Genomic DNA, 55,243 nt, shown 5'->3' on the forward strand with positions numbered 1-55,243 from the left:
GCCTTCGAGCAATGGCTGACGGCCTTGCCGCCCCAGGCCAGGGCGCAGTTGCTGGTACGTCTGGAACAGGACGCCGAAGGCGATTGGCGCGAAGCGGAACGCATCTTCCTGGTCAACGACCAGTGGCCGGCGCAAGGGAGCCAGCCGCCAGAAATGGCAAGCGCCTGATCAGCGACTGCGCTCGGTGCGCCCACCGGAGCGCGCCAGGTAGCCGGCACCGCTTTCGCAGAGCAGGGCATCGCGCTGTACCGCCGGCAGCGCATCCAGCCCGCCGCGCAGGGCGTAAACGCTGTAACCCAGTTGCGCGAGCAGAAAGACCGCGCTGCTGCTGCGCTTGCCACTGTCGCAATAGCACAGGTAGGTGCGCGCGCGATCCAGCAGGCGCGCCTTCAGACGCAACAGTTGCAGCGGCATGTGCAGCGCCTGCGGGGCATGCGCCTGCTCGTACTCCTCGAGCAGGCGCACATCCAGCCACTGTGCGCCGTGCGCCAGCAAACGCGCGGCCTCGCCCAGGGACACCTCGGCCACCACCGGCGCCTTGAGCAGGGCGAAGAAATCCTGGCGGTCCAGGCGCAGCACGCTGCCGGCCTCGACCATGGTCACCGTGGCGTTGCGCGGCCCATCGGCCAACAGCGCCTCCTCGCCGAAGCAGGCACCCACTTCCAGTTCGGCCAGCACCTGGCGGTCGCTGCCGGCACGGCGAATCACTTCTGCACGGCCGCTTTCGAGAAAGAAGCAGCAGTCGCCCGCCGCGCCCTCCTCCAGGACCTGACTGCCCGCCGCGACCTCGATGCGCTGCAGACGCCCGAGCATGCTCTGCACATTGGCCGGCGGCACCTTGGCGAACAGCGGATTTTCCAGCAACCGCTCCAGCCACTCGATATCGGCGCCTCCCTGCTGCAGGGCCAGGAGCAGGTCCTGATGGGCCAGACGCCAGGTGAGCAGACGATCGAGGGTCGAGCTGTCGATCACCAGCATGCTGACGTCGCTCAGCGCACGCGCCTCGTGCAGGCGCGGCAGACCGGGCGACAGGGGATGGCAGCTGGCCTCGCTGCCGGCCGATACGCGCTGGACCGTGCCGTCGGCATCCTGCAACTGCAGCTCGCCGGCGAGCAGGTAATAGGTCAGGCGCGCCTGATCCCCGCGACGGAACAGCAACTGCCCGGCCAGCAACGGCTGCGGCACCAGCTGGCTGCGCAATTCCCGCCACTGCTGCGCCGACAGCGCATTGAGCGGCGTCAGGCTGCGCAACTGTTCGGGAGTAAGAGGTTCGCTCATGAGGGTTTCCAGGCTCCGCTGGTCAGACCTGAGTGTAGTTGGCATCGGCGCCCATCAGCGCCCGACGCCCCTGCAGACCGCCAGTATGAACGAAGATCAGTCGGCAGCCGCGCGCAAGGTGGCCATTGTCACAGAAATCGCGCAATGCCATCAGGGCCTTGCCGGTGTACACAGGCTCCAGCGGCAGACCGCTGGCCGACTCACTGGCATTGATGAAGTCACGCAGCTCATCATCCATGCGCGCAAAACCGCCCCGCGCCGCCTCGATCAGCCGATAGCCCTGATCGGGACGCCCCGCCTGCTGCAACAGCGCCGCCACCTGTTCGGCTACGCCGTGACCGGCAGGCACCGCCAAGGCGCCATGAACGGCACGCCGCCCCTGCTCGCCGAGAACCAGCCCGGCCAGCGTGGTGCCGGTGCCCGCGGCCAGCCACCAGCCATCGAAGTCCGACCAGCCGAGAGCAGCCAGTTGCGCCTGAGCCATCGCCACCAGCTCGGCGCAGCCCTGGGCAGCCACCAGCCCCAGCCCGCCCTCGTTGACCGGATGAAACCCGGGGTAACGCTGCAACCAGCCTTGCCAGAAGTCCGCCTGGTGGCGCGCACGGTAGCCGCCATAACCCAGCCAATGCAGGTGCATGCCCATGGCCTGCAGATCACTGACGGTCGGGGTTTGCTGCGGCTCGCCGCGCAGCAGGCCGACGGTTGGAAAACCGAAACGCCTGCCCGCCGCGGCCAGGGCATGCAGATGGTTGGAATGAGCACCGCCCAGGCTGATCAGCCCGCGCGCGCCGGCAGCGACGGCCTCACGCAGATGTGGAGCGAGCTTGAACCACTTGTTGCCGCAGATCAGCGGGTCGATCAGATCCAGACGCAGACAGGCCAGCTCGACGCCGGCGGCGTCCAGCCAGTTCAAGCGCAGCGGCTGCAGCGGCGCCTGCGGGCGCCAGTCGGGAAAATCCGGAACCAAGGTCAGCTGACTGTGCGTAGACGACTGCTCGCCTTGTGCCGCGCACAGCAATTGGAGTCGCCGACTGCGAAACGGCTGGGGGTGTCCACTCGGTCGATGGGAATGGCGCAACGCTCGCCGCTGGGCAAGGTGGCCTCGCAGCTGGGCTGCTGATAATGCGCCAGCCAGTGCCGGTACTGCTCTTCGGATACGAAGCACTTGGCCGCCGCATAGGCCATGGGGTTGTCCTGATAACGGGCGACGTCCTGCAACGGAATGGTCAGATGCCCGGCGCCCGGGTGATAGACCACGAACACCACGCCCAGCTTGGCCAGGCGTTCCAGTACCTGATCACCGCCCTGGCTGGCGAACTCGTCGCGCTCGCGCTTGAGGCGCTCGTTCTCCTGCTGCAGCTGAGCGTCCAGCTCGTTGCGATAGGCCAATTCCACGTCGCGAATGGCGATCTGTTCCTTGTACTCGGCCACGGCCGCGGCGACCTTCGCCTGCAGCTCGCTGTCGAACTGGGCGCGCAGGATATCGCCCTCGGTGCGCCCGTGGCGCTCCAGGGCACGCAGCTGCTGGGTCATTTCCTCGCGGCTGCTCTGGAAGCTCTCGGCCTGGGCGGCCAGCTGCGCCTTGAGGCTGGCGTTGAGCTCCTCCTGCTGGCGCAGCGCCTGATGCAGGCCGTGAATCTGCGCCTGCAGGTTCTTGCTCTGTTCTTCGCTGGCCAGCTTGAACTTGGCCAGTTCCTCTTCGTGCTGCTGAGTCAGGCTGGTAATGCGCAGACGCTGCTGCTGGATCAGCTGGGCAGTCTTGGCGCGGTGCTCCTGATCCATCTTCTGCGCCAGCTGGTCGGCCACTTCCTTGGCGGGGTCGGGCGCGTACCACTTGTCCTCGGAGGCGACCTGCAGGCGCTCGGCGACCACGGCCTGGGCACTGTCGTCGTCCACCAGCAGCCCCAGCTGGTTGCGCTTGACCGCATCGCGCAGGATCACCAGATCGTTCTGCCCCGGCGCCAGGCTTGGGTCCCACAGGTGCATCTGGTGCCAGGACACCGGGCATTGGCTACGGCAAGCCAGACGGATGGGCCCGGCGCCGAGATCGGGCCCGCGCCCGGCGCGCTCGGCCAGGTGCTGCAGGGGGATGTTCCAGCCCTTGTCCGGGCGGCCATCCTCGTCGAAGTCCAGATAGAAGAACACCGCCGCCTTGACCAGCAGCCGCGGATTGATCACCACGAACACCGCGCGCATCTGCTCGTCGGCAAACTCCGGCATGTTCACCACGCCGTCGAGCAATGCCTCGAACTCGGGGAACATCATCTGTTTGCAGATACCGCGTTCACTGAAGAACATCACGGCTTCCACCATCTGCGGCTTGTTCTGCATGCTCATTGAGGACCCTCTGGACCAACCGGGGAATATGCGCGCACGTCGTCGCGTGCCAGAACGACGGATGCCTGGCACGGATATCGTCCTTGATAGCTCAGGCAAGTCTAGGGGAAAACCGGACCACAGCAATGTGACTGGGTTGGCACTCACTCTGCGAGCCAGGCCGGAAAGAGCGCCGCTCATGCGAAAATGTGACAAGGGCGCAAAGTGCCCAAACTACCTGTGCCCGCCCAGCACAGCCGCCGATGGATCGGCGGATTCCTGCCATTCGCCACAGCCCGAGAAGCGACTTTCCGCCTATCGAAGCCCAGAGCAATAGGCCCACCCGCTCTAGGCCAGTACCCCATCAACCTGGCACGCCATCTGCTCAGCCCCTGAACCCGCGCTTGCCGCGGGCCTGGACTGATAAAAAAGACAAGAGGTCAGCCATGCCCTGCCATCGTCCCCCTGCCCGCTCCCCTGCTCGATCAGTCTGGCCAACGCCAGTGGAGCAAATTCGCCCGCACAGCGCAGGCAGGGCCGACCTCTCCTCGACATAAAAACCATAACAACAACGGAGAACTCCCATGCGCCTAGCCAAGCGTCTTGGCCTGCTCGTCGCTGCCGCGATCCTGGTCAACAGTCCCAACGCTCACGCCACCCCCACCACGATCAACATCCTCACCGGTGGCACCAGTGGCGTCTATTACCCGTTGGGCCTGAGCCTGTCGGAGCTTTACAGCCAACGCATCGAAGGCTCCACCACCAGCGTACGAGCCACCAAGGCCTCGGTGGAGAACCTCAACCTGCTGCAGATTGCCCGCGGCCAACTGGCCTTCGCTTTGGGCGACTCGGTCGCCGACGCCTGGAAAGGCGACGAGGACGCCGGCTTCCGGGCCCCGCGTGACCGCCTGCGCGCCATCGCCGGGATCTATCCGAACTACATCCAGATCGTCGCCAGCCAGGCATCGGGCATCCACAGTCTCGAGGACCTGCGCGGCAAGCGAATTTCCGTCGGGGCGCCGCGCTCGGGCACCGAACTCAATGCCAGGGCCATCTTCAGGGCCGCAGGCCTGAGCTACAAGGACATGGGCCAGGTCGAGTTCAAGCCCTACGCCGAGTCGGTCGAGCTGATCGAAAAGGGCCAGCTGGACGCCACCCTGCAGTCGGCGGGCCTTGGCATGGCAGCGATTCGCGAACTGGCCGAGCGCGTGCCCATCACCTTCGTCGCCATTCCGGAGCAGGTGGTGGCACGTATCGGCAGCAGCGCCTATCAGTCGGGCCTCATTCCCGCCGGCACCTACAAGGGCCAGGCCAACGACGTGACGACGGCGACCATCACCAACGTTCTGGTGAGCCAGACCAGCGTTTCCGACGCCGTGGCCTATCAGATGACCAAGTTGCTCTTCGAGAATCTCGATCGTCTGGCCGAAGCGCACCCGGCCGCCAAGGACATCAGACTGGAGCGGGCGACCAATGGCCTGCCGATTCCCCTGCATTCCGGGGCCGAACGCTTTTATCGCGAGGTTGGCGTGCTCAGATAGCCAAAAGTGCCCGCCCTTGCGGCGGGCGGCACAATCAGCTCTTGACTGCGGAAAGGAAGGGCGCCAGGCGCTGCGCCATTTCCGCACCGAGCGCCTGCAGCCCGCTCATCGGGCGCACCATCACCTCGAACTCGACGATCCGCCCCGACTCGTCGAAACGGATCATGTCGATGCCCTTGAGCTCGCGCTCGCCCACCCGCGCCGAGAACTCCAGCACGACGTTGAGACCGTCGGCCGTGGCCAGCTCGCGGTGATAGGCGAAATCCTCGAACACCTTGAGCACGGTATTGAGGATCAGATTCACCGCCTGCGCGCCCGGATAAGGGGTGTGCGCCATGGGCGAGCGGAACACCGCCTGCGGATGCAGCAATTCGGGCAAGGCGCTCAGGTCCTTGGCGGCGATGAACTGGTGCCAGCGCGCAAGGCTGGCTGCGGCAGCAGGATGCAATTGAGTGTCGAGAGACATCGGCTTCTCCTTGTTATTGTCAGGCCAGAAAACAAACGCCCCGCTTACAGACCGTGTGAAAACTACTGCGCTCGGCCATGCTGCGTTAAAAAACGGCTCAAAATGCTCATTTACAACTCGTAAACTGCGTTTTCTCGCCGTTTTTGCCTTGCCTGACCTTCGCTCGCTACGTATTCAAACGGTCTGTAAGCGGGGCGTTGCGTCGATCAGAGCTCGGCCGCCAGGCGCGAGCCCTGGTTGATCGCGCGCTTGGCATCGAGCTCGGCGGCGACATCCGCACCACCGACCAGGTGCACGCGCTGGCCGGCGTTCTCCAGCCCTTCCTGCAGCTCACGCAGCGGATCCTGGCCGGCGCAGACGATCACCGTGTCGACCGGCAGCACCTGCGGCTCGCCACCGGCGATGCGGATATGCAGGCCGGCGTCGTCGACCTTGAGGTACTCGACCGAGTTGAGCATCTGCACGTTCTTGTTCTTCAGACCGGTGCGATGGATCCAGCCGGTGGTCTTGCCCAGGCCGTCGCCGACCTTGGACTTCTTGCGCTGTAGCAGGAACACCTGACGCGCCGCCGGATGCGGCTGCGCCTCGATACCCGCCACGCCGCCACGGGCCTCAAGCGCCGTGTCGATGCCCCACTCCTTCCAGAACTCCTCACGGTCGAGGCTGGTGGCCTTGCCCTGGTGAGTGATGAACTCGGACACGTCGAAACCGATACCGCCGGCACCGATCACCGCCACCGTCTGGCCGACCGGCTTGCGCTCGAGAATGGCGTCCAGGTAGCCGATCACCTTGGCATGCTCGATCCCCGGAATCTCCGGGGTACGCGGGGCGATACCGGTGGCCAGGATGATCTCGTCGAAACCGCCCGCCACCAGGTCATCCACCGACACGCGGGTATTGAGGCGCACGTCGACACCGGTGGTTTCCAGCTTGCGCTTGAAGTAGCGCAGGGTTTCAAAGAACTCTTCCTTGCCCGGCACGCGTTTGGCCACGTTGAACTGGCCGCCGATCTCGCTGGCGGCGTCGAACAGGGTCACGCTGTGGCCGCGTTCGGCCGCGACGGTGGAAGCGGCCAGCCCGGCCGGGCCGGCGCCGACCACGGCGATCTTCTTGATTTGCTGGGTGGGAATGTAGTTCAGCTCGGTCTCGTGGCAGGCGCGCGGGTTGACCAGGCAACTGGTCAGCTTGCCGCCGAAGGTGTGATCCAGGCAGGCCTGGTTGCAGCCGATGCAGGTGTTGATCTCGTCCGCGCGGCCCTCGGCGGCCTTGTTGACGAAGTCCGGGTCGGCGAGGAACGGACGAGCCATGGACACCATGTCGGCATCGCCCTCGGCCAGCACCTGCTCGGCCACTTCCGGGGTGTTGATGCGGTTGGTGGTGATCAGCGGGATCTTCACCTCGCCCTTGAGCTTGGCGGTGACCTTGGTGAAGGCCGCACGCGGCACCTTGGTGGCGATGGTCGGGATACGCGCCTCGTGCCAGCCGATACCAGTGTTGATCAGGGTGGCGCCGGCCTGCTCGATGGCCTTGGCCAGCAGGACGATCTCGTCCCAGGTGCTGCCGCCTTCGACCAGATCGAGCATCGACAGGCGATAGATGATGATGAAGTTCGGGCCGACCGCCTCGCGCACGCGGCGCACGATCTCCACCGGCAGGCGCATGCGGTTCTCGTAGCTGCCGCCCCAGCGGTCGGTACGGTGGTTGGTGTGGGCTACCAGGAACTGGTTGATGAAGTAGCCTTCCGAGCCCATCACCTCGACGCCGTCGTAACCGGCCTGCTGGGCCAGCGCGGCGCAATTGACGAAATCGGCGATCTGCTTCTCGATGCCCTCCTCGTCCAGCTCACGCGGCTTGAACGGGTTGATCGGCGCCTGAATGGCGCTCGGTGCCACCGACTTCGGGCTGTAGGCATAGCGCCCGGCATGCAGGATCTGCATGCAGATCTTGCCGCCGGCCTCGTGCACGGCCTGGGTGACGACCTTGTGCTTCTCCGCCTCCTCGACCGTGCTCAGCTTGGCCGCGCCGGCGTACACGCCGCCCTCCTCGTTCGGGCCGATGCCACCGGTGACCATCAGGCCGACGCCGCCACGGGCACGCTCGGCGAAGTAGGCCGCCATGCGCTCGAAGCCGCCCGGCTTCTCTTCCAGGCCAGTGTGCATGGAGCCCATCAGGGTGCGGTTCTTCAACGTGGTGAAGCCGAGATCGAGCGGGGCCAGCAGGTGCGGGTAACGAGCAGTCATGGAATTCTCCACATCGCGGTGCAGTTCACGGATTGCCGCGGTCTCATGGTCACGCGGTCGGTTATGCAGCCAGACGATAATGATGCCGCCAGGCATGCTCAATGATCAAAACTGACAAGATAATGATCGAAACAAGCAATACACCTTGGCATCGCCAGCCAACCGACCTAACCTGCACCCCAACTCAGCCAAAAATCCCGTCATGCGATTACTGATCAGCATCGCTCTGTCACTCGTCCTGCTCGCCGGTATCGGCGGCTATGTCTACTGGAGCGAGCAGCGCAGCAGCGGCCACTATCTATCCGACCTGCGCAGCCAGGTGGCGCTCGAGCTCGGCCAGCCCAGTGCGCGCGGCAACCTGCTGGGCATCCAGCCGGAGCTGTTCGCCGGCGACTACCAGAGCCTCGGCCGCCTGCGCCTGAAACTCGCCGCCTATCTGGACCATGCCCGCGACCAGGGCATGCTCAGCGAACGCACTGTCGTCGTGCTGCCGGAACATATCGGCACCTGGTTGCTGGCCGTGGGGGAAAAGGAAGAGTTCTACCGCGCCGCGCAGCAACGCCAGGCGCTGCACTGGCTGGCCGCCAGCAATCCGCTGGATTTCCTGCGCGCCTTCTTCGCCGCCCAGGGCGGCTCGCGCCTGGACGACGCCCTGCTGCGGACCAAGGCGCAGAGGATGGCGCGCGACTACCAGCAGCTGTTCGGCGAACTGGCCAGGGAGTACGGCGTCACCCTGGTGGCAGGCTCCATCGTGCTGCCCGAACCGCGGGTGGAGCTGGGCCGCCTCGAAGTCGGCCGCGGGCCGCTGTACAACGTCAGCCTGGTGTTCGATCAGGCCGGTCATCCGCTGGGCCAGCCGCAACGCCAGATCTTTCCCAGCGGCCCGATCACGGCCGCCGCCCCGAACAGCCTGCAGGTACTCGACACCCCGGCCGGACGGCTTGGCGTTCTGCTCGGCAGCGACGCGCTGCACAGCGCCAGCCACAGCGCCCTGGTCAGCCAGCAGGTCGAACTGCTGGCCATGCCCGGCGACCTGGATGCCGTGGCAAACGATGCGCAGCTGGGTGAACAGCTCCAGGCCAACGGCATCCGCGCCGGGCTGAAGGTTCACCTGCGCGGCCGCCTGTGGGAACGCCGCGGCCAGGCCCAGGCCCTGGCATTCGATGCAGGCCGGCAGGCTCATGGCGCCAGCGACAGCGGCGCTCAGCTGATCAACCTGTGGTTATGAAAGCCCCACGCGTTCGCCTCGGCGACCTTTCCGTCGGCTTCACGCAGGCATTGGCGGCAGCCCTGCGCGAGCACGGCCATGACCCGCAACCGCTGCTGGAACAGTTCGGCCTGGATGCCGCACGCCTGAGCGAGCCGCGGGCACGCCTGTCGATTCCGCGCTTCATGCGTCTTGGCCACAGCGCCATCGCCCTGTGCAAGGACCCGGCGCTGGGCCTGGACATGGGCCGCCACAGCCGCCTGAGCCAGATCGGTCTGGCCGGCGTGTGCGCCGCCCAGGCGCCGACGCTGCGCGAAGCGGCGCGCGCCCTGACCCGTTTCGAAGCGCTGTACGCAGCCAACTACCGCGGCAGCTCGGGCCTGGTCGAGGATGCCCGTGGCGCCTGGCTGCACTTCTATTCCATCAGCCCGTACAACGCCTACAACCACTTCGTCGTCGACTCGGTGCTGGCCGGCTGGCAGGTCAATCTCGGCCAGGTGGCCGGCCGCCCGGTTACCGTGGAAAAAGTGGAAATCGAATTTCCCGCGCCTGCCTACGCCGAACGCTACGAGGCCCTGTTCGGCTGTGCGGTGGAATTCGAGGCCGGCGCCAACCGCCTGCGCCTCAGCGCTGAAAGCCTGGCGCTGCGCAATCCGGACCATTGCCCGGGCACCTGGCACCACCTGCTGGAGTTATGCGAACGCGAGCTGGATCAGCTGACCCGCACGCGCAGCCTGCGCGAACGGGTGATCCAGCTGCTCGGCCCGCTGCTGCACGGTCGCGAGCCGGATCTGCAGGAAGTGGCCGGTCAGCTGCAATTACCGGCCTGGACGCTACGGCGCAAGCTGGCCGAGGAAGGCACGCAGTTTCGCGCCATCCTCAACGATACCCGCCGCGATCTGGCCACGGCCTATATCCGCGACACCGAACTGGCGTTCGGCGAGATCGCCTACCTGCTCGGCTTCGCCTCGGCCGAGGCCTTCCAGCGCGCGTTCAAGCGCTGGCTCGGACAGACGCCCGGCGACTATCGCCGCGCGCAGCGCAGGGCCAGCGGTGAAGCTCAGAGCTCGGTGGCGTCATCCACGTCCTGATCGGAAGCGTCGCGCTCGAGCAGTTCTTCCTGGTAATCGTCCATCTGGCGGCCTCCCGAGTCATTTCACTTGTTCGTTAGCAAGCTACTTTGCCCGCATGAAGGCAAGATGACGAAAAGTCGCAGGCAAAGAAAAACCCGCTGATCTTGCGATCAGCGGGTTTCCATATGGCGCAGCGGACGGGACTCGAACCCGCGACCCCCGGCGTGACAGGCCGGTATTCTAACCGACTGAACTACCGCTGCGTGTCGGTTGGACTTGCGTCCAGAGAACTCTTGCAAACGTCGGATGGCACCCTGGCGGGTTTGCCATCTCAGACCGACGAAACATCGGGCTGGGAAAGAATGGCGCAGCGGACGGGACTCGAACCCGCGACCCCCGGCGTGACAGGCCGGTATTCTAACCGACTGAACTACCGCTGCGCGTCGGCCGGACTTGCGTCCGAATTCGCTAATGGTGGGTGGTGACGGGATCGAACCGCCGACCCTCTGCTTGTAAGGCAGATGCTCTCCCGGCTGAGCTAACCACCCATGTGCCTTAGCGAGGCGCGCACTTTATGCATGCGGCGATGCTAAGTCAACACCCTGCTTGAACTTTTTCTGAAAAAAGCGCGCCGGGCAGGCAGCTCAATCCATCTCGCCACACAACTCGGCCGCTCTCAATAAGGCCGCCGTCAGGCTGTGGCGCTCCCAGTCGGCCAATGCGGCGAAACCACGGTTGAATTCCGGCGGCATCAGCGACGGCGCCTGCTGGATCAATTCTCGCCCGGCATCGCTGATCAGCAGCCATTGGCGCCGGCGGTCCTCGTCATCGCGCTGACGCTGCAGCAGGCCGCGCTCCTCGAGGCGGTCGAGCAGCCCGGACAGCGTCGCCGCGGTCAGGCTGACCCGGTTGCTCAGCACGCTTGCGGTCAGGCGCGCCTCGCTGGCCAGCACCTGCAGCACCATCAGCTGCATGGGGGTCAGCCCACCAAAACGGGCCAGGCGCTTGGCGTGCACCTCACCTGCCTGCTGCAGCCGCCGCAATGCCTGAAAAAGCGGCATCTCGAACGCCAGCACAGATGACAAATCAATTTCAGTAGGAACTTTTTTATCTGTCATAGGCACCAAATTATTGCCATATAAGCTTTGACATAAAAGCATTATTTTGTTTGGGTGTAAAAGGTTCGCTCACATCGAACCCACCCGAATCCCCAACGGCCACACCGGTAAGGAATTATGTGCGGAATAGCAGGAGAACTACGTTTTGATCGACGCCCCGCGGATCTGGCGGCTGTCGAACGCATCACCCACCACCTGGCCCCGCGCGGCCCAGACGCCCATGGCTTTCACAGCCAGGGCCCCATCGCCCTCGGCCACCGCCGCCTGAAGATCATGGACCTAGCGGAAGCCTCGGGCCAGCCGATGATCGACAGCGATCTCGGCCTGTCCATGGTGTTCAACGGCGCCATCTACAACTACCCCGAGCTGCGTACCGAACTGGAGACGCTGGGCTATCGCTTCTTCTCCGGTGGCGACACCGAAGTGCTGCTCAAGGGCTATCACGCCTGGGGCGAAAAGCTGCTGCCCAAGCTCAACGGCATGTTCGCCTTCGCCGTGTGGGAGCGCGACAAGCAGAGCCTGTTCATCGCCCGCGACCGCCTCGGCGTCAAGCCGCTGTACCTGTCGCGCACCGGCGAGCGCCTGCGCTTCGCTTCCTCGCTGCCGGCCCTGCTGCAAGGCGGCGACATCGCCAAGACGCTGGACGCCGTGGCGCTGAACCATTACCTGAATTTCCATGCCGTGGTGCCGGCGCCGCGCACCATCCTCGCCGGCGTGGAGAAACTGCCACCCGCCACCTGGATGCGCATCGACGCCGAGGGCAGGACCGAGCAGCAGCGCTGGTGGTCGCTCGAGTTCGGCCCGCGAGGCGAGGAAGCCGGCTACAGCTTCGAGGACTGGCGCGAACAGGTGCTGGGCACCATGCGCGAAGCGGTCGCCATCCGCCAGCGCGCTGCGGTGGACGTCGGCGTGCTGCTCTCCGGCGGCGTCGATTCGAGCATGCTGGTCGGCCTGCTGCGCGAAGCCGGCGTGGAGAACCTGCTGACCTTCTCCATAGGCTTTCAGGATGCCGGCGGCGAGCGTGGCGACGAATTCCAGTATTCGGATCTGATCGCCCGTCACTTCGCCACCCGTCATCACCAGCTGCGCATCGGCGAGCACGAGATTATCGAGCAGTTGCCGCAGGCCTTCCGCGCCATGAGCGAGCCGATGGTCAGCCACGACTGCATCGCCTTCTACCTGCTCTCGCGTGAAGTGGCCAAGCACTGCAAGGTGGTGCAGAGCGGCCAGGGCGCCGACGAGCTGTTCGCCGGTTACCACTGGTACCCGCTGGTCGACGGCGCCGATGACGCCTTCGCCGCCTACCGCGCCGCCTTCTTCGACCGCGAGCATGACGAGTATGCCGCCTGCGTGCGCCCGGCCTGGCTCACCGGCGACATGGCCGGCGAGTTCGTCCGCGAGCATTTCGCCCAACCCGGCGCCGATGCGGCGGTGGACAAGGCGCTGCGCCTGGACAGCACGGTGATGCTGGTGGACGACCCGGTCAAGCGCGTGGACAACATGACCATGGCCTGGGGCCTGGAAGCGCGCACGCCGTTCCTCGACTACCGCGTGGCCGAGCTGTCGGCGCGCATTCCGGCGCGCTTCAAGCTGCCCGAGGGAGGCAAGTACGTGCTCAAGGAGGCGGCGCGCCAGGTGATCCCCGGCGAGGTGATCGACCGCCCCAAAGGCTACTTCCCGGTACCGGGTCTCAAGCATCTGGAAGGTGCCACCCTCGGCTGGGTGCGCGATCTGCTGCTCGATCCCAGCCAGGATCGCGGCCTGTTCAACCCGACCATGCTCGACCAGCTGCTGACCAACCCGCAAAACCAGCTGACGCCGCTGCGCGGTTCCAAGCTGTGGCAGCTGGCGGCGCTCAACCTGTGGCTGAGCGAACAGGGTCTGTAAAACCAAACAGGGGCGGACTAGCGCCGCCCCTACAGGATCAATGGTCGTAGCCCGGATGAATCCGGGGTTGTCACGACACCACACTCGATCCGGCCCAGACCGGAGGTAGAGATCAAGGACAACTCATGCGCTCCACTGCCTACAACCAACGCCTCCTGCGCGGCCAGACGCCCTCCTACGAACGCCTGCAGGCGCGCCTGGCCGAGGATCACGCCAGCCAGCCGAGCCAGCCGCAGGCCATTCATTGCGGCTGGGGCCGCCTGCTGATCGGCCACACCTACCCCGACGCCACGACCCTGGCCGAAGCCCTGCTGGCCGAGCAACCCGGCGAGCGCGATATCGCGCTCTACGTCGCGGCCCCGCATCAGGTGCTGGCGCATGCCCCCCAGCAGCTGTTCCTCGACCCCTCCGACACCCTGCGCCTGTGGTTCAGCGACTACCGTCCGGCACGCCGCATCTTCCGCGGCTTTCGCATTCGCCGCGCGCAGAACGACGCGGACTGGCAGGCGATCAACTGCCTGTACCAGACCCGCAACATGCTGCCGATCGATCCGGCCAAGCTGACCCCCTACAACGAAGGCGGCCCCACCTACTGGCTGGCCGAGGACGAGAACAGCGGCGCGGTGGTCGGCAGCGTCATGGGCCTGAACCATCAGCGCGCCTTCCGCGACCCGGAGAATGGCAGCAGCCTGTGGTGCCTGGCGGTAGCGCCACAGTGCAGCCGCCCCGGTGTCGGCGAGGCGCTGGTGCGCCACCTGATCGAGCACTGCATGAGCCGCGGCCTGAGCTACCTCGACCTGTCGGTATTGCACGACAACCGCCAGGCCAAGAAGCTCTACGCCAAGCTGGGCTTTCGCGAGCTGCAGACCTTCAGCCTCAAGCGCAAGAACGGCATCAACCAGACCCTATTCCTCGGCCCCGGCCCGCAGGCCGAACTCAACCCCTATGCCCGCATCATCGTCGACGAGGCGCTGCGCCGTGGCATCGAGGTGCAGGTGGACGACGCCGAAGCCGGGCTGTTCACCCTCAGCCATGGGGGACGACGCATTCGTTGCCGCGAGTCGTTGTGCGACCTGACCAGCGCGGTGAGCATGACCCTGTGCCAGGACAAGCGCCTGACCCACCGCGCCCTGTCGCGCGCCGGGCTCAGCGTGCCGGCGCAACGTCTGGCGGGCAATGCCGAGGATAACGCCGCCTTCCTCGCCGAACACGGCTCGGTGGTGGTCAAGCCGGTGGACGGCGAACAGGGCCAGGGTGTGGCGGTCGATCTGCGCACCCCGGGCGAGGTGCAGGAAGCCATCGAACGCGCCCGCGTGTTCGACCAGCGCGTGCTGCTGGAGAGCTACCACGCCGGCCACGACCTGCGCGTGCTGGTGATCGGCTACGAAGTGGTGGCCGCCGCGATCCGCCGTCCGGCCGAGATAATCGGCGATGGCCGACACAGCATCGGCGAGCTGATCGACGCGCAGAGCCGACGCCGCCAGGCCGCCACCGGCGGCGAAAGCCGCATTCCCAAGGACGCCGAGACCCTGCGCACGCTACACGGCGCCGGTCTCGACTACGACAGCGTACTGCCGGCCGGCCAGCGCCTGGCAGTGCGCAAGACCGCCAACCTGCATACCGGCGGCACTCTGGAGGACGTTACCGCGACCCTCCACCCGGCGCTGCGCGACGCCGCCATCAAGGCGGCGCGCACCCTGGAAATCCCGGTGGTCGGCCTCGACCTGCTGGTGCCCGCCGCCGATCAGCCCGATTACGTGTTCATCGAGGCCAACGAACGCGCCGGCCTGGCCAACCACGAACCGCAGCCGACAGCCGAGCGTTTCGTCGACCTGCTGTTCCCGCTGAGCCAGGTGACTGGCTGACCAGGGGGAGGCCAATCAACGCCGGAGTGAATCCACTCGCGCAGCGACCTTGCATCGGTCGCCCGTGAATTCGCTCCCGCACGCAACCTGCCAGATATGCGAGGGGACTCCATGCAACAGATACCCGAACCCGACCTCGACTATATGCAGAAGGTACTGCTGGAGATGCTCGCCATCCCCAGCCCCACCGGTTTCACCGACACCATCGTGCGCTACGTCGCCGAGCGCCTCGAAGAGCTGGAAATTCCCTTCGAGCTGACCCGCCGCGGCACCATCCGCGCCACTCTGCGCGGTCGTCAGAGCGAGTACGAACGCTTCGATCGCGCGGTTTCCGCGCACCTGGACACCATCGGCGCCATCGTCCGCGAGATCAAGGACAACGGCCGCCTCGGCCTGGCCCCCGTGGGCTGCTGGTCGAGCCGTTTCGCCGAGGGCAGCCGGGTCAGCCTGTTCACCGACCACGGTGTGATCCGCGGCAGCGTGCTGCCGCTGATGGCCTCCGGGCACGCCTTCAACACTGCGGTCGACACCCTGCCGGTGAGCTGGGATCACGTCGAACTGCGCCTGGATGCCTACTGCGCCACCCGCGCCGACTGCGACGCCCTGGGCATATCGGTGGGCGATTTCGTCGCCTTCGACCCGCTGCCGGAGTTTTCCGAAAGCGGCCACATCAGCGCCCGCCACCTCGACGACAAGGCTGGCGTCGCCGCCCTGCTGGCCTCGCTCAAGGCGATTCACGATCACGGCCTGCAACCGCTGATCGATTGCCACCCGCTGTTCACCATCACCGAGGAAGTCGGCTCCGGCGCCGCCGCCGCCCTGCCCTGGGACGTCAGCGAGTTCGTCGGCATCGACATCGCCCCGGTCGCCCCCGGCCAGCAATCGAACGAACATGCCGTCAGCGTGGCCATGCAGGATTCGGGCGGGCCCTATGACTATCATCTGTCGCGCCAGTTGCTGCGCCTGGCCGCCGAGCAGGAAGTGCCGGTGCGGCGCGACCTGTTCCGCTACTACCACAGCGACGCGCAGTCGGCGGTGGCCGCCGGCCACGATATCCGTACCGCGCTGCTGGCCTTCGGCTGCGACGCCACCCATGGCTACGAGCGCACCCATATCGACAGCCTCAAGGCCCTCAGCCGCCTGCTCACCGCCTACATGATGAGCCCGCCGGTATTCGCCAGCGATGCCCAGCCGGCGCAAGGTTCGCTGGAGCGCTTCAGCCATCAGCTGGAGCACGATGCGCAGATGGAAAGCGAGACACGCGTTCCACCTGTGGACAGTCTGCTCGGCCAGCACGATCGGGACGCTTGAAGGGCCGCGCGCATAAGGGCAAAGTGAGAAAAGATGCCAGGGGGAGCGCCAGCTCCCCTTTTTAATGTTCCGCCGCTTCATCCCTGCGGGGGCTTGCGCGCCAGAACGCCATCTGCGCTGGTATGGCCTGCGCTACCTGGGGCAGCCCAGCGGGCCATTTTTTGTGACTCATTGAGGTTCACGGATGCCTCGTCTATGTCTGGCTTTGCTGCTGTTCTGGCTTGCCTCGCCAAGCTGGGCGCTGATGCCTGCGCCGCTCGATAGCGACGATCTGCGCCTCGCGCTGGGCCCCTATACCGGCTATTACGAAGACCGCGACGGCAGCCTGAGCGTCGAGCAGGTACAGGCGCTGGACGACGAAGCCTTCGTGCGCCTGGAGGGCGAACACGCCAACCTGGGCAAGAACGCCTCGGTCTGGTGGTTCAAGGTACGCATGGTCAACGGCCTGCAGCACGAACTGGGCGGCTACCTGGAAATCAACTACCCGCTGCTCGACCATCTGCAGGTGTTTCTCGTCACTCCCGATGGCAGACGCCTGGAGCAGGAAAGCGGCGACCGCTATGCCTTCTCCCAGCGCCCGGTGCAGGTGCGCAATTTCTGGTTCCCGCTGCAACTGCAGCCGGGCGTCAGCACCCTGCTGGTACGGGTGGAGACCACCAGCACGGTATTCGTGCCGCTGTTCTTCAGTACCTACGGCGCCAGTGCCGCCGCCCAGGAAAACCTCATGGGCTTCAACGGCGCGTTCTATGGCGTGCTGTTCGCCATGTTCTGCTACAACCTGTTCCTCTACCTGTCGCTGCGCGAAGCCGCCTATTTCTGGTACCTGACCTACAACCTCAACGTCGGACTGCTGGCCGCCTGCTTCGACGGCATGCTGTTCAAGCTGCTGCCCGAGCATGTGGCCTTCCAGTCGGTGAGCATCTACATCCTGATGTACCTGCACTGCCTCACCGCCATCCAGTTCAGCCGCCACTTCCTGCACGCGCGCCAGTACTTTCCGCGCCTGGACACCGGCCTGCGCCTGCTGATGCTGGCCTGCGCCGGCATTCTCGTTTCGGTACCGCTGATCGGCCTGACCGCCTGGAACATCCTGGCCAGCGTCACCGTCTCCCTGGTTTCCCTGGCCCTGCTGCTCACCGGCCTCTACGTCTGGCGCCGTGGCGTGCGCTACGGCTCCTACTACACCCTGGCCTGGGCGATCATGCTGTTCGCCTTCATCCAGGCCACCACCGGCTCGCTGGGCCTGGAGGTCTTCGGCGTGTTCGGCGCCACGGCGGTGAAGATCGGCGTGACCATCGAGCTGATCACCCTGTCCATCGGTCTGGCCGACCGCATCAACCTTCTCAAGGAAGAGGGTTTCCAGTCGCGCCGCGCGGCCGAACAGGCGGCGTTCGAAAGCCAGGCCAAGAGCCGCTTCCTGGCCAAGATGAGCCACGAGATCCGCACCCCGCTCAATGGCGTGCTGGGCATGCTGCAGCTGCTGCGCGAAACGCCGCTGGACCGCAGCCAGCGCTTCTACGTCGACACCATCTCCAGCTCCGGCAGCTCGCTGATGGCGGTGATCAACGACATCCTCGACTACGCCCGCATCGAGTCCGGCAAGCTCAGCCTGGAACAGATCGAGTTCGATCTCGAGGACATGATCTCCGAGACCCTCAGCCTGTTCACCGGCCAGGCGCTGGACAAGCGCCTGCGCCTCTACGTCAGCCTCGAGGGCGGTGTGCCGCGGCGCATCCAGGGTGACCCGACGCGGCTCAAGCAGGTGCTGATGAACCTGCTCAGCAATGCCTTGAAGTTCACCGCCGAGGGCCATGTGGCGGTCAGCGTCAGCCGCCGCAGCGACAGCCATGGCCAGCCGCACCTGGTGTTCGCCGTCAGCGACAGCGGCATCGGCATCAGCGAGCAGGCCCTGGCCAAGCTGTTCGAATCCTTCGCCCAGGGCGACTCCAGCACCACCCGGCGCTACGGCGGCAGCGGTCTGGGCCTGGCCATCAGCAAGGAGCTGGTGGAGATGATGGGCGGCCGTATCGAGGTGCAGAGCACCCCGGGCCAGGGCACCCGCTTCGCCTTCGACATCCCCCTGCTCGAAGCGCCGGAAGCGCCCGACGACCTTGCCCGCCTGCTCGCCGGACGCACGGCCCTGCTCGCCTCGCTCGACGGCCTGGGCCTGGACGCCCTGAGTCGCCTGCTGGGCCGCTGGGGCATGCGCACCGAACGCTGCCAGACGCCCGAACGTCTGCAGGACTACCTGGAGGATTTCACCGCGCCGCCATTGCTGGTACTGATGGCGCCCTGGCCCGGCAGCGTCAATCACTGGCTCGAGTCGCTGCGCCCCATGCTGCAACTGCAGCAGCGCGTGCTGCTGGTGTGCCCGCCCGAGGCCTGTCAGCAACTGCCCGAGAGCAAGGGCCTGCGCCTGCAGCACCTGGCCCAGCCGCTGGCGATCAACGCCCTGCGCCAGGCCCTGACCGGGCTGTACGAAGAACCCAGAGCACAGGTACATCACTTGGTAAGAGAAGTACGCAGCGACAAGGGCGACGCCCCCTGCATCCTCGTCGCCGAAGACAACCCGGTTAATCAGCTGGTGGTGCAGGGCTTCCTGAAGAAACGCGGCTACAGCGTGCGCCTGGTGACCGACGGACAGGCCGCGGTGGACGAATACAGTCGCGACCCCGCCGCCGTTCAGCTGATCCTGATGGATTGCGAAATGCCGGTGATGGACGGTTTCGAAGCTACCCGGCAGATCCGTCGCCTGGAACACAGCCAGCAACTCGGTGCCGTGCCCATCATCGCCCTGACCGCGCATATCCTCGACGAGCACCGCCAGCACGGCATGGACGCCGGCATGGACGACTTCCTTGGCAAGCCGCTGGACAGCAAGCTGCTCTACAGCACCCTGGAGCGCTTTCTCAAGCTGCACAGCGCCTGAGGACGACGAGCTGTCGCGGCATGCCCGCGACTGGCTCTATCATAGGCGCCGTTTACTGGAGCCCCGTTGCCGTGCTGATTCCCGCCCACCTGCTGCAAGCCGACACCCTCACCGCCCTGATCGAAGACTTCGTCACCCGCGACGGCACCGACAACGGCGACGAGACCCCGCTGGAAACCCGCGTACAACGCGTGCGCCGCGCCCTGGACAAGGGCGAGGCGGTGATCGTCTTCGATCCGGACAGCCAGCAGTGCCAGCTGGCGATGAAGCGTGACGTGCCCAGGGAATGGCTGGAAGCGCTCAATGATTGACCGTGTGCGCCAGCATCACCGATAACTGGCACAGCGGCCGGCCGCTCTCGGCCTGCCACTGATTGAAAGCCGCCTGCACCGCGGCCAGGTCCTTCTGACTGGTGGGCGCCTTGTCGATGACGTCCTGCGCCTTGAGCGCGGCGACCATGTCGTCGGTGGGAACGAAGGTATCCTTGCCCACCATGCGCAGAAAACGCGGCGCCGACAGCCCGCCCAGCTGGTTGCCGTGCTTGGCCAGGTACTTCCACAGACCGACGATGTCGCCGGCCGGCCAGTCGGCGATCAGCGCGCCAAAGCTGCCCCTCTCGCGGCGCACGTCGAGGATGAACTGGGCATTGCGCGGCACGCTCTTGAGCTTGCCCAGGTGGCGGATCAGCCGCGCATCCTGCATCAGGTTCTCCAGGCGCTCGGCGCCCATCAGCACCACCTTCTCCGGGTCAAAGCCGAAGAACACTTCCTCGAACGCCGGCCACTTGGCGTCCACCAGGCTGTGCTTGAGGCCGGCGCGAAAGATGCGCAGGCTCATCAGCGACAGGTAGCGGTCATCGGAGAGCGCACGCAGTTCGGCATCGCTGCGCGGCTGCGGCAGCATGGCCTCCAGAGCCTTGGCCGAGCCGAAGCGGTTGAGGCAGAACTCGTGCAGCCACTTGTAATCACGCATGAATCGAATCCTTCATGAATCGGATGACGAAGCCTGCATGCAGAACGCCGAACGCCGCAAGTCTTGTAAAAAACAAGGGCGGGTGCCCCGACCTCGGGCTGACCCGCTGCACCCGCCCTACCCGCGCAAACGCTCGGCGGCCTGACGCAATGCTGCTTCGGTACCACTCCAGCCGAGGCAACCATCGGTGATCGACACGCCATAGCGCAATTCGCCGGAGAGTGCCTGGCACCCGTCGAACAGGTGACTCTCCAGCATCACCCCGCGCAGGCTGGTGTCGCCGGCCAGGCGCTGCTCGATCACGCTCTCCAGCACCGCCGGCTGGCGCAGCGGGTCCTTGCCGCTGTTGGCGTGGCTGCAGTCGACCATGATCCGCGGTGCGATGCCCTGACGCTGCAGCGCCTCGCGCGCGGCCGCGACGCTGGCGGCATCGTGGTTCGGCGCGCCATGACCGCCGCGCAGTACCAGGTGGGTATCCGGGTTGCCGGCGGTTTGCAGCAGCGCCGGATGGCCGAGGTCGTCGATGCCGAAATGCTGGTGCGGGTGCGCAGCCGAACGCATGGCGTCACAGGCGATGCCGACGCTGCCGTCGGTGCCGTTCTTGAAGCCGACCGGCAGATCCAGACCGCTGACCATCTCGCGGTGCACCTGCGACTCGCTGGTACGTGCGCCAATCGCCGCCCAACCGAGCAGATCATCGAAGTAGCCGGCAGCCATGGGTTGCAGCAGCTCGCTGGCCAGCGGCAGGCCACGGGCGAGGATGTCCAGCATCAGCTGGCGCGACAGGCGCAGCCCTTCGGCCATATCGCCGCTGCCATCCAGATGCGGGTCGTACAACAGCCCCTTCCAGCCCACGGTGGTACGCGGTTTTTCCACGTAGGCGCGCATCACCAGCAGCAGTTGGTCATCGACCTGCGGCGCCAGTTCGGCCAGGCGTTCGGCGTATTCGAGGGCGCTGGTGCGGTCATGCAGGGAACAGGGGCCGACGACTACCAACAGGCGCGAATCGGTGCCATCGAGCACGGCGCGGATGGCGTCGCGATCGGCGGCGATACGTTCGGCAAGTGCGCCGGGCAATGGCAGGCGCTGGCGCAATACGGCGGGGCTGGGCAGCGGCTGGGCGCTACGGCGGGCGATGGTGGTAACGGGGCAAGCGAGTTGAGCGGAGACGGATGCGTTCATGGTCTGGCGATTCCTTGGCCGGCGCGGTCGATACCGCGGCGGCGCTAACTGAGTGTTCGTTGCAAAGGTGTCAGGGCGGTGGTGACGCTGCTAAATCGCCAGTCGTAGCGGTAGTTGCGGTAATAACGGTTCATCTGCAAGTCCTCGATCTATGGCCGTTTTCGGCCGGAAAAAACAAAACCCCCGGTCGGGTTGCCGACCGGGGGTTTTCTGGAAAACGTCTCTGGTGGCGACCCTGCTGTCTCAGGCCGCCTGTGGGGTATCAGGCGCGCCTGTGGCTAAACCAATACCCAAAGAAGTAATACGCCGCGGCCGCGACCGACTGCGCACGCACCAGCGCGGCGCGCGTGGCACCGGCTTGCAGCGAGGACAGGACGTTGAGGCTGACGGACATGCAATTCTCCAAACAATGGCCGAACCATACTCCAGGCCTTTGCGGCCTGGCAAGCAGGCGGTTGGTTACAGACTCATCACATCGAGAAAGCGCGGCGTGGCGCTGTCGTCGATCTTCAGGCTCTTGAAATCGAACAGGTTGCGGTCGGCCAGTTGCGAGGGGTGCACGTTCTGCAGGGCGCGGAACATGATCTCGACGCGGCCCGGGCTCTTGCGCTCCCACTCCTGCAGCATCTCCTTGACCACCTGGCGCTGCAGGTTCTCCTGCGAGCCGCACAGGTTGCACGGGATGATGGGGAATTCCTTGAGCTGGCTGTAGGCCTCGATGTCGGCCTCGGCGCAGTAGGCCAGCGGGCGGATCACCACGTTGCGGCCATCGTCCGACAGCAGCTTGGGCGGCATGGCCTTGAGCGTGCCGCCGTAGAACATGTTGAGGAAGAAGGTTTCCAGGATGTCGTCGCGGTGGTGACCCAGCGCCATCTTGGTCGCGCCGATCTCGTCGGCGTAGGTGTACAGGGTGCCGCGACGCAGGCGCGAGCACAGCGAGCAGGTGGTCTTGCCCTCGGGGATCTTCTCCTTGACCACCGAGTAGGTGTCCTTCTCGATGATGTGGTACGCCACGCCGATGGACTCCAGATAAGCCGGCAGCACGTGCTCGGGGAAGCCGGGCTGCTTCTGGTCCATGTTCACCGCGACGATCTCGAACTTGATCGGCGCCACCTTCTGCAGGTACAGCAGCACGTCGAGCATGGTGTAGCTGTCCTTGCCGCCGGACAGGCAGACCATCACCTTGTCGCCATCCTCGATCATGTTGAAGTCGGTGATGGCTTCGCCGGCCAGGCGGCGAATGCGCTTCTGCAGTTTGTTCTGGTTGACCGAAAGGGTGCCCATGGTGCGTCGAGATCCGAGGGGTGGGAACGAAAGCGCGACATTTTACGCAGAAAGCCGCGCTCGCCCTACCCCACCGGCGGCGAAATGCTAGGCTCGGCCGATGAATGACGACCTAGACCCCGCCGCCGACCTCTGCGACCAGGTGCTGGAGCTGCTTCTGGCCGCGCCCGAGGGGGTGGCCGAATACCAGCTGATCCAGCAGCTCAAACAGCGCCATAGCGGCCATATCCCCAACCTGCCGCTGACCGACAAGCTGGTGCTGTTTCGCACCCACTTCCTGCTGTTCAACGCCCTGTACCGGCTGCGTGAGCGGCTCTGGCAGGACGGCAGCCACCTGCTGCAGATCAGCCCGCTGTGCATCCAGCTGCTGCCATACCAGGCCGGCAGCGCGGCGCTCAGCGAGCGCGACGGGCTGCGCGATTACTACTTGGACATGGACAACCTGCGCGACACCGACGAGCGCGATGTCGAGCGCCTGCTGGCCAGCTTCTGGACCCGCATGCAGGGCGGCGAGGAGAAGCAGGCGGCCCTGGGCCTGTTCGAACTCGACGAACAGGCGCCACTGGACCTGGCACGTATCAAGCACCGCTACCGACAACTGGTCAGCCAGCACCATCCCGACCGAGGCGGCAGCACAGAGCGGCTGCAGTCGATCAACAAGGCGATGGAAATTCTAGAGCGCTATTACAACTGATCTGCAGAGAGCGATTTGCTCTAAAGCCAGACACCACGCGCCCTCCAGCCGCTGCCTATACTGCGACATACGGTCGCATAGGTTCGGCCTGGCACCCGGTGGCGCTGTACATGCGCGCCGGGCGTCCGCTGGGGGGCGATCGTCATAAAAAGAGGAGGTGTCTGGCATGATCCACCACGTTTGGGGGCTCTTCACCCATCCCGACCAAGAATGGCAAGAAATCCGTGGCGAGGAAGAAACCATCAGCCACATGTACCTGACCCATGTGCTGATTCTCGCGGCTATCCCCGCCGTTTCGGCCTATATCGGCACGACCCAGGTTGGTTGGGCCATCGGTGACCGAGCACCCGTGATGCTTACCGAAGGCAGTGCGATGGTGATGACCATCATGTCCTATCTGGCGATGCTCGCCGGTGTGGCGGTGATGGGCGCCTTCATCCACTGGATGGCGCGCACCTATGACGCCAATCCCACCTTCACCCAGTGCGTCGTGTTCGCAGCCTATACCGCTACCCCGCTGTTCATCGGCGGCCTGGCAGCCCTCTACCCGCACTTGTGGCTGGGCATGGTGGTCGGCACGGTAGCCATCTGCTACACGGTTTACCTGCTTTACGTCGGCATACCGACTTTCATGAACATTCCCGAGGACGAAGGGTTCATGTTCTCCAGCTCGGTACTGGCGGTAGGCCTGGTGGTGCTGGTGGCGATGATCGCCAGCTCGGTGATTCTCTGGGGGCTTGGCATCGGCCCCGTCTACACCAGCTGAGCCTCGTTCGACTCGCTGAACCTCAAGGCCGCCTTCGGGCGGCCTTTTTCATGGCGGCTCGCTGATTGAAGATTTGCATTGAACCTACCGGCCGAATGACTGCCCGAAAATTTATAGGCAGTCAGCAGGCGGTGTTCCCATGTATGCGAACCTTTATACCCTTCTCACACGCCCAGACCGGGCCTGGACGGCCATTCGCCAGGACGAGGAGCGCAACAGCGCGAACTACCTGCCCTATCTGCTGCTGTTCAGCCTGCTTCCGGCGCTGTGCCTGTTCATCGGCACCCACTGGGTCGGCTGGAGCCTGGTGGACCGGGAGCGGGTTCGTCTGGATTTGGTCAGCGCACTGCAACTGAGTGCGCTGCTGTACCTGACGATCCTGATCGGGGTGGTCATCATGGGTTACGTCCTGCGCTACATGTCGCGAACCTTCGAGGCCAGGCCGACCTTCAACCAGTGCATCGGTTTCATCGCCTACACCTGCACGCCCTTCTTCATCGCCGGTCTCGCTGCGCTGTACCCGACGCGCTGGCTGGCCATCCTGGTACTGCTGGGCGCCTGCGCTCACGCCAGCTTCCTGCTCTATGTGGGGCTGCCGCGCTTCATGCGCATCGATAACCAGCAGAGCTTTCTCTATGCCTCTTCCATGGCGGGGGTGGCGCTGCTGGTGCTGGTCACCATCCTGGTCAGCATGATCCTGTTCTGGTCCTACACGCTCCAGCCGGACTACCAGCGAACGGTCGATCAGGACCAGAGCCGCGGCACGCAGCAGGAGCGCATGCAGCCGCCAGGAGACGAGTGATACCTGCGCAGGCGGGCTGCTTGCGGCATAATCGCGCGTCCGCCCTTCACCGCAGTGCGCCATGCCCGAACAGCTCCACGCCCGTGTCGAGGCCTGCTACCAGCTGGCCGAAGCCTTCTTCAAGCAACGCTTTGCTCGCCCGGAAGTGAGTTTCAAGCTGCGCGGACAGAAGGCCGGCGTCGCCCACCTGACGGAAAACAAGCTGCGCTTCAACCTGCAGCTGTATCGGGAAAACCGCGAGGACTTCCTGCGCCAGACGGTACCCCACGAAGTGGCGCACATGGTTGCCCATCAGTTGTTCGGCCCGCGCATCCAGCCGCATGGCGAGGAGTGGCAGCTGATCATGCGCGGCGTCTACGAGCTGGCGCCGCAGCGCTGTCACAACTATGAAGTGCAGCGGCGCAAGGTCAGCCGTTTCATCTACCGCTGCAGTTGCCCCGAGGGCGAGTTCCCCTTCTCGGCCCAACGCCACGCGAAGGTGGCCAAGGGCCAACGCTACTACTGCCGCCGCTGCAAGGTAACGCTACAGTTCACCGGTCAGCAGCGGGTGGAATAGCCCTGAGTATCCCGGCACGGCCGTAGGGTGTGCCGCGCGCACCTGCTGCTACCGTCAAGGCCGCCTGGCCCCCTGGTGCGCATGGCGCACCCTACGTCGGCAGGCTGCGAGCCAGGCAGCGCTCAGAGTTCATCTTCCAGCACCGACTTCAACCAGGCCGCGCGGGCTCGCGCTTGCTCGGCCATGCACTGCGCAGCCCAGAAACCGGTCCAGGGTGAACCCTGCACGCGGCTGCGCGCATACAGGCTGCAGCTCTGCTCACGCTGGCGAATCCAGCTCCGCTGGGCGTCGCGCAGCTCCACCACCAGCTCCGGCTCGTATTCCTTGAAATGGCTCAGCAGACGGTCATAGCTGCGCTGCAACTCATCTTCCGCCGCCTGCCACGCGGGCCCGTGACAGAGGTTGGCAGCCATGGCGCTGCCTTGCTGACAGGGATCCTCGGACTCAGCGGCGCTGATCGCCATGCAGAGACCTAGAAGCAGCAATGCCAGGTGGCGCATGGTTCAGTCCCCCGCCGCGTCTTGTTTGTCCTTCAAGGCCTGCGCCGGACGCGGCCTCGGGCGCCACAGGCGAGGTCTGGGCACGGCACGCGGCCGGCGCCGACTCAGCAGTGCCCGCACCCATTCGAACAGCGTCAGCACCAGCCAGAGCAGCAGTTCGATCAGCACCACCGCCAGCAACACGAGCGCCTCACCGAGCCCCAGCGCCGCACCGGCACCTGCCGCCGCGCCGGTCAGCAGATTGATCAGGGCGGTCAGGGCGCCGGCCAGCAGTTCCAGCAGCGCTACTAGCAACGAAAACAGGGCTTCCAGCATCGGGCGATCCTTGCACCAGTCATTTGGCCCTGCAGGCTAACGCCTGAGACTGCGCGGCGCCAGCGGCTGCCCGATCAGCCAAGCGCTCCAGCCGCGCGCAATGTCGCGATCTGCTCGGCGTCATAGCCCAGCTCGGCCAGCACCTGCGCGGTATGTGCGCCCAACGCCGCCCCGACATGCCGGGGTGCCGGCAGCCCGTGCGAGAACTTCAGCGGGCAGGCCAGTTGCGGCTGCGCCGGCAAACCCTCGCGCGGCACCTCGGCGACCAGAGTACGCGCCTTGATCTGCGGGTGTTCGAGCGCCTCGGACAGCGGCAGCATGGGCTCGACGCAGGCGTCCAGGGCAGCGAAACGCTCGCGCCAGTCGGCGAAATCGCGCTTTTCGAACTCGATTTCGATCTCGCGCTTGAGCGCTCGCTGATCTTCCGGCTTCGGCGACAGGCCGCGCGCTGCCAGTTCGGGCCGCCCCAGCGCCTGGCAGAACTGCTGCATGAACTGCGGCTCCAGGCTGCCCACCGAGAACCAGCGACCGTCACGGGTGCGGTAATAGTCGTAGAAGCTGCCGCCATTGAGCGCCTGATTCTCCATCTCCGGCTCCACGCCGGCACCGAGATAGCCGGCGCCGGCCATGCCGTGCAGGCTGAAGGCGCAGTCGGTCATGCTCACGTCCACCTGCTGGCCCTGGCCAGTGACCTGGCGCTGCACCACCGCGGCGAGCAGGCCGATCACTCCATGCAGGGAACCGCCGGCGATATCCGCCAGCTGCACGCCCAGCGGCAGCGGGCCGCTGTCGCGACGGCCGGTGTAGCTGGCGATGCCAGCCAGTGCCAGATAGTTGATGTCATGCCCGGCGCGATCCCGGTACGGCCCGGTCTGGCCGTAGCCGGTGATCGACACGTAGATCAGCCGCGGATTGATCGCCTTGAGCGCCTCGTAGCCGACGCCCAGCTTGTCCATCACCCCTGGGCGGAACTGCTCCAGCACGATGTCGTACTCGGCCACCAGTTTCTTCACCACCTCCACCGCCTCGGGGCGCTTGAGATCCAGGGCGATGCTGCGCTTGTTGCGATTGAGATAGGCGTGGCTGGTGGAGGTGCCGCCGTCGTGCGGTGGCAGCACGCGTACCAGGTCCATGCGCGTGGGCGATTCCACACGCAGCACCTCGGCGCCCATGTCGGCCAGCAGCAGCGAGGCGAACGGCCCGGGCAGCAGGGTGGAAAAATCGAGTACTTTCAGCGAAGACAGTGGGCCGGTCATGGCGACTCCCGATCAGATGATGTGGTATCGGGCGGGAGGCCGGAGCCCCTCTGCCCAACCCTCTCCCCAGCGGGGGCGAGGAAGTAGAAAGGTGAAACCCCGGCGCAGCCCGGATGCAATCCGGTAATCGATCAGGGCCAAGGGTCAACGCTCCCAGACGATGGCGTCGCTCGCCGACAGGCTGGCAATGGCTTCGGCATAGCGCGCCTCGAGAACGTTGCGACGAATCTTCATGGTCGGCGTCATGCAGCCGTTGTCCACCGTCCAGGCCTCGTGCACCAGGATGAAATGACTGATGCGCTCATGCACCGCCAGGCGCTGGTTGATTGCCTGCAGATGTTGCTGCAGCGCCTCGCTCACGGCTTCCCGGGGTTGCTGGCGGGCCGCGGGTGACAGTTCGATCAGCGCCAGCGGCTGATCCAGGTTGCTGCCCATCAGGCATACCTGCTCGACCCAGTGGCTCTTGGCGATCTCGCCCTCGATGGGCGCCGGCGCCACGTACTTGCCCTTGCTGGTCTTGAAGATCTCCTTGACCCGTCCGGTGATGCGCAGATAGCCCGCCTCGTCCAGCTGACCGCGATCGCCGGTGTGCAGCCAGCCATCCTTGAGCGTTTCGGCGGTCTTTTCCGGCTCGCGGTAATAGCCCTGCATCAGCGTCTCGCTGCGCAGCAGAATCTCGCCGCTGTCATCGATGCGTAGCTGCAGGTGCGGCATCGGCCGGCCCACGGTGCCGAAGCGCACCTGCCCCGGACGGTTGAAACAGCCGTAGGCGAAATGCTCGGTCATGCCGTAGCCCTCGCAGAGGGTCATGCCCAGACGTCGATACCACTCCAGCAGCCCGGTGGAAATCGCCGCCGCGCCGGACACCAGAATGCGCGCGCGATCCAGCCCCAGCCCGGCCCGCACCTTGCGCGCCACCAGGCGGCCGAGCAACGGAATGCGCAGCAGGCGCTCGAGCCGTTGCGCCGGCAGTTTCTCCAGCACACCCTGCTGAAAGCGCGTCCACAGCCGCGGCACGGAGAAGAACACGGTGGGCCGCACCTGACGCAGATCGCTGGCGAAGGTCTCCAGCGACTCGACGAAGGCCACCGGCGCTCCGCAGTAGAGGCTGTTGAACTCCACCAGAAAGCGCTCGGCGGCATGCGATAGCGGCAGATAGGAGAAGAACTGATCCTGCGGCGTCATGCGCATCTCCGCCGTGGCGTTCGCCGCGGAGAAGGCCATGGCATGGGCCGAGAGCATCACGCCCTTGGGTTGCCCGGTGGTGCCGGAGGTATAGAGGATCGACAGCAGATCTTCGCCGCGCTGCGAGCGGGTGCCCTGCAGCGGCTCGTGAGCGGCCAGCAGCGCGTGCCACTGGTGCTCGGCAGGCATGGTCGGGTATGGCATGGCGATGCGGGGGATATGCGCCGCGATTCCCCCTGCCAGCTTGTCCGGCTCGTCCAGCTTGCCCACCAGAATCAGCTTGCAGCCGGCATGTTCCAGCACATAGGCGATCTGCTCGGGAGCCTGCAGCGGATACAGCGGCACGCTGACCAGCCCGGCATGCTGGATGGCCAGGTCGCTGATGAACCATTCGGCGCAGTTCTTCGCCAGCAGCGCGACCCGCTCGCCGGGCACGCAGCCCAACGCCAGCAGCGCACTGGCCAGACGACGGGCCTGCTCGTCGACCTGACGCCAGGTGAAGTCGTGCCAGACGCCCGCCACCGGCTGGCGCAGCCAGACTGCATCGGGCTGCCGGTCCAGCCAGTGGTTGAAACGTTGCAGAGGCAGTTGCAGGGTCATGGGAGGTTACCTTCTTGTCCTTGCGGTTCACCTACACACTAGTGCGAGCGCCTTGACGATGGCGCCATGCGGCTCAAGGCAGGTTGTACCTGCCCCATGCGCTTACAGCTTCATACCGCGGCTGATAATCTCCTTCATGATTTCCGAGGTGCCGGCGAAGATGCGCTGGATACGCGCGTTCGCGTACATCTTGCAGATCGGGTATTCCCACATGTAGCCCCAGCCGCCATGCAGCTGCACGCCCTCATCGACCACCTTGCACAGCAGCTCGGTGGTGAACAGTTTGGCCTCTGCGGCGACTTCCGGGGTGAGCTTCTTCTGGTTGTGATCCAGCACGCAGCGGTCGGTGAAGACCTGTGCCACATCGATCTGCGTGCGCATCTCGGCCAGCTTGAAGCGGGTATTCTGAAAGTGCGCCACCGGGCGACCGAAGGCCTGGCGCTCCCTGACATAGTCGATGGTGGTCTGCAGGGCCGCCTCGGCACCGGCCACCGCGCCGCAGGCATTGGTCAGGCGCTCCTGGGCGAGCATGTTCATCAGGTAGAAGAAGCCGCCCTTGGCGTCGCCCAGGAGGTTCTCCTTGGGCACCTTGACGTCGTTGAAGAACAGCTCGGCGGTGTCCTGGCTGTGCATGCCGAGCTTTTTCAGTTTCTTGCCACGCTCGAAACCCGCCATGCCGCGCTCCACCAGAAACAGGCCCATGGCGTACTTGTTGGCCGGGTCGGTCTTCGCCGCGACTATCACCAGATCGGCCAGGTAGCCGTTGGAGATGAACACCTTGGAGCCGTTGAGCAGCCAGTGGTCGCCCTTGTCCACCGCCGTGGTGCGCATGCCGGCCAGGTCGGAACCGGCCGACGGCTCGGTCATGGCCACGGCGAGAATGGTCTCGCCACGGATGATGCCGGGCAGCCAGCGCGTCTTCTGCTCCGCACTGCCGTACTCGGCGATATAGGGCCCGCACAGCGCCGAGTGCAGGGGAATCATGAAGCCCGGCTCGTTGATCCGCGCCAGCTCCTCGCACATGATCTGCTCGTAGCGAAAATCCTTGAGCCCGGCGCCGCCGTACTCCTCGTCCGCCCAGGGCAGCAGAAAACCCATCTCGCCAGCCTTGGCCCACACGCTGCGATCGACCACGCCCGCCGCCTCCCACTCCTCCTGATGCGGCACCACCTCCTTGTCCAGAAAGGCCGCGAAAGCGTCGCGGAACAGATTGTGCTCGGTGTCGAAATGGTTGCGTTGCATGGGGCGGTTCCTCCGCTGATTTATTCTGCAACCGAGGTTAAGTGGCGCCCCCTGCCCCCTCAATGACCCATGCGCTCAGCCTGGATTGACCCAATCGCTCGGTCGGCTTGCCCTGCGCTGCGGCCGCTGCCTACCATCGGCGACCCCGACCATGGAAGCCCATGCATGCGCGAACGCACTATCGCCAGCCACTTCGTCCGCGCCGCGCTGCGCGGCGCCCAGCGTCAGGGCCTGGCCTGCGAACCCATATTGCGCCAGGCGGGCATCCAGCCAGCGGTGCTCATCGAGCCGCGTGCGCGCATCGCCCCCGAACAGTTCGCCCGCCTGATGCAGCTGCTATGGGAAGCACTGGACGACGAATACCTGGGTTTCGGTCGCCAGCCGAGCAAACGCGGCACCTTCGCCATGATGGGCCACGCCATCATCCACTGTCGCAGCCTGGAGAAGGCGCTGAGCCGCGGCGCGCTGTTCTACGGCCTGTTCCCCGATGCACCGAGCATCCGCCTGCAACGCGAAGGCGACTGGGCGCGACTGAGCGTGGATGACAGCACGCTATGGGACCCGGACCACTTTCTGGTGGAAAGCCTGCTGGTGATCTGGCACCGCCTCGGCAGCTGGCTGATCGGCCAGCGCATCCGCCTGGAAGAAGCCACCTTCGCCTACCCCGAACCGCAGCACAGCGCCGAGTACGAACTGCTGTTCCCCTGCACGCGGCGCTTCGGCGCCGGCGCCACCAGTCTGCTGTTCCACGCGCGCTACCTGGCCATGCCGCTGCTGCAGGACGAGCGCACGCTCAAGCAGTTCCTCGAGCACTCCCCCGCCGACCTGCTGGCCCGTCCCGATGGTGGCGACAGCCTGATCAGCCAGATCCGCCGCCTGCTCGGCCGAGACTGCCGCACCTGGCCCGATCTGGAACAGGTCGCCCAGCAGCTGCACACCAGCCCGCAGACCCTGCGCCGCCACCTGCGCGAAGAAGGCACCAGCTTCCAGGAGCTCAAGGACCACCTGCGCCGCGATCTCGCTATCTACCACCTGGGCCGCGACGAACTGGCGATTCACGACATCGCCGAGCAGCTCGGCTTCTCCGAGCCCTCGGCCTTTCACCGTGCGTTCAAGAAATGGACCGGGCTGACGCCTGGGGCGTATCGGGCACAGGAGGGTTAAGACTCAGGCGGCCCCTATGCCCTGCCAATCACCGCTGACAAACGGTTCGTGCAGAAACGGGGCAGCTCCCTTCTTTGCTACCCTCCTCCAATACTCCCTGCGAAATGGCACCTCGATCGGTAGGCCTGTTCCCATGCCGCACGCACAAGAAACCTCTAGATTCCAGGCAACCCTGCTACGCCCTCGCCTAGCGGATGGCGAGGCGTTCTGGGCGTTCGTGGTACTGCCCCAGGAGGCGAGCGAGAAACTGCCGAGACGCGGCAGAACCAGTGTGGACGGCCGTATCAACGGGCATCCGTTCCAGGCCAGGCTCGAGCCGGACGGCCAGCTGAGCCACTGGCTACGGGTGGATAACGACCTGCTGCAGGCGACAGGCGCGGCCATCGGCGATCTGGTGACGCTGGAGATCGCCCCGCTAGAGCAGGAGCCCGAGCCGGACGTGCCGGCGGATCTGGCCGAGGCATTGGCCGCCGCGCCCGAGGCACGCGACGCCTGGGACGCCACGACGACCATCGCGCGGCTGGACTGGATTCACTGGATCGAGTCGGCCAGGCAGTCCAAGACCCGCGCCAAACGTATCGCCGACGCCTGCGCCATGCTGGGCGAGGGGAAGAAGCGGGTCTGCTGTTTCGATCAGTCCGGCTATTACAGCAAGGCCTTCCGTGCGCCCGAGGCCGTCGGGTGATCGAGCAGAACGGCCGCGCCAGGGCGTAACACACGCAACGGGATAACGGCCGCAGTTCGCTCTGCCACATACGGAAACATTTGTGCTGGCGACCGGCTCGGTTTTGCCCTACACCTCAACCTATTCCGTTCAAACCGGCAAAGGCCTGCCACGATGTTCACGACCCGACTGAAGCAGGAGGTACAGGCACTGCGCGAAGAGCTGTCGCTGTTCAACCAGGTGCGTGCCAGCCTCGACGACGAAATGATCGCCCTGACCCTCGACCCCCAGGGTCGAATCGACACGGTCAACGCCAACTTCGAGAAAGAAATGCACTATCGCGGCGAGCAGCTTCGTGGCCGCTCGCTGCTGGAGCTGATCCCGGAGCAGGTGCGCAATCTCGACTTCCACCATCGGGTTCGCCATGCCCTGGAACGCGGCGAGCACCTGGCCGGGGTCATTCGCCTCAAACGCGGCGATGGCGAGGAGGCCTGGCTGCGCTCGATCCTGCAGCCGGTGCGCAACAGTCAGGGCCAGGTGCAGTTCTTCTCGATCTATGCCAGCGACCTGACACGCACCATCGTGGCCTCACGCGAGCACGAGAACCTGGTCAAGGCGCTGCAGCGCTCCACAGCCGTCATCGAATTCAACCTGAACGGCGAGATTCTCACTGCCAACAAGCCGTTTCTCGACTCCATGGGGTACAGCCTGGCGCAGATTCAGGGCAAGCATCACCGCATGTTCTGCGATCCCTCCGTGGCCGGCTCACCGGAGTACCAACGTTTCTGGGACCAGCTGCGCCGCGGTGAATTCGTCGTCGGGCGCTTCAAGCGGGTCGATGCCCATGGTCGGGAAGTCTGGCTGGAGGCCTCCTACAACCCGGTTACCGACGCCCAGGGCAAACTCTACAAGGTGGTGAAGTTCGCCACGGTGATCACCGATCAGGTCAACCGCGAAACCGCGGTGGCCGAAGCGGCCGGCATCGCCTTCGAAACCTCCAAAGGCACGGATGAGAGCGCCAAGAACGGCGCTTCGGTGGTGCAGCAGATGCTCGATGCCATGCGCGAGCTGTCCGCCCGCATGCAGGAAGCGGCGCAGGGCATCGAAGCGCTGGACAAGCAGTCGCAGATCATCGGCTCCATCGTCAAGAACATCAGCAGCATCGCCGACCAGACCAATCTGCTGGCGCTCAATGCCGCCATCGAGGCGGCGCGCGCCGGCGAACAGGGTCGGGGGTTTGCGGTGGTGGCCGATGAGGTCCGCCAACTGGCTTCACGCACCAGCGCGGCGACGGAGGAAATCACCCAGGTGGTCGGACAGAATCAGCAACTGGCCGAGCGCGCCGTGGGGCTGATCGACCGCGGCAGGACCCAGGCCGAACTGGGCCTGGAGCTGTCCGCTCAGGCCGGCCAGGTGATCGCCGAGATTCAGGATGGCGCCAAACACGTCGTCAGCGCGGTGGAGCGCTTCGCGACGCAGTTGTGATACCGCCGGAGCGCGCTCCGCCAGCGGCCGCCGTCAGTCGTACAAGCGCACCTTGAAGCAGGCGCCGCCCAGTTCGGAGTCTTCCAGGCTCAGTTCGCCCTCGTAGCTTTCGACGATATCTTCCACCACCGCCAGGCCGATGCCCTGCCCGGGGTTCTGCGCATCCAGCCGTTCGCCACGCTGCAGCACGCGGGAGCGCTGGTCATGGGGTACGCCGGGGCCGTCATCCTCGATGGTCAGCAGGCAGCCGTCCGGCAGCGGCTGCAGGCTAACCCGCACGCGGTGCAGACACAGGCGGTAGGCATTCTCCAGCAGGTTGCCGAGCAGCTCCATCAGGGCGCCGCGCTCCATGCTGATCTGGCTGTGCTCGGGCACCTCCAGCATCGCTTCGACGCGCTTGTCGCGGTAGACCTTGTCCAGCGAGCGGCACAAGCCATCGAGCAGCGGCCAGACCCGCTCGCGGTGACGCACCAGGCCGCTGCGGCGCAAGCTGGCGCGCTGCAGCTGGTAGCCCACCTGCTGGCTCATGCGCTCGATCTGCGCCTGCATCAGTTGCGCCTGCTCACGATTCTCCGGCTGCACGGAAAGGGTTTCACCGATGCCCTGCAATACGCTGAGCGGGGTTTTCAGGCTGTGGGCGAGGTCTTCGAGGGAGTCGCGGTAGCGTTCGCGCTGGCGCCGCTCGCTGTCGAGCAGGCGGTTGAGGGAGTTGGTCAGGCGCAGCAATTCGCGCGGGTGGTCGTCGCTCAGGCGCTGGCGGGTGCCGGACTCCACGCCGTCGAGTTCGTCGCTCAGCCCCCGCAGGCTGCGAAAGCCCCAGGTCAGCCCGAACCACAGCAGGCCGAGCAGCACCAGCAGCGCGATGCCCAGCCACAGGCGCAACTGCCAGGCAAAGCCATCGAACAGCCCCTGGTATTCGCGGGTCGGCTGCATGGTGACGATGCTCAGCGCGGTTTCGTTGCCGCGCAGCAGGTCCACCTCGATGTCGTAGACGAAGTACTCCTGACCGCTCTCGTCGCGAATGCGCACGAACTCGTGACCGCGGCCGTCGTAGCGCGGCTTGTAGTTCACCAGTTCGTCGAGGGACGAGCGCGAACGCCAGATCAGCCTGCCTTCGCGGTCGAAGATGAAGCCCAGCAGATGCGAGTCGAGGTTGTCGAATTCCTCATCCGGCATCTTGTCCGGCATGTGCAGCTGGCCTTCCTGGATTCGCGCGGCCGAGATAAGCGCGGCGGCATCGGAAGCCAGGCGTTTTTCCACCGTTTCCTCCAGGGCCATGAGAAAGACCCCCTGCAGCACCGGCATCAGCAGCAGCATGAACAGCATCGCCAGCGCGGCGCTGGCCAGCATCAGGCGCAGGCGCAGCGACGTCAGCCGGATGCGCACCTTGCGCACGATCACCCGCGCTTTTCTCACTTGCAGCGCTCGTTGAACATGTAGCCCTGGCCACGCACGGTTTCGATCGGCTTGCCGCCCAGCATCGCCTCCAGCTTGCGACGCAGACGCCCGACCAGCACTTCGATGACGTTGGGATCACGTTCGTCATCGCCGGGGTACAGCTGCTCCATCAGGCGTTCCTTCGGCACCACCTGCTGGTGATGGAGCATGAGGTACTCGAGGATGCGGTACTCGTAGGCAGTGAGCTGCAGCGACTGCTCGTCGACGGTCGCCTGCTTGCGATTGAGATCGAGCACCAGGGAGCCGGCCTCGATGGTGGATTTGGTAAAGCCCGAGGAACGGCGCAGCAAGGCGTTCAGGCGTGCCTCCAGTTCCTCGAACTGAAAGGGTTTCACCAGATAGTCGTCGGCACCGCAGGACAGGCCCTCGACCTTGTCCTGCCAATTGCCGCGGGCGGTGAGGATGAGGATCGGAAAGTTCTTGTCCTGGCTGCGCAGCTGGCGGATCAGGTCGATGCCGCTCATGCCCGGCAGACCCAGGTCGACCAGAGCCAGGTCGTGATTGAAGGACTCAGCTCGATACAGCGCCTCTTCAGCGGTGCGCACAGCATCCACCACATGCCCGTTTTCACTGAGGCGAGTGAACAGATGGTGACGCAGCAGCGCCTCATCCTCCACCACCAACAATTTCATGAGACTCCCCCTTTTTTCAGTGAACGAAGGCCGGGCGATGCCCGGCCTGGTGAACGAAGCCTCATTCAGAAGGCAAAGTTGGCACCGAGATAGAGCTGCGAACTGCTGTGCAGATCCAGCGACCCGGCCTTGGGCTGCCCATGCGGCGCCATTTCAGTGCTGGCATTGGTACGCAAGTAACGATAGCCGGCTTCGATCGAAGCATTGTTGTTCAGTTCCTGCAGGATACCGGCCTGCAAACCGGCGGCAAAACCGATATCGCTGTCACGGGAGAAGCCGCTGCTTTCCTGCTCCAGCTTGACCAGGCCAGCGGTCACGCCGCCGAACAGCTTGGTGTTGTTGTCGCCCAGCGGGACGAACATGTCATAGCTGCCGAGCAGGTTCTGCTGGCGCAGCTTGTAACCGTTATGGCTGTCGGAGACATTTTCGTAGGTGGCGTAGTAACGGCCATCGGCGGTCTTCTGGCCGACGCGTACACCCCAGGTGCTCTTGTCGTCGATGACCTTGTCCAGCTTGGGATTGCCCAGGTTGGCGTTCAGCGCGCTGGACTTCTGAATGTTGTTGTCGGTCTGGCCCCAGGTCAGACCGATGAAGGTGTCGTTGGCCTGCGCAGCGGTGGCGCCCAGGGCCAGGCAGGTGGCGAAGGCGATACGGTTCAGGGTGGTTTTCATCGAAGCGTTCCTCTCGTTTCGGTTGTGATCAACTCGAAAACGAGTCTGCACGAAGCCTACTGAATCCCTCCTGAACCCTCCTTGAACCTGCCCTGAACGAGCGGCAATGAGGGTTACAAACGTCGCGCCAGAGCGCCCGCCAGGCCAAACAGCGAAGCCAGCACGGCTAACAGCGCCAGCCAGCCGGCATGTTCCCAGACATAGCCACCGACATAGCCCACCAGGCTCGAGCCCAGATAGTAGGCGCACAGATATAGCGCCGAGGCCTGCGCCTTGGCCCCCTTGGCATGCGCACCGACCTGGCCGCTGGCGACCGCGTGCGCGGCGAAGAAGCCCAGGGTGAACAGCGCCAGACCGACCACCGCAGCGCTCAGCCAGGGCGCGGCGCACAGGGCTACCCCGAGCAGCATCAGGGCGATCCCGCCGAACAGAACCTGGCGCGCACCAAAGCGCGGTACCAGGCGCCCGGCCCAGCCAGCGCTGAAGATGCCCAGCAGGTAGACGGTGAACAACAGGCCGATCACCGTGGCGGAGAGGTTGAACGGCGCACCAGCCAGACGAAAGCCCACGTAGTTGAACAGCGCGACGAAGCCGCCCATGAGCAGGAAGGCCAGCGCGAACAGCACGCGCAGGCGAGGATTGCCCAGGTGCAGAGCGAAATTGCCGAGCAACCCGCGCAGCGACAATGGCTGCGCCCGGAAATGCCGGGACGGCGGCAGCAGCCAGAGAAACAGCCCCAGCGCCAGCAGGCCAAGACCGGCGATGCCGCCCAGCGCCCAGGGCCAGCCGCCGAGGTCGCTGAGCAGACCGGCGAGCAGACGCCCGAGCAAGCCACCCAGGGCGGTCCCGCCGATGTACAGGCCCATGGCCGCCGGTAACGCCTCGGGATCGAACTCTTCACCGACGTAGGCCATGGCCAGGGCCGGCAAGCCGCTCAGCGCCAGCCCCAGCAACGCCCGCAGTATCAGCAGGCTGCCCCACTGCTCCACGAAGGCGCAGGCGATACCGAGCAGCGCCGCCAACCCCAGCGCCGCGGCCATCACCGGCTTGCGCCCCCAGCTTTCGGCCAGGGCGCCGGATACCAGCAGACACAGCGCCAGGCTCAGGGTGGTCAGCGACAGCGCCAGACTGCTGCTGGCGGCCGACACGCGAAAATGCGCGGCGAGCAGCGGCAGCAACGGCTGTACGCAGTAGAGCATGGCGAAGGTGGCGAAACCGGCGCAGAACAATGCCAGAGTGGCGCGCCGATAACCGGCGCTGCCACGGCTGAGATGAGTAGCGGACATGGGCAAGACGGCTCACGAAACATGACGCGGGCAAGCGGCGAAACAACGGCCAACGGCCCCGCAGTGGAACGAAGGATAAATATTAGCACGCTATCGAAAATTCCGAACGCCGCCGCCCTTCGCCGGTAAAACCTCTCCCCTTGATCCAGCTCAACGGACTTTGCCCACACGAAAGCTAGGGTCTAGCCTGAAAAACGGAACGCAATGGAGCCGAGCGAATGGATAGCACGCCCGAGGGCAGAGCCACGAAAGGCAAGGAAACCCGCCTGTTCGTCTTTCTCGTCGTCTGCCTCTTCCCCCTCCTTTCGGTCGCCCTGGTCGGCGGCTACGGATTCATCATCTGGTTCATGCAGATGCTGCTGGGGCCTCCCGGCCCACCCACCTGATCCTTCTTTACCAAACGGAGCCACGGAACATGGCCGCCCCCACGCACATATCCAGCCTGCTGGTACACGTACGGCCCGAGCTGCTCGCCGCGGTGAAAGCCAACCTGCGCCAGCTCGAAGGCCTCGAACTGCACCAGGAGAGCCCGCAGGGCAAGCTGGTGGTGGTGCTGGAGACCGAACACGAGCGCCACATCCTCGCGCGCATCGAACAGATCAACGCGTTACCGGGCGTGCTCAATGCTGCCCTGGTCTACCACGAACGCCTCGAAGCAGAGGGAGACGCAGAATGAAGCTTTCCCGCCGTGAATTCGCCAAAGCCAACGCCGCTGCCATTGCCGCAGCGGCTGCCGGCCTGCCGCTTGCCAGCACCGCCAGTAACCTGATCACCGAGGCGGACATGACCCGCCTGGACTGGAACAAGGCGCCCTGCCGCTTCTGCGGTACCGGCTGCAGCGTGATGGTCGCCACCCGCGACAACCGCGTGGTGGCCACCCATGGCGACGTCAAGGCCGAGGTCAACCGCGGCCTGAACTGCGTCAAGGGCTACTTCCTGTCGAAGATCATGTACGGCGTCGACCGCCTCACCCAGCCGCTGCTGCGCATGAAGAACGGTGTGTACGACAAGCAGGGCGAATTCCAGCCGGTGAGCTGGGACCAGGCCTTCGACATCATGGCGCAGAAGATCAAGCAGGCCATCGCCGAGCAGGGTCCGGAGGCCGTCGGCATGTTCGGCTCCGGCCAGTGGACGGTGTGGGAAGGCTACGCCGCCAACAAGCTGATGAAAGCCGGCTTTCGCAGCAACAACATCGACCCCAACGCGCGCCACTGCATGGCCTCGGCGGTGATGGGCTTCATGCGCACCTTCGGCATGGACGAGCCGATGGGTTGCTACGACGACATCGAGGCCGCCGATGCCTTCGTGCTGTGGGGCTCGAACATGGCCGAGATGCACCCGATCCTCTGGAGCCGGGTCACCGATCGGCGCCTCAGCCATCCGGACACCAAGGTCGCGGTACTTTCCACCTTCGAGCACCGCAGCTTCGATCTGGCCGATATCCCGCTGGTATTCAAACCGCAGACCGATCTGCTGATCCTCAACTACATCGCCAACCACATCATCGAAAGCGGCGCGGTGAACAAGGACTTCGTCGGCAAGCACACCAAGTTCGCCCGCGGCGCCGACGACATCGGCTACGGCCTACGCGCCGACAATCCGCTGGAGATGCAGGCCAAGAACGCGGCCAAGGCCAACACCTGGGAAAACATGTCCTTCGAGCAGTTCGCCGCCTTCGTCAAACCCTACACGCTGGAGCGCACCGCCAAGGAAAGCGGCGTGGCGGCCGAGCGTCTCAAGGCGCTGGCCGAGCTGTACGCCGACCCCAAGCGCAAGGTCATGTCGTTCTGGACCATGGGTTTCAACCAGCACACCCGCGGCGTCTGGGCCAACAACCTGATCTACAACCTGCACCTGCTCACCGGCAAGATCAGCGAACCGGGCAACAGCCCCTTCTCCCTCACCGGCCAGCCCTCGGCCTGTGGCACCGCGCGCGAGGTGGGCACCTTCTCCCATCGCCTGCCCGCCGACATGCTGGTGGCCAACCCCAAGCACCGCGAAACCGCCGAGAAGATCTGGAAGCTGCCGCCCGGCACCATCCAGGAAAAGCCCGGCTTCCATGCCGTGGAGCAGAGCCGCAAGCTCAAGGACGGCGTGCTCAAGGTCTACTGGACCCAGGTCAGCAACAACATGCAGGCCGGCCCCAACGTGATGCAGGAGATCCTCCCCGGCTGGCGCAACCCGCAGGCCTTCGTCATCGTCTCCGACGTCTACCCCACCGTCTCGGCCCAGGCCGCCGACCTGATCCTGCCCAGCGCCATGTGGGTGGAGAAGGAAGGCGCCTACGGCAATGCCGAGCGCCGCACGCAATTCTGGCATCAACTGGTGAAGGCGCCGGGCGAGGCCAAGTCCGACCTCTGGCAACTGGTGGAATTTTCCAAGCGCTTCACCACCGACGAGGTCTGGCCCGACGAACTGCTGGCCAAGGCGCCGGATTACAAGGGCAAGACCCTGTATCAGGTGCTGTTCGCCAATGGCCAGGTCGACCAGTTCCCCAGCGAGCAGATCGAGGCCGGTTACGCCAACGACGAAGCCGAGGCCTTCGGCTTCTACCTGCAGAAGGGGCTGTTCGAGGAATACGCCCGGTTCGGCCGCGGCCACGCCCACGACCTGGCGCCGTTCGACAGCTACCACGCCGAGCGCGGCCTGCGCTGGCCGGTGGTCGATGGCAAGGAGACGCGCTGGCGCTATCGCGAGGGCCACGACCCCTATGTGGAAAAAGGCAGCGGCGTGCAGTTCTACGGTTACCCGGACAAGCGCGCGCTGATCTTCGCCCTGCCCTACGAGCCGCCAGCCGAGGCGCCGGATGACGAGTTTCCGTTCTGGCTCAGCACCGGCCGCGTGCTGGAGCACTGGCACACCGGCAGCATGACCCAGCGCGTCGAGGAGCTGCACGGCGCGGTGCCCGATGCCCTGGTGTACATGCACCCGGACGACGCCAAGGCACTCAAGGCGCGGCGCGGTAGCGAGGTCAAGGTGATCAGCCGGCGCGGCGAGATCCGCGCCCGCATCGAAACCCGCGGGCGCAACAAGCCGCCACGCGGTCTGGTGTTCGTGCCCTTCTTCGACGCCAACAAGCTGATCAACAAGGTCACCCTGGACGCCACCGACCCGATCTCCAAGCAGACCGATTACAAGAAGTGTGCGGTGAAGATCGAACTGGTCAGCCTGGCCTGAGGAGAGCCGTCATGAGCCTGCGTTTCCTGCCTCTGCTACTGCTCGCCGCCTTCGGCCTGGCCATCGCCGGTGAGCTCGATTATCCACTCGACGCCCCTGCGCCGGACGGTCGCCGGCCCGGCGGCACCCTCAGCCAGACCCTGCCAGCACCGGTGCTGGGCAACGAGGAGAACAAGGACCTGCGCCGCGAGCGCAATTACCCGGAACAGCCACCGACCATCCCGCACAGCATTCGCGGCTACCAGGTGGACGCCAACGGCAACAAGTGCCTGACCTGTCACAGCCGGGCCGGCAGCGCCCGCAGCCAGGCGCCGATGATCAGCATCACCCACTACATGGATCGTGATGGTCAGCCGCTGGCTGCCGTGTCGCCACGGCGCTACTTCTGCACCCAGTGCCACGTGACCCAGCAGGAGGTCAAACCCCTGATCGGCAACAGCTTCCGCAATATCGATCACCTGCTCGAAGACGAAGCAGCCGGCACCGCGAAACCCTGAGGAGGCCTCATGAAGTCACTACTGGCCCTGCTCAGGGAATACTGGGGCATCCTGCGTCGTCCGAGCGTGCATTACAGCCTGGGCTTTCTCACCCTGGGCGGCTTCATCGCCGGGATCATCTTCTGGGGCGGCTTCAACACCGCACTGGAAGCCACCAACACCGAGCAGTTCTGCATCTCCTGTCACGAGATGCGCGACAACGTGTTCGTCGAGCTGCAGGACACCATTCACTACAGCAACCGCTCCGGCGTGCGCGCCACCTGCCCGGACTGCCATGTGCCGCACCAGTGGACGGACAAGATCGCGCGCAAGATGCAGGCGTCGAAGGAGGTCTGGGGCAAGATCTTCGGCACCATCAACACCCGCGACAAGTTTCTGGAAAAACGCCGCGAGCTGGCCGAGCACGAATGGGCACGGCTCAAGGCCAACGACTCGCTGGAATGCCGCAACTGCCACAACTTCGATTACATGGATTTCACCAAGCAGAGCCCGCGCGCCCGGCAGATGCATTCCAGCGCGCTGGCCAGCGGCGAAGCCACCTGCATCGATTGCCACAAGGGCATCGCCCACCAGTTGCCGGATATGAGCGGGGTGCCCGGTTGGTGAGCAGTTGAACCTTAGGGTGTCGCCGGGCCGCCTAGGCTGTGCGCACCGACTCCGCACCCGAAGGGCCGCCGGAATGTGCCCCGTCCGAAGGATCATCGGTGCGCGCGGCGCACCCTACTCGCCTCACGCCTTTGCCCCGGCGGCGCTCGCTCTATTCGCCGCGCAGCCGCTGCAGATGCGCCAGCAGGCCGGCGGCGGTCTGCTCGCCGACCAGGCGCTCGCGCAGCTTGCCGCCGGCGTCGACTATGTAGGTCACCGGCAGCACGTCGTTGCGCGGCAATTCGAAGCGCGGCGCGGGGTCGTCGGCGAGCACGGTGAAGCGAATGTCGAAGGCCTGCGCCGCGCGCTTGAGGTCCTCGCCCTGCAGTCCGTCGAAGTTGACGCCCAGCACTCGCGCCGAGCGCGTTTTCAGCTCGTCTTCCAAGGCATTGAGCTCGGGAATTTCGGTACGGCACGGCGCGCACCATTCGGCCCAATAATTAATGATCAGCCACTGGCTATCCAGGCTGTCAGCCGTTACCTTTCGTCCATGCTGGTCGAGGCCAAAGTCTTCGGCGCAACCAGTCAGCAGCAGGCCGGCGCAGATACCCATGACTGCCTTGTAGATCATCCGGAGCCCTAAGCCCATGTACTCGATCCTCGTCCACTCGGGGTTGATATGACGCTGGATGCCCTGCGCCTGGAAGTGCCTGATATCCGTGGCGACAGCGAGATTGCCCCGGCACAGATCGCCGAACGACTCATCGCCGCGCGACGACTCGAGCCCGAACATGGCCTGCAGCAACTGCTCGGCCTGCTGTTCACGCTCAATCGCAGCGGTCTGACCTTACTGGAAAGGCAGCGCGCGCTGCAAAACTTCAGTGAAGAGTATCGCCACTACGCCGCCCTGACCGCCTACCAGCAGGCGCCCAGCGCATTGTTCGTGCGCCTGTGCAGCGAGCTGGCGATAGGCTTCAAACGCCTGCTGCTGCAGATTCTTCAGGGCCGCCAGCCGTCGTTGCCGCACCTGGCCTGGTGCCTGTACATGGCCCAGCACTTTCTCGCTCAGCAACTGCTGCGCCACTACCAGCTGTACCAGGAGCCGCCCGCCGCACTGTGGCGCGACAGCCATCTGCTGTACTGGATCGGCGAACATCAGCAGTGCCTGGACGAGCCCGTCGCCGCGGCCTTCCAGCCCAAACCGGCGAGCACCTTGCGCGGCCTGTATCAGCAGATGCTACTACTGGCGCTGAGCAATCCCTTCCATCTCGCCGAAGGCGAATGCCTCACCCTGTTCGGCGCCCTCGCCCCGCTGGCCGGCCTGGCGCGCCTGCAACCCTGGGATGAGGATGATGACGCCGAAGGCCCCATCGTCGACCTCAGCGAATCGCAGGCCTGCCTGGCCTTCGACCAGCCTATCGAGGGCGAACCGGACAACCTGCGCCGCTTCGAGCTGGGCGCCCTGCTGATCGCCCTGCATGAGCCCGCGCCCCTGCAAAGCACGCTCGAACGGCAATTGCTCGAGCGTGTGCGCCAGCACTGGCTGGGCCGCCAGCAGCGCCGTCACGAGCGAGCCGAGTTCACCGGCCAGTGCAGCCTGGTGGCAGGCCTGCCGGCTATCCATGCACAACTGCTGGACAAGTTGCCGCAGCGCACCGAAGCGCAGATTGTCGACGCCAGCGCCGGTGGCGCGCGGCTGCTGTGCAATGCGGACGCAGGCGCACACCTGCTGGTCGGGCAGCTGGTGCTGCTGCTCACCAACGGTACGCCGACCCTGGCCCTGGTACGCTGGCGCCACCAGGGGGGCGAGGGGCTGCACCTTGGCCTGCGCTACCTCAAGGGACTGCCGCGGCCGGTATGGCTGCGGCGCGCGCCCAACGCCCAGACCCACCCCGGCGTGCTGCAGAGCACCCCGGCACCGGGCAATGGCTGGCATCATGGCCTGTGGCTGCCGAACGGCCAGTTCGCCCCCGGCGAGCACCTCTGGCTGCAGCTCGCCAGCGTGCACAACCAGGCCATCCTGCCGCTGCCGGCGAGCAATCTGGAAACAGCCTCGGTGACTCGCCATCCCCTGCGCCTGGCCTGATACGCAAAACTGCGATACCAGTCACGCCGCGTGGCTGCCAACTGCACAGTTTCGCTGACAGGGCCCTGCTTATAATTCCTGGCACTGATGTTTCACTCAGCCTGGAATCCCCCATCATGTCCCAAGCGCAAGACAAGCTGATAGGCTCCGTGCCCTCCCGCATCGTCGACGACGCTCGCCTGCAGGTCACCCCCTATGAGGGACGCGTGGCCGAATACAACGTCGCAACCTGGCTGCAACTGCCGGGTCTGGCCAATCTGCCGGTATCGCTGCTGGTCAGTTACCGCGACGGCGACAAACGCCGGGAGGTCAACGTCGACCACGGCAAGGTCAACGCCCAGGGCAAGATTCTGCTGTCGGGCATCGCCCGCATGCCGGTCAAGCAGAAGATCGAGGATATGCAGGTGCGCCTGCGCTCGGCCGTGCCAGCGCAGACCATGGTGGTCGAGGAGTTCTTCGTCCAGGCTGTCGAGCTGGCCAGCAGCGAGAGCCGCCAGGCCATGGCCTGAAGCCGGCAGATGCACAAAACCCCGCGCTCAGTCGCGGGGTTTTCGTTTCAGCCGGAAGACACGCCCGGGGCGGCAGAGGGTTGCTGAACAGGCTCGTCGACCTGCTGCAGATTCTCCGGAGCGACATGCGCGAGCAGCGAATCCGGCCAGCGGGCGAACTGCAGACCGGTAATGCGGTTGAGCCGCGTCAGCGCCTCTTGCGGGTCGCGTCGATGAAGATGAATTACCTTGGTCTTGCCTGTCATTACTGCCTTATTCCTTAGCGATCCCTGCCTCTGCTGGCAGTTCGATAGCAACTGATCCTGCAGTTGCCAGAAGCGTGCCAGAGCGCAACTCCCGCAATTAACGGGGCCTGGCGTGTAGCAATGACAGTAGCGCGAAGGCTCGATGCCGCAAACTGACCTTTTTTGTCACTTGCCAGCGCAAGCCCCGCCCTCGCACCGTCTCAGCCAGGACCTGACAGCCAGGTCGCCAGACTCACGCCGAACTGCTCCTTGCGTTCATTCTGCAAGCGCTCCAGCGCCTGACGCAGCGCCGGATACCAGGGCTCGTCCAGCTGCGCCGGCAACTGCGAGAGATTGGGCAGCGGCCAGGGACTGCACTCGAGCAGCTGATGCAGGCTGAAGTTGTGCAGATCGCGGCACAGCACCCAGCCTCCGCCGCTGGCACGACAGGCCAGATGCTCGCGCTCGAGAAAGTCCAGCACCTCGCTCCACTCGTCTTCCGGCAGGCTCCAGCCGCCACGCTGCATTTCCGCGTAATGCAGGGCCTCGCCCTTCTGCTGGCGCGCCAGCAACAGACGCAGCACCACCAGCAGGATCAAGGCCCGCGGCAACGGCTGCCGGCGCCAGCGCCGCGGCTGCGACAGGCCATAGACCAGCTCGGCACCGAGCAGCACGATCAGCCACGACAGGTAGATCCACACCAGAAACAGCGGCACCGTGGCGAAGGCGCCATAGATCAGGTGATAGCCCGGGAACAGCCGGACATACAGCCCGAACAGCGCCTTGGCGATCTCGAACAGGATGGCGCTGAACAGGCCGCCAAGCAGGGCGTGACGCAGCGGCACACGGGTGTTGGGCACGGCCGCATAAAGCAGGGTGAAGGCCGCGATGCTCGACAGCAGCGGCGTGAACGCCAGCAGCGTCTTCGCCCCGACCACGGCGTCCGGCCCGGAAATCAGCGACAGCGAAGCGATATAGGTGCTGACCGCAAACCCCGCGCCGAGCAGCAGCGGCCCCAGGCTGAGAATCGCCCAGTAGAGCAGGAAGCTGGACATGCCACGGCGCGGCTGACGCACCCGCCAGATCACGTTGAAGGTCTTCTCGATGGTCACCAGCATGAGGAAGGCAGTGACCGCCAGCAGGCCCACGCCGAACCAGGTCAGCTGTCGCGCCTGGGCGGTGAATTCGCGCAGGTACTCCTGCACCGTCTCGCCGGTAGAAGGCACGAAGTTATTGAAGATGAACCCCTGGATCTCTTCGCCGACGCCCTGGAACGCAGGAATCGCCGAGAGCATGGCAAAGGTCACGGTCATCATCGGTACCACCGCGAACAGGGTGGTATAGGTCAGCGCCGCGGCGTTACCCGCGCCGCGATTTTCGATAAAACGCTGATACAGACTCAGCCAGAACCCCAGCCAGTCCTTCAGACGACGATGCATGCCTTCTCCTTAGCCTTGTAACCTCAACTGACCACCGCCGCGCGAAAAGGTCGCAGCAAAGTGCCCCGGCGGTTTTCGTGCATCCACGCGGCAGGCGGTTAGAATAGCCGCCATCTCAAGCCGGATGCGACCCACCATGACCGACCTGACCCTCTATCACAACCCGCGCTGTTCGAAATCCCGCGGTGCGCTGGAGCTGCTCGAAGCCCGCGGCCTGCAGCCCACCGTCGTGCGCTATCTGGAGACGCCGCCCAGTGCCAGCGAACTCAAGAGCCTGCTCGGCAAACTGGGCATCGGCGCCCGCGACCTGCTGCGCAGTGGCGAGGATGAATACAAGGCGTTGAACCTCGCCGATGCCAGCCTCAGCGAAGCGCAACTGATCGCCGCGATGGTCGAACACCCCAGGCTGATCGAGAGACCGATTCTGGTGGCAGGCGACAAGGCCGTGATCGGTCGCCCACCGGAGAAGGTTCTGGAGCTGCTGGCATGAGCGCGCCCTATATCCTGGTGCTCTACTACAGCCGCCACGGCGCCACCGCACAGATGGCCCGCCAGATTGCCCGCGGCGTCGAGATGGCCGGCCTGGAAGCCCGCTTGCGCACCGTGCCGGCAGTCTCCAGCGAATGCGAGGCGGTGGCGCCCAGCGTTCCCGACGAAGGCGCCGTCTACGCGACACTGGACGACCTGAAGAACTGCTCGGGCCTGGCCCTGGGCAGCCCGACCCGCTTCGGCAACATGGCGGCGCCGCTCAAGTACTTCCTCGACGGCACCAGCAACCTGTGGCTCACCGGCGAACTGGTGGGCAAGCCCGCCGGCGTGTTCACCTCCACCGCCAGCCTGCACGGCGGCCAGGAGAGCACGCTGCTGTCGATGATGCTGCCGTTGCTGCACCACGGCATGCTGGTCTGCGGCCTGCCCTACAGCGAGTCGGCTCTGCTCGAAACCCGCGGCGGCGGCACGCCCTACGGCCCCAGCCATCATGCGGGCGGCGACGGCAAACGCGCCCTGGACGAACACGAGACGGCCCTGTGCCGCGCCCTCGGCCAGCGCCTGGCACAACTCGCCGGCAAGCTGGAGCGCTGACCGTGGCCCGAGCGAAGAAACCCTTGCCCAGCCTGGATTGGCTGGAACCCCGCCTGAAGCTGAGCCGAGCCCTCAGCCTGCTCAGCTTCGTCGCGCTGACGGCCTTGCTGCTGGTGTGGAACCTGGCGTTCGCCGACCTGCACGGAGCGCGCATCGGCGTGGTCCTGGCCATTCAGTTGCTGCCCCTGGCCCTGCTCGCCCCCGGCATGCTGATGGGCAACGCCCGCGCCCACGCCTGGTGCTGCTTCGTGGTCAACATCTACTTCATCCAGGGCGTGCTCGCCGCCATCGACCCGGCCCGCGCGCTGTTCGGCGTGCTGGAAGCGCTGATCAGCTTCAACCTGTTCTGCACGGCGCTGCTGTATACGCGCTGGCGCTTCCAGTACGACCGCAAGTTGGCGGGAGAGTAAGCAACACGGCTTTCTTGTTGGTGCGCACGGCGCACCCTACAGGCTTCCCTCGTAGGGTGCGCCGCGTGCACCAAGGGCCGCTCGGACTCTGAATCGGGCAGCGCGATGCGCCAACCGGCGCCTATTGGTTTGCGGCTGCGCCTACCAGCCCAGCGTTTCCTTGAGAAAGGGAATGGTCAGCTTGCGCTGGGCCTGCAGCGAGGCCTGATCGAGACGCTCCAGCAGCTCGAACAGCGCACTCATGCTGCGCTCGCCACGGGTGAGGATGAAGCGCCCGACCTCATCGCTCATCTGCAGGCCACGACGCGAGGCGCGCAGCTGCAAGGCGCGCAGCTTGTCCTCGTCGGACAGCTCGTGCAGCTGGAAGACCAGCGCCAGGGTCAGTCGCGACTTCAGATCGGGCAGTTGAATCGGCAACTCGCGCGGCGACATGGTGCCGGCCAGCAGCAGACGCCGGCCGCTGTCGCGCAGGCGGTTGAACAGATGGAACAGCCCCTCTTCCCAGTCGCTGCGCCCGGCCACCGCATCCAGATCGTCCAGGCAGACCAGTTCGCACAGCTCGAGATTGTCGAGCAGCTCGGGGCCGTGCTGCACCACCTCGGTCAGCGGCAGGTAGACCACCGCATCGCCGCGCTGCTCGAAGCGCAGGCAGGCGGCCTGCAGCAGATGGCTGCGCCCCACCCCCTCGGCGCCCCATAGATAGATGAGGCTCTCCGTCCAGCCGGCATCGGCCTCGCACAGCCGCTCGACATAGCCCAGGGCCGCGGCATTGGCGCCGGGGTAGTAGTTGGCGAAGGTGGCGTCATCGCGCAGACGCACCCCCAGAGGCAGCTGGATAGGTTTCATGCAAGGGGCTCGTCGGAACCGCTGGTCTCTCCGTAAAGGCCGGAAAGTTTATATAAATCATGGGCATGACGCAGCAAAACCATGATCACCGCCGCCACCGGCAAGGCCAGCAGCACCCCGGTGAAGCCAAACAGCTGCCCGCCGGCCAGGATGGCGAAGATCACCGCGACCGGGTGCAGACCAATGCGATCGCCCACCAGCAGCGGGGTCAGCAGCATGCCTTCGAGCATCTGGCCGATCATGAACACCACGCCGATGCCCAGCAGCGGATAGGGATCGAGGCCGAACTGGAACAGCGCGGCGGTCAGCGCCGCACCGATGCCGACGATAAAGCCCATATAGGGCACGATGCTGGCCAGGCCTGCCAGCACACCGATCAGCAGGCCCAGTTCGAGCCCGACCAGCATCAACCCCGCGGAGTAGATGATGCTCAGCGCCAGCATCACCAGCAGTTGCCCGCGCAGGAAGGCACCAAGCACCTCGTGGCACTCGCCAGCCAGCTTGACCACCAGCGCCTCCCGCTGACGCGGCAACAGCCGGCGCACGCGCTCGACCAGCACATCCCAGTCGCGCATCAGGTAGAAGCTGACCACCGGAATCAGCAGCAGGTTGCCCAGCCAGGCCAGCAGCGCCAGACCCGAGGAGGTCGCCTGGGCCAGCACCGCCCTGAGCACGTCGGTGGTCTTGCCGATGTTGTCGGAGAACACCTGCTTGAGCTGATCGACCTGCAGCAGATCGTTCTGCAGCCCCAGATGCGATTGCGACCAGGGCAAGGCCGTACCCTGCAGCCAGTCGAGCATTTCCGGCGCCAGCTGATACAAGCGCACCAGTTGCCGACCCAGCATGGGCACCAGCACCAGCAACATGATCAGCAGCACCAGGGCGAACAGGGTGAACACCAGCACCACCCCGCCGGTGCGCGACAGGCGATGCCGCTCGAGGCGATCGACCAGCGGATCGCCCAGGTAGGCCAGCAGAATGCCGATCAGAAAGGGAGAAAGAATCGGGTGCAGCAGATACAGCAGCCAGCCGAGCAGAAACAGTCCAGCCATCCATAGCCAGCGGTTGGAATCGGTCATGCTCGGATCCTCGATGAGCCACGGCGCCCTACCGGCGCCGCGAAACGGACTGGGGCGGCAAGGCCCGCCCCGGGGCGCAGTTTACCAGCGGAAGCGCAGCTGATTGGTGCGCGGCTTCACCTGCGGCGCTGGTGCACCGGCCTCATCGGCATTCTCCAGCGACTCGCCGGCATCCAGCGGCTCATCGACTTCCTGCAACTGTCCCAGGGCCAGTTGCGCCCGCAGTTGCTCCGGGCTGGCATTGACCTGATAGGTCAGACGCTGGCCATCGATTTCCTGCAAGCGTGCGGCAAAGGGTTCGAGCAGGCGCTCCAGCGCGGCGAAACGGCTCAGGTCAGCCCCTTCGATCACCAGGGTCAGGCTCTGCGCCGCCCCCGGCTTGACCAGAAAACGCGGCGCCAGGCGCTCGTTCACCGCCAGCATCACGGCATCGGCCAGCGCGGCCTGGTCGGCCGCCTCGGCCTTGCCCTGCTCACGCTCTTCGCCCAGCCACAGGCGCCAGGTCGCCTGCCAGCTGCCGCCCGACTCGCTGGCCTGTACCGCCAGCAGCGCATCGGCGGCATAACGCTCGGAGGCCTCACGCAGCGCCTGCGGATCGTTGGCCAGCAGCACGTCCGCGGTGCCCAGCAGTTGCTCGCTGAGATCTGCCAGCGGCAGGCGCAACGGCAGGCCGCGGTGCTGGGCTGCGCTACGCAGGACAGCGGCAGCGCTTTGGCTCTCGCCCACCAATTGCGCGCCTTCGGGCGACTCGGTGAGCCACCAGGCCAGGATCGCCGGACGGTTGGCTCCCCACAGCGCCAGGCCAGCCTGACGCAGTTGGCGATCGGTGCTGGCCGGGTCGAACTCCACCACCAGCACGTCATCCTCATAGCCGTACTGGCTGACGATCTGCTGCGGGTCCTTGCGCAGGCTCTCCAGCGCACTGCTCTGGGCGGCCTTGGCATCCCCGGTGAGGCGTTGCACCAGCGTCTGCAGGGCCTTCTGCATGGCGGCGTCGCGGCTCTCCGGCTGTTGATCGGCCACCGCCTCGCGCACCTGATACAGGCCGGCAACCGGCGCAGCCAGAGCCGGCAGGCTCAGAAGCGACAGACAGAAGAACATCAGGCGGACACACAGGCGCATGGCGGGCTCTCGCAAAGGTATGGAGGCACACCTGACAGGCAGCTATCGGCGTGCGCAAAGGCGTATACCTTAAACAGCCACTCCTGCCCCGGCAACCTGAGCCGCTGCCCGCGACGAAGCGCATGCACGCGAGTGGCCGCTACCGGGCAAGCCTGATAAAATCGCGCGCCTTCGCCAGCCGGTACGCGCGCCGGGCTCCCCTGTTGGGCCTGCGCCACGTCGGCGCCTACACGAACTCCTTTCAAAGGCCCGGATCTATGAGCAAGCAACCCTCCATCAGCTACAAGGACGCAGGCGTCGACATCGATGCCGGTGAGGCCCTGGTCGAACGCATCAAAGGCGTGGCCAAGCGCACTGCCCGTCCTGAGGTCATGGGTGGCCTGGGCGGCTTCGGCGCCCTCTGCGAGATCCCGGCCGGCTACAAGCAGCCGGTGCTGGTGTCCGGCACCGACGGCGTCGGCACCAAGCTGCGCTTGGCGCTGAACCTGAACAAGCACGACAGCATCGGCCAGGATCTGGTCGCCATGTGCGTCAACGACCTGGTGGTCTGCGGCGCCGAGCCGCTGTTCTTCCTCGACTACTACGCCACCGGCAAGCTCAACGTCGACGTGGCCGCCACCGTGGTCACCGGCATCGGCGCCGGCTGCGAGCTGGCTGGCTGCTCCCTGGTCGGTGGCGAAACCGCCGAGATGCCGGGCATGTACGAAGGCGAAGACTACGACCTGGCCGGCTTCTGCGTCGGCGTGGTGGAGAAGAGCGAGATTATCGACGGCTCCAAAGTCGCCACCGGCGACGCGCTGATCGCCCTGCCCTCCTCCGGTCCGCACTCCAACGGCTATTCGCTGATCCGCAAGATCATCGAAGTCTCCGGCGCCGACATCGAACAGGTGCAGCTCGGCGGCAAGGCCCTGGCCGATCTGCTGATGGCGCCGACGCGCATCTACGTCAAGCCCCTGCTCAAGCTGATCAAGGACACTGGCGCGGTCAAGGCCATGGCCCACATCACTGGCGGCGGTCTGCTGGACAACATCCCGCGCGTACTGCCGCAAGGCGCCCAGGCGGTGATCGACGTGGCCAGCTGGAATCGTCCGGCGGTGTTCGACTGGCTGCAGGAGAAAGGTAACGTCGACGAGCATGAGATGCATCGCGTGCTCAACTGCGGCGTCGGCATGGTCATCTGCGTCGCCCAGGATCAGGTCGAAGCAGCGCTGGCCAGCCTGCGCGCCAGCGGCGAGTCGCCCTGGGTCATCGGCCAGATCGCCGAAGCGGCAGAAGGCGCCGCCCAGGTTCAGCTGAACAACCTGAAAACCCACTGATGCCCTGCAATGTCGTCGTCCTGATCTCCGGTTCAGGCAGTAACCTGCAGGCGCTGATCGACAGCGTCGCCCAAGGCGACAATCCGGCACGCATCGCCGCGGTGATCTCCAACCGCGCCGACGCCTACGGCCTGGTGCGCGCGCAGAACGCCGGCATCGCCACCGAAGTGCTGGATCACAAGCAGTTCGACGGTCGCGAGGCCTTCGACGCCGCCATGATGCAAGCCATCGACGCCCACCAGCCGGACCTGGTGGTGCTGGCCGGTTTCATGCGCATCCTCACCCCGGGCTTCGTCCAGCACTACAGCGGCCGCCTGCTCAACATCCATCCCTCGCTGCTGCCCCGATACAAAGGGCTGCATACCCACCAGCGAGCGCTGGACGCCGGCGACGCCGAGCATGGCTGCAGCGTGCACTTCGTCACCGAGGAACTCGATGGTGGCCCTCTGGTCGTACAGGCTGTGCTGCCAGTGGCTCCGGACGATACGGCCGACAGCCTGGCGCGCCGCGTGCATCAGCAGGAGCACCAGATCTACCCGCTGGCCGTACGCTGGTTTGCCGAAGGCCGCTTGCGTCTTGGCGCCCAAGGCGCAATGCTGGATGGCGAGCCGCTGCCTGCCAGCGGCCACCTGATTCGAACCTAGGAGACTCTATGCGTCGTGCCCTGCTGTTCGCCCTGACCCTGTTCAGCCTGCCCGCCCTTGCCAGCGAACTGCATCCATTCTCCGCCAGCTATACCGCGGACTGGAAGCAACTGCCGGTCAGCGGTAGCGCCGAGCGCAGCCTCAAGCGCACCGACGACGGTCGCTGGACCCTCAGCTTCCAGGCCTCGATGCTGGTGGCCAGCCTCAGCGAAGAAAGTACCTTTCGCGTCGACAACGGCGCCCTGCTGCCCCTGACCTATCGGCTGAACCGCAGCGGCCTGGGCAAGGGCAAGAAGGTCGAGCAGGACTTCGACTGGGAGCAGAAGCAGGTAATCGGCAACGACCGTGGCGATGCGGTGCGCTTCCCGCTCAACCGCGGCCTGCTGGACAAGTCCACCTACCAGCTCGCCCTGCAGCAGGATGTGGCTGCCGGCAAGAAAAGCGTGAGCTACCAGGTGGTGGACGGTGACGAGATCGAAACCTACGACTTCCGCGTGCTTGGCGAAGAAGTGGTGCGCACCAAGGCCGGCCTGATCGACGCGATCAAGGTGGAACGCGTGCGCGATCCCACCCAGAGCGCGCGCAAGACCGTGCTCTGGTTCGCCAAGGATTGGGGCCACCTGCTGGTGCGCCTGCACCAGGTGGAGAAGGACGGCAAGGAATACCAGATCATGCTCAAGGAGGGCACGGTCGAAGGCAAGCCGGTCGAGGGCCGCCGCGACTGACGCAGCGCAAGCGAAGAAAAGCCGCGATACCCTTCGGGATCGCGGCTTTTTTATGCGCCCCTGATCGAGCGCGGGACGCTGTGCAGCCGTCAGGTACGCATGGCGCACCCTACGCCGCAGATCAGTCCGCGTTGACGGCGCCGATCCGGTGTACCGACAGGTCGGCACCGTTGAACTCTTCTTCCTGGCTCAGGCGGATGCCCAGCAGCGCCTTGACCACGCCATACACCAGGAAGCCACCGACCAGCGCCACCACCACACCCAGCGCAGTGCCGATCACCTGACTGGCCAGGCTCACCCCACCCAGGCCGCCGAAGGCCTCCAGGCCGAAGATGCCGCAGGCGATGCCGCCCCAGACGCCACACAGACCGTGCAGCGGCCAGACGCCCAGCACGTCGTCGATCTTCCATTTCACCTGGGTCGCGGTGAAGGCCCAGACGAACAGCGCACCGGCGATGGCCCCGGTAACCAGGGCGCCAATCGGATGCATCAGATCAGAGCCGGCGCAGATCGCCACCAGACCGGCCAGCGGGCCGTTGTGCAGGAAGCCCGGGTCATTGCGCCCAACCAGCAGGGCCGCGACCGTGCCGCCGACCATGGCCATCAGGGAGTTCACCGCCACCAGACCGCTCACGCCCTCGAGCGTCTGCGCGCTCATGACGTTGAAGCCGAACCAGCCGATGATCAGGATCCACGAACCCAGCGCGAGAAACGGAATGTTCGACGGCGCCATGGCCACCAGCTTGCCGTCGCGATAACGGCCGTTGCGCCGCCCCAGCAGTATCACCGCGCCGAAGGCCAGCCAGCCGCCCACGGCATGCACCACCACCGAACCGGCGAAATCATGGAAGCCGGCGCCGAAACGCGCCTCCAGCCAGGCCTGCAGGCCGTGGTTGCCGTTCCAGATCATGCCTTCGAAGAAGGGATAGACGAACGCCACGATGAGCGCCGTGGCGCACAACTGCGGGCCGAACTTGGCGCGCTCGGCGATGCCCCCGGAGATGATCGCAGGGATGGCTGCGGCGAAGGTCAGCAGAAAGAAGAACTTGACCAGACCATAACCGTGATTCTCGGTCAGCACCGCCGCCGGCTCGAGGAAGTTGATGCCGTAGGCGATCCAGTAACCGATGAAGAAGTAGGCCAGGGCCGAGATGGCGAAGTCAGAGAGAATCTTCGACAAGGCGTTGACCTGATTCTTCTGCCGCACCGTGCCCACCTCGAGAAAGGCGAAGCCGGCGTGCATGGCCAGCACCATGATCGCACCCAGCAGGATGAACAGGGTATTGGAACCGTGGATCAGAGTGGCCACGGCACTGTTGATGTTTTCCATCGAGGATGAAAACTCCGGGGTTGGAGAAAAAGCACCAAACAGAGGCAGAAAGCTCAAAGCGCGCACCACAATGCAGCCAGCGCCCGCTGCGCGCCCTTCATAAGTGCCGACAGGAGGCCCCAACATGGCGCCACAGCCGATCGGCAGAATGATGCTTAATTCTTGTTAATCAATTGGTTACGCGCGATATCGACCATCCTGAGCCGAGCCGAAAGAGCCCCATCGC

At 65.4% G+C, this 55,243-nt stretch carries 54 protein-coding genes, 3 tRNA genes and 1 pseudogene; 29 read left to right on the forward strand and 29 right to left on the reverse strand.

Annotation, left to right across the window (positions count from 1 at the left end):
• Positions 1-168: pseudogene (locus N7333_RS01085) on the forward strand (DUF1853 domain-containing protein); the annotation flags it as partial.
• Here the strand turns inward: N7333_RS01085 and N7333_RS01090 are convergent.
• The 3 genes from N7333_RS01090 to N7333_RS01100 are packed head-to-tail and all read right to left on the reverse strand — an operon-like array spanning position 169 to position 3,615.
• On the reverse strand, positions 169-1,278 hold the full coding sequence (locus N7333_RS01090; protein ID WP_279858138.1) for a cyclic nucleotide-binding domain-containing protein: 1,110 nt from the start codon (positions 1,276-1,278) through the stop codon (positions 169-171).
• A 22-nt stretch (positions 1,279-1,300) separates the two neighbouring features.
• The gene (locus N7333_RS01095) at positions 1,301-2,245 is read right to left on the reverse strand and encodes a pyridoxal-phosphate dependent enzyme (protein WP_279858139.1); all 945 of its coding nucleotides are present in this window, start codon (positions 2,243-2,245) and stop codon (positions 1,301-1,303) included.
• Between the two features lie 2 nt (positions 2,246-2,247).
• On the reverse strand, positions 2,248-3,615 hold the full coding sequence (locus N7333_RS01100; RefSeq protein WP_279858140.1) for a chromosome partitioning protein ParA: 1,368 nt from the start codon (positions 3,613-3,615) through the stop codon (positions 2,248-2,250).
• A 563-nt stretch (positions 3,616-4,178) separates the two neighbouring features.
• On the opposite strand from N7333_RS01100, the gene N7333_RS01105 reads away from it, so the two are divergent.
• Positions 4,179-5,135, forward strand: coding sequence for a TAXI family TRAP transporter solute-binding subunit (locus tag N7333_RS01105; protein ID WP_279858141.1), 957 nt, complete (start codon positions 4,179-4,181; stop codon positions 5,133-5,135).
• Between the two features lie 34 nt (positions 5,136-5,169).
• Here the strand turns inward: N7333_RS01105 and N7333_RS01110 are convergent, their stop codons facing one another.
• The gene (locus N7333_RS01110; protein WP_279858142.1) at positions 5,170-5,601 is read right to left on the reverse strand and encodes a nuclear transport factor 2 family protein; all 432 of its coding nucleotides are present in this window, start codon (positions 5,599-5,601) and stop codon (positions 5,170-5,172) included.
• 206 nt (positions 5,602-5,807) lie between these two features.
• Positions 5,808-7,841 (reverse strand): NADPH-dependent 2,4-dienoyl-CoA reductase, encoded by a 2,034-nt coding sequence (locus N7333_RS01115; RefSeq protein ID WP_279858144.1) that lies wholly within the window; start codon positions 7,839-7,841, stop codon positions 5,808-5,810.
• 202 nt (positions 7,842-8,043) lie between these two features.
• Between N7333_RS01115 and N7333_RS01120 the strand changes: the two genes are divergently transcribed.
• Together N7333_RS01120 and N7333_RS01125 are read left to right on the forward strand one after the other, a co-directional pair.
• The gene (locus N7333_RS01120) at positions 8,044-9,069 is read left to right on the forward strand and encodes a carbon-nitrogen hydrolase family protein (RefSeq protein WP_279858146.1); all 1,026 of its coding nucleotides are present in this window, start codon (positions 8,044-8,046) and stop codon (positions 9,067-9,069) included.
• Complete coding sequence (locus N7333_RS01125) at positions 9,066-10,139, forward strand: AraC family transcriptional regulator (RefSeq protein WP_273263299.1); 1,074 nt, start codon at positions 9,066-9,068, stop codon at positions 10,137-10,139. Before N7333_RS01120 ends, N7333_RS01125 begins: the two co-directional genes overlap by 4 nt.
• A gap of 168 nt (positions 10,140-10,307) precedes the next feature.
• On the opposite strand, the gene N7333_RS01130 is transcribed toward N7333_RS01125, so the two are convergent.
• The 4 genes from N7333_RS01130 to N7333_RS01145 all read right to left on the reverse strand — a co-directional run bounded on the left by N7333_RS01130 (position 10,308) and on the right by N7333_RS01145 (position 11,239).
• Positions 10,308-10,384 (reverse strand) — tRNA-Asp (locus N7333_RS01130).
• Between the two features lie 100 nt (positions 10,385-10,484).
• A tRNA-Asp gene (locus tag N7333_RS01135) sits at positions 10,485-10,561 on the reverse strand.
• Between the two features lie 32 nt (positions 10,562-10,593).
• A tRNA-Val gene (locus N7333_RS01140) sits at positions 10,594-10,669 on the reverse strand.
• A 96-nt stretch (positions 10,670-10,765) separates the two neighbouring features.
• Positions 10,766-11,239, reverse strand: coding sequence for a MarR family transcriptional regulator (locus N7333_RS01145; protein ID WP_036987154.1), 474 nt, complete (start codon positions 11,237-11,239; stop codon positions 10,766-10,768).
• Between the two features lie 117 nt (positions 11,240-11,356).
• Between N7333_RS01145 and N7333_RS01150 the strand changes: the two genes are divergently transcribed.
• The 5 genes from N7333_RS01150 to N7333_RS01170 all read left to right on the forward strand — a co-directional run bounded on the left by N7333_RS01150 (position 11,357) and on the right by N7333_RS01170 (position 19,542).
• On the forward strand, positions 11,357-13,126 hold the full coding sequence (locus tag N7333_RS01150) for an N-acetylglutaminylglutamine amidotransferase (protein ID WP_279858150.1): 1,770 nt from the start codon (positions 11,357-11,359) through the stop codon (positions 13,124-13,126).
• Positions 13,127-13,251: 125 nt separating this feature from the next.
• The gene (ngg, locus tag N7333_RS01155) at positions 13,252-14,991 is read left to right on the forward strand and encodes an N-acetylglutaminylglutamine synthetase (protein ID WP_148117759.1); all 1,740 of its coding nucleotides are present in this window, start codon (positions 13,252-13,254) and stop codon (positions 14,989-14,991) included.
• Between the two features lie 111 nt (positions 14,992-15,102).
• The gene (locus tag N7333_RS01160) at positions 15,103-16,302 is read left to right on the forward strand and encodes an osmoprotectant NAGGN system M42 family peptidase (RefSeq protein ID WP_012019120.1); all 1,200 of its coding nucleotides are present in this window, start codon (positions 15,103-15,105) and stop codon (positions 16,300-16,302) included.
• A 184-nt stretch (positions 16,303-16,486) separates the two neighbouring features.
• The gene (locus N7333_RS01165; RefSeq protein WP_273263304.1) at positions 16,487-19,231 is read left to right on the forward strand and encodes a hybrid sensor histidine kinase/response regulator; all 2,745 of its coding nucleotides are present in this window, start codon (positions 16,487-16,489) and stop codon (positions 19,229-19,231) included.
• 71 nt (positions 19,232-19,302) lie between these two features.
• On the forward strand, positions 19,303-19,542 hold the full coding sequence (locus N7333_RS01170) for a YheU family protein (RefSeq protein ID WP_003244369.1): 240 nt from the start codon (positions 19,303-19,305) through the stop codon (positions 19,540-19,542).
• On the opposite strand, the gene N7333_RS01175 is transcribed toward N7333_RS01170, so the two are convergent.
• The 4 genes from N7333_RS01175 to ttcA all read right to left on the reverse strand — a co-directional run bounded on the left by N7333_RS01175 (position 19,532) and on the right by ttcA (position 22,669).
• Positions 19,532-20,203: a DNA-3-methyladenine glycosylase I gene (locus N7333_RS01175; protein WP_273263307.1), complete on the reverse strand. Its 672-nt coding sequence runs from the start codon at positions 20,201-20,203 to the stop codon at positions 19,532-19,534. The two genes, N7333_RS01170 and N7333_RS01175, sit on opposite strands and share 11 nt — an antisense overlap.
• A gap of 117 nt (positions 20,204-20,320) precedes the next feature.
• Positions 20,321-21,385 (reverse strand): 3-deoxy-7-phosphoheptulonate synthase, encoded by a 1,065-nt coding sequence (locus tag N7333_RS01180; RefSeq protein WP_273263309.1) that lies wholly within the window; start codon positions 21,383-21,385, stop codon positions 20,321-20,323.
• A gap of 262 nt (positions 21,386-21,647) precedes the next feature.
• Positions 21,648-21,779 carry a hypothetical protein gene (locus N7333_RS01185; RefSeq protein ID WP_273263311.1) on the reverse strand — a complete coding sequence of 44 codons (132 nt, stop codon included), beginning with the start codon at positions 21,777-21,779 and terminating at the stop codon, positions 21,648-21,650.
• Positions 21,780-21,844: 65 nt separating this feature from the next.
• Entirely contained in the window at positions 21,845-22,669 is an 825-nt protein-coding gene (gene ttcA / locus N7333_RS01190; RefSeq protein ID WP_003244364.1) for a tRNA 2-thiocytidine(32) synthetase TtcA, read from the reverse strand.
• A gap of 100 nt (positions 22,670-22,769) precedes the next feature.
• Between ttcA and N7333_RS01195 the strand changes: the two genes are divergently transcribed.
• The 4 genes from N7333_RS01195 (at position 22,770) to N7333_RS01210 (ending at position 25,487) form a co-directional block, all read left to right on the forward strand.
• Positions 22,770-23,363 (forward strand): DNA-J related domain-containing protein, encoded by a 594-nt coding sequence (locus N7333_RS01195; protein WP_003244362.1) that lies wholly within the window; start codon positions 22,770-22,772, stop codon positions 23,361-23,363.
• Between the two features lie 166 nt (positions 23,364-23,529).
• Positions 23,530-24,129 carry a Yip1 family protein gene (locus tag N7333_RS01200; protein ID WP_003244360.1) on the forward strand — a complete coding sequence of 200 codons (600 nt, stop codon included), beginning with the start codon at positions 23,530-23,532 and terminating at the stop codon, positions 24,127-24,129.
• Positions 24,130-24,268: 139 nt separating this feature from the next.
• The gene (locus tag N7333_RS01205) at positions 24,269-24,931 is read left to right on the forward strand and encodes a Yip1 family protein (protein ID WP_003244358.1); all 663 of its coding nucleotides are present in this window, start codon (positions 24,269-24,271) and stop codon (positions 24,929-24,931) included.
• Between the two features lie 61 nt (positions 24,932-24,992).
• On the forward strand, positions 24,993-25,487 hold the full coding sequence (locus tag N7333_RS01210) for a SprT family zinc-dependent metalloprotease (RefSeq protein WP_012019126.1): 495 nt from the start codon (positions 24,993-24,995) through the stop codon (positions 25,485-25,487).
• A gap of 122 nt (positions 25,488-25,609) precedes the next feature.
• On the opposite strand, the gene N7333_RS01215 is transcribed toward N7333_RS01210, so the two are convergent.
• The 5 genes from N7333_RS01215 to N7333_RS01235 all read right to left on the reverse strand — a co-directional run bounded on the left by N7333_RS01215 (position 25,610) and on the right by N7333_RS01235 (position 30,585).
• The gene (locus N7333_RS01215) at positions 25,610-25,987 is read right to left on the reverse strand and encodes a DUF1311 domain-containing protein (protein ID WP_279858163.1); all 378 of its coding nucleotides are present in this window, start codon (positions 25,985-25,987) and stop codon (positions 25,610-25,612) included.
• 3 nt (positions 25,988-25,990) lie between these two features.
• Entirely contained in the window at positions 25,991-26,302 is a 312-nt protein-coding gene (locus tag N7333_RS01220) for a hypothetical protein (RefSeq protein WP_273263318.1), read from the reverse strand.
• 74 nt (positions 26,303-26,376) lie between these two features.
• Positions 26,377-27,558 (reverse strand): CaiB/BaiF CoA-transferase family protein, encoded by a 1,182-nt coding sequence (locus N7333_RS01225; RefSeq protein WP_273263321.1) that lies wholly within the window; start codon positions 27,556-27,558, stop codon positions 26,377-26,379.
• Between the two features lie 144 nt (positions 27,559-27,702).
• Positions 27,703-29,343 carry an AMP-binding protein gene (locus N7333_RS01230; protein WP_279858164.1) on the reverse strand — a complete coding sequence of 547 codons (1,641 nt, stop codon included), beginning with the start codon at positions 29,341-29,343 and terminating at the stop codon, positions 27,703-27,705.
• Between the two features lie 102 nt (positions 29,344-29,445).
• The gene (locus tag N7333_RS01235; protein WP_273263325.1) at positions 29,446-30,585 is read right to left on the reverse strand and encodes an acyl-CoA dehydrogenase family protein; all 1,140 of its coding nucleotides are present in this window, start codon (positions 30,583-30,585) and stop codon (positions 29,446-29,448) included.
• A gap of 165 nt (positions 30,586-30,750) precedes the next feature.
• Here N7333_RS01235 and N7333_RS01240 point away from each other — a divergent pair, with 165 nt between their 5' ends.
• The 3 genes from N7333_RS01240 (at position 30,751) to N7333_RS01250 (ending at position 33,898) form a co-directional block, all read left to right on the forward strand.
• Positions 30,751-31,749: an AraC family transcriptional regulator gene (locus tag N7333_RS01240; RefSeq protein WP_096826937.1), complete on the forward strand. Its 999-nt coding sequence runs from the start codon at positions 30,751-30,753 to the stop codon at positions 31,747-31,749.
• A 133-nt stretch (positions 31,750-31,882) separates the two neighbouring features.
• Complete coding sequence (locus N7333_RS01245) at positions 31,883-32,434, forward strand: YdeI/OmpD-associated family protein (protein WP_273263328.1); 552 nt, start codon at positions 31,883-31,885, stop codon at positions 32,432-32,434.
• A 153-nt stretch (positions 32,435-32,587) separates the two neighbouring features.
• On the forward strand, positions 32,588-33,898 hold the full coding sequence (locus N7333_RS01250) for a methyl-accepting chemotaxis protein (RefSeq protein WP_273263330.1): 1,311 nt from the start codon (positions 32,588-32,590) through the stop codon (positions 33,896-33,898).
• A 33-nt stretch (positions 33,899-33,931) separates the two neighbouring features.
• Here the strand turns inward: N7333_RS01250 and N7333_RS01255 are convergent, their stop codons facing one another.
• The 4 genes from N7333_RS01255 to N7333_RS01270 form a co-directional block, all read right to left on the reverse strand.
• Positions 33,932-35,314, reverse strand: a complete 1,383-nt coding sequence (locus tag N7333_RS01255) for an ATP-binding protein (RefSeq protein ID WP_012019135.1) — start codon at positions 35,312-35,314, stop codon at positions 33,932-33,934.
• On the reverse strand, positions 35,311-35,988 hold the full coding sequence (locus N7333_RS01260; protein WP_003244339.1) for a response regulator transcription factor: 678 nt from the start codon (positions 35,986-35,988) through the stop codon (positions 35,311-35,313). The genes N7333_RS01255 and N7333_RS01260 overlap by 4 nt, the downstream gene beginning before the upstream one ends.
• A 65-nt stretch (positions 35,989-36,053) precedes the next feature.
• Entirely contained in the window at positions 36,054-36,659 is a 606-nt protein-coding gene (locus N7333_RS01265; protein WP_003244336.1) for an outer membrane beta-barrel protein, read from the reverse strand.
• Positions 36,660-36,772: 113 nt separating this feature from the next.
• Positions 36,773-37,945: an MFS transporter gene (locus N7333_RS01270; RefSeq protein WP_273263334.1), complete on the reverse strand. Its 1,173-nt coding sequence runs from the start codon at positions 37,943-37,945 to the stop codon at positions 36,773-36,775.
• 218 nt (positions 37,946-38,163) lie between these two features.
• On the opposite strand from N7333_RS01270, the gene napE reads away from it, so the two are divergent.
• Genes napE through N7333_RS01295 form a run of 5 tightly spaced genes read left to right on the forward strand, consistent with a single transcriptional unit; the run spans position 38,164 to position 42,225 of the window.
• Positions 38,164-38,331 (forward strand): periplasmic nitrate reductase, NapE protein, encoded by a 168-nt coding sequence (gene napE, locus N7333_RS01275; protein WP_003244333.1) that lies wholly within the window; start codon positions 38,164-38,166, stop codon positions 38,329-38,331.
• Positions 38,332-38,360: 29 nt separating this feature from the next.
• Positions 38,361-38,621 carry a chaperone NapD gene (locus tag N7333_RS01280; RefSeq protein ID WP_273263336.1) on the forward strand — a complete coding sequence of 87 codons (261 nt, stop codon included), beginning with the start codon at positions 38,361-38,363 and terminating at the stop codon, positions 38,619-38,621.
• Positions 38,618-41,122, forward strand: coding sequence for a nitrate reductase catalytic subunit NapA (gene napA / locus N7333_RS01285; protein WP_273263338.1), 2,505 nt, complete (start codon positions 38,618-38,620; stop codon positions 41,120-41,122). Before N7333_RS01280 ends, napA begins: the two co-directional genes overlap by 4 nt.
• 11 nt (positions 41,123-41,133) lie before the next feature.
• A complete protein-coding gene (locus N7333_RS01290) occupies positions 41,134-41,619 on the forward strand; it encodes a nitrate reductase cytochrome c-type subunit (RefSeq protein ID WP_003244326.1) in 486 nt (161 codons plus the stop codon).
• Between the two features lie 9 nt (positions 41,620-41,628).
• The gene (locus N7333_RS01295; protein WP_003244325.1) at positions 41,629-42,225 is read left to right on the forward strand and encodes a cytochrome c3 family protein; all 597 of its coding nucleotides are present in this window, start codon (positions 41,629-41,631) and stop codon (positions 42,223-42,225) included.
• Between the two features lie 151 nt (positions 42,226-42,376).
• On the opposite strand, the gene N7333_RS01300 is transcribed toward N7333_RS01295, so the two are convergent.
• The gene (locus N7333_RS01300; RefSeq protein ID WP_273263378.1) at positions 42,377-42,835 is read right to left on the reverse strand and encodes a TlpA disulfide reductase family protein; all 459 of its coding nucleotides are present in this window, start codon (positions 42,833-42,835) and stop codon (positions 42,377-42,379) included.
• Between the two features lie 48 nt (positions 42,836-42,883).
• Here N7333_RS01300 and N7333_RS01305 point away from each other — a divergent pair, with 48 nt between their 5' ends.
• Both N7333_RS01305 and N7333_RS01310 read left to right on the forward strand, forming a co-directional pair.
• Positions 42,884-44,290: a PilZ domain-containing protein gene (locus N7333_RS01305; protein WP_254299841.1), complete on the forward strand. Its 1,407-nt coding sequence runs from the start codon at positions 42,884-42,886 to the stop codon at positions 44,288-44,290.
• Between the two features lie 116 nt (positions 44,291-44,406).
• Positions 44,407-44,799, forward strand: a complete 393-nt coding sequence (locus N7333_RS01310) for a hypothetical protein (RefSeq protein WP_012019144.1) — start codon at positions 44,407-44,409, stop codon at positions 44,797-44,799.
• Between the two features lie 47 nt (positions 44,800-44,846).
• Here the strand turns inward: N7333_RS01310 and N7333_RS01315 are convergent, their stop codons facing one another.
• Together N7333_RS01315 and N7333_RS01320 are read right to left on the reverse strand one after the other, a co-directional pair.
• The gene (locus N7333_RS01315) at positions 44,847-45,044 is read right to left on the reverse strand and encodes a hypothetical protein (protein WP_096826945.1); all 198 of its coding nucleotides are present in this window, start codon (positions 45,042-45,044) and stop codon (positions 44,847-44,849) included.
• Positions 45,045-45,244: 200 nt separating this feature from the next.
• Positions 45,245-46,462, reverse strand: a complete 1,218-nt coding sequence (locus N7333_RS01320) for a virulence factor BrkB family protein (RefSeq protein WP_012019146.1) — start codon at positions 46,460-46,462, stop codon at positions 45,245-45,247.
• A gap of 136 nt (positions 46,463-46,598) precedes the next feature.
• Here N7333_RS01320 and arsC point away from each other — a divergent pair, with 136 nt between their 5' ends.
• The 3 genes from arsC to N7333_RS01335 are packed head-to-tail and all read left to right on the forward strand — an operon-like array spanning position 46,599 to position 47,955.
• Entirely contained in the window at positions 46,599-46,952 is a 354-nt protein-coding gene (gene arsC / locus N7333_RS01325) for an arsenate reductase (glutaredoxin) (protein WP_041772929.1), read from the forward strand.
• Positions 46,949-47,545 (forward strand): NAD(P)H:quinone oxidoreductase, encoded by a 597-nt coding sequence (wrbA, locus tag N7333_RS01330; protein WP_096826946.1) that lies wholly within the window; start codon positions 46,949-46,951, stop codon positions 47,543-47,545. Before arsC ends, wrbA begins: the two co-directional genes overlap by 4 nt.
• Positions 47,546-47,547: 2 nt before the next feature.
• On the forward strand, positions 47,548-47,955 hold the full coding sequence (locus N7333_RS01335) for a DUF2069 domain-containing protein (protein ID WP_003244310.1): 408 nt from the start codon (positions 47,548-47,550) through the stop codon (positions 47,953-47,955).
• Positions 47,956-48,096: 141 nt separating this feature from the next.
• Here N7333_RS01335 and hda read toward each other — a convergent pair whose 3' ends face one another.
• The 3 genes from hda to N7333_RS01350 form a co-directional block, all read right to left on the reverse strand.
• On the reverse strand, positions 48,097-48,801 hold the full coding sequence (gene hda / locus N7333_RS01340; protein ID WP_003244308.1) for a DnaA regulatory inactivator Hda: 705 nt from the start codon (positions 48,799-48,801) through the stop codon (positions 48,097-48,099).
• Positions 48,798-49,880 carry an AI-2E family transporter gene (locus tag N7333_RS01345; RefSeq protein WP_003244306.1) on the reverse strand — a complete coding sequence of 361 codons (1,083 nt, stop codon included), beginning with the start codon at positions 49,878-49,880 and terminating at the stop codon, positions 48,798-48,800. The genes hda and N7333_RS01345 overlap by 4 nt, the downstream gene beginning before the upstream one ends.
• 81 nt (positions 49,881-49,961) lie before the next feature.
• Positions 49,962-51,002 (reverse strand): DUF2066 domain-containing protein, encoded by a 1,041-nt coding sequence (locus N7333_RS01350; RefSeq protein ID WP_273263346.1) that lies wholly within the window; start codon positions 51,000-51,002, stop codon positions 49,962-49,964.
• A 257-nt stretch (positions 51,003-51,259) separates the two neighbouring features.
• Here N7333_RS01350 and purM point away from each other — a divergent pair, with 257 nt between their 5' ends.
• The 3 genes from purM to N7333_RS01365 are packed head-to-tail and all read left to right on the forward strand — an operon-like array spanning position 51,260 to position 53,687.
• Positions 51,260-52,318, forward strand: coding sequence for a phosphoribosylformylglycinamidine cyclo-ligase (gene purM / locus N7333_RS01355; protein ID WP_096826947.1), 1,059 nt, complete (start codon positions 51,260-51,262; stop codon positions 52,316-52,318).
• Positions 52,318-52,962: a phosphoribosylglycinamide formyltransferase gene (gene purN, locus N7333_RS01360; protein ID WP_003244301.1), complete on the forward strand. Its 645-nt coding sequence runs from the start codon at positions 52,318-52,320 to the stop codon at positions 52,960-52,962. The genes purM and purN overlap by 1 nt, the downstream gene beginning before the upstream one ends.
• Before the next feature lie 8 nt (positions 52,963-52,970).
• Entirely contained in the window at positions 52,971-53,687 is a 717-nt protein-coding gene (locus tag N7333_RS01365; RefSeq protein WP_003244299.1) for a DUF3108 domain-containing protein, read from the forward strand.
• Between the two features lie 121 nt (positions 53,688-53,808).
• Here the strand turns inward: N7333_RS01365 and N7333_RS01370 are convergent, their stop codons facing one another.
• Positions 53,809-55,017 carry an ammonium transporter gene (locus N7333_RS01370; protein WP_279858176.1) on the reverse strand — a complete coding sequence of 403 codons (1,209 nt, stop codon included), beginning with the start codon at positions 55,015-55,017 and terminating at the stop codon, positions 53,809-53,811.
• Positions 55,018-55,243 lie beyond the last annotated feature (226 nt).

The organism is Pseudomonas sp. GD04158, assembly GCF_029834875.1.
Classification (GTDB): Bacteria; Pseudomonadota; Gammaproteobacteria; order Pseudomonadales; family Pseudomonadaceae; genus Aquipseudomonas; species Aquipseudomonas hydrolytica.

Coding starts and splice junctions, on each gene's coding strand:
- N7333_RS01240 (WP_096826937.1), top strand. CDS start 30,751: ATGCGCGAACGCACTATCGCCAGCCACTTCGTCCGCGCCGCGCTGCGC.
- N7333_RS01310 (WP_012019144.1), top strand. CDS start 44,407: ATGTCCCAAGCGCAAGACAAGCTGATAGGCTCCGTGCCCTCCCGCATC.
- N7333_RS01120 (WP_279858146.1), top strand. CDS start 8,044: ATGCGATTACTGATCAGCATCGCTCTGTCACTCGTCCTGCTCGCCGGT.
- N7333_RS01185 (WP_273263311.1), bottom strand. CDS start 21,779: ATGTCCGTCAGCCTCAACGTCCTGTCCTCGCTGCAAGCCGGTGCCACG.
- N7333_RS01150 (WP_279858150.1), top strand. CDS start 11,357: ATGTGCGGAATAGCAGGAGAACTACGTTTTGATCGACGCCCCGCGGAT.
- N7333_RS01180 (WP_273263309.1), bottom strand. CDS start 21,385: ATGAACGCATCCGTCTCCGCTCAACTCGCTTGCCCCGTTACCACCATC.
- N7333_RS01245 (WP_273263328.1), top strand. CDS start 31,883: ATGCCGCACGCACAAGAAACCTCTAGATTCCAGGCAACCCTGCTACGC.
- wrbA (WP_096826946.1), top strand. CDS start 46,949: ATGAGCGCGCCCTATATCCTGGTGCTCTACTACAGCCGCCACGGCGCC.
- ttcA (WP_003244364.1), bottom strand. CDS start 22,669: ATGGGCACCCTTTCGGTCAACCAGAACAAACTGCAGAAGCGCATTCGC.
- purN (WP_003244301.1), top strand. CDS start 52,318: ATGCCCTGCAATGTCGTCGTCCTGATCTCCGGTTCAGGCAGTAACCTG.
- N7333_RS01090 (WP_279858138.1), bottom strand. CDS start 1,278: ATGAGCGAACCTCTTACTCCCGAACAGTTGCGCAGCCTGACGCCGCTC.
- N7333_RS01235 (WP_273263325.1), bottom strand. CDS start 30,585: ATGCAACGCAACCATTTCGACACCGAGCACAATCTGTTCCGCGACGCT.
- N7333_RS01215 (WP_279858163.1), bottom strand. CDS start 25,987: ATGCGCCACCTGGCATTGCTGCTTCTAGGTCTCTGCATGGCGATCAGC.
- N7333_RS01145 (WP_036987154.1), bottom strand. CDS start 11,239: ATGACAGATAAAAAAGTTCCTACTGAAATTGATTTGTCATCTGTGCTG.
- N7333_RS01115 (WP_279858144.1), bottom strand. CDS start 7,841: ATGACTGCTCGTTACCCGCACCTGCTGGCCCCGCTCGATCTCGGCTTC.
- N7333_RS01365 (WP_003244299.1), top strand. CDS start 52,971: ATGCGTCGTGCCCTGCTGTTCGCCCTGACCCTGTTCAGCCTGCCCGCC.
- purM (WP_096826947.1), top strand. CDS start 51,260: ATGAGCAAGCAACCCTCCATCAGCTACAAGGACGCAGGCGTCGACATC.
- N7333_RS01345 (WP_003244306.1), bottom strand. CDS start 49,880: ATGACCGATTCCAACCGCTGGCTATGGATGGCTGGACTGTTTCTGCTC.
- N7333_RS01210 (WP_012019126.1), top strand. CDS start 24,993: ATGCCCGAACAGCTCCACGCCCGTGTCGAGGCCTGCTACCAGCTGGCC.
- N7333_RS01315 (WP_096826945.1), bottom strand. CDS start 45,044: ATGACAGGCAAGACCAAGGTAATTCATCTTCATCGACGCGACCCGCAA.
- N7333_RS01205 (WP_003244358.1), top strand. CDS start 24,269: ATGTATGCGAACCTTTATACCCTTCTCACACGCCCAGACCGGGCCTGG.
- napE (WP_003244333.1), top strand. CDS start 38,164: ATGGATAGCACGCCCGAGGGCAGAGCCACGAAAGGCAAGGAAACCCGC.
- N7333_RS01250 (WP_273263330.1), top strand. CDS start 32,588: ATGTTCACGACCCGACTGAAGCAGGAGGTACAGGCACTGCGCGAAGAG.
- N7333_RS01370 (WP_279858176.1), bottom strand. CDS start 55,017: ATGGAAAACATCAACAGTGCCGTGGCCACTCTGATCCACGGTTCCAAT.
- N7333_RS01160 (WP_012019120.1), top strand. CDS start 15,103: ATGCAACAGATACCCGAACCCGACCTCGACTATATGCAGAAGGTACTG.
- N7333_RS01280 (WP_273263336.1), top strand. CDS start 38,361: ATGGCCGCCCCCACGCACATATCCAGCCTGCTGGTACACGTACGGCCC.
- arsC (WP_041772929.1), top strand. CDS start 46,599: ATGACCGACCTGACCCTCTATCACAACCCGCGCTGTTCGAAATCCCGC.
- N7333_RS01295 (WP_003244325.1), top strand. CDS start 41,629: ATGAAGTCACTACTGGCCCTGCTCAGGGAATACTGGGGCATCCTGCGT.
- N7333_RS01350 (WP_273263346.1), bottom strand. CDS start 51,002: ATGCGCCTGTGTGTCCGCCTGATGTTCTTCTGTCTGTCGCTTCTGAGC.
- N7333_RS01125 (WP_273263299.1), top strand. CDS start 9,066: ATGAAAGCCCCACGCGTTCGCCTCGGCGACCTTTCCGTCGGCTTCACG.
- N7333_RS01175 (WP_273263307.1), bottom strand. CDS start 20,203: ATGCGTGATTACAAGTGGCTGCACGAGTTCTGCCTCAACCGCTTCGGC.
- N7333_RS01220 (WP_273263318.1), bottom strand. CDS start 26,302: ATGCTGGAAGCCCTGTTTTCGTTGCTAGTAGCGCTGCTGGAACTGCTG.
- N7333_RS01320 (WP_012019146.1), bottom strand. CDS start 46,462: ATGCATCGTCGTCTGAAGGACTGGCTGGGGTTCTGGCTGAGTCTGTAT.
- ngg (WP_148117759.1), top strand. CDS start 13,252: ATGCGCTCCACTGCCTACAACCAACGCCTCCTGCGCGGCCAGACGCCC.
- N7333_RS01105 (WP_279858141.1), top strand. CDS start 4,179: ATGCGCCTAGCCAAGCGTCTTGGCCTGCTCGTCGCTGCCGCGATCCTG.
- N7333_RS01265 (WP_003244336.1), bottom strand. CDS start 36,659: ATGAAAACCACCCTGAACCGTATCGCCTTCGCCACCTGCCTGGCCCTG.
- N7333_RS01260 (WP_003244339.1), bottom strand. CDS start 35,988: ATGAAATTGTTGGTGGTGGAGGATGAGGCGCTGCTGCGTCACCATCTG.
- N7333_RS01300 (WP_273263378.1), bottom strand. CDS start 42,835: ATGATCTACAAGGCAGTCATGGGTATCTGCGCCGGCCTGCTGCTGACT.
- N7333_RS01195 (WP_003244362.1), top strand. CDS start 22,770: ATGAATGACGACCTAGACCCCGCCGCCGACCTCTGCGACCAGGTGCTG.
- N7333_RS01270 (WP_273263334.1), bottom strand. CDS start 37,945: ATGTCCGCTACTCATCTCAGCCGTGGCAGCGCCGGTTATCGGCGCGCC.
- N7333_RS01110 (WP_279858142.1), bottom strand. CDS start 5,601: ATGTCTCTCGACACTCAATTGCATCCTGCTGCCGCAGCCAGCCTTGCG.
- N7333_RS01230 (WP_279858164.1), bottom strand. CDS start 29,343: ATGACCCTGCAACTGCCTCTGCAACGTTTCAACCACTGGCTGGACCGG.
- N7333_RS01305 (WP_254299841.1), top strand. CDS start 42,884: ATGACGCTGGATGCCCTGCGCCTGGAAGTGCCTGATATCCGTGGCGAC.
- N7333_RS01100 (WP_279858140.1), bottom strand. CDS start 3,615: ATGAGCATGCAGAACAAGCCGCAGATGGTGGAAGCCGTGATGTTCTTC.
- N7333_RS01225 (WP_273263321.1), bottom strand. CDS start 27,558: ATGACCGGCCCACTGTCTTCGCTGAAAGTACTCGATTTTTCCACCCTG.
- napA (WP_273263338.1), top strand. CDS start 38,618: ATGAAGCTTTCCCGCCGTGAATTCGCCAAAGCCAACGCCGCTGCCATT.
- hda (WP_003244308.1), bottom strand. CDS start 48,801: ATGAAACCTATCCAGCTGCCTCTGGGGGTGCGTCTGCGCGATGACGCC.
- N7333_RS01290 (WP_003244326.1), top strand. CDS start 41,134: ATGAGCCTGCGTTTCCTGCCTCTGCTACTGCTCGCCGCCTTCGGCCTG.
- N7333_RS01200 (WP_003244360.1), top strand. CDS start 23,530: ATGATCCACCACGTTTGGGGGCTCTTCACCCATCCCGACCAAGAATGG.
- N7333_RS01165 (WP_273263304.1), top strand. CDS start 16,487: ATGCCTCGTCTATGTCTGGCTTTGCTGCTGTTCTGGCTTGCCTCGCCA.